Below are 56,955 nucleotides of genomic sequence, written 5' to 3'. Positions count from 1 at the left end.
AGTTCAGCACGCCCGAGACCATTTTGGCGCTGCCGGATCCCGGCGATGCGATTCCCTATGTCAAGGCGATGTGGCTCTACGTGCGCGGCGTCGCGCTGGTGGCGAACCGTGACTTCGCGGGCGCTACTGCCGCAGCGAGCGCCATCGAGACGATCGAGCGCACCGCGGACTTCAAGCTGCTGAAGGATTCAGGCGTCCCGGCGCAGGAGGTGCTCCGCATCGCGCGCACGGTGATCCTCGCACGCGTAGCCCAGGCCAGGGGCGACTATCGCACCGCCATCATCCGGTTCGAACGGGCGGCGGCATTGCAGGACGCGTTGGCCTACACCGAGCCGCCCTATTGGTATTATCCGATCCGGCAGTCGCTTGCCGCCGCCCTGCTGCAGGCCGGCCGTTACGCCGCGGCGGAGCGGCAATTCCAGCGCGCGCTCAGCCGGGCGCCCGCCAATGGCTGGTCGTATTACGGGCTGGCGGAACTGCACAAGTCACGCGGTGATGGCTCCGCAGCCCGCAAGGCCGAGGCAGACCTTGCCAGAACCTGGATCGGCGACCGCAAGCTGTTGCAGATTTCAAATCTCTGAAGCGCGCGCCTGACTCGTGCCGATGAGGTGATCGAATGAGGTCGCGACTTCCGTTCCTGGCACTTTTCGGACATGCCCCAATTTCTGAGTTGTTCTGCTTTCGGGTGTAAAGCGGAAGTTGGATCTCGAAAATTCGAAGGGCGGCTATTGGCGCAAAGCGGGCCGCTCGCAACGAGGCCGGGCCTAATCTCCTAGTCTAATTAGTTGCTTCGCAACGGTTCCCAGGGCCAAGCGTAGAGGGGAAGTGATTTCAAAGGGGGCGGTGGATATCCAAGCGAGCGCAATTTCAACGGATGGCCCGAGAAGGTGCGTCGGCGGGTCGGAGGCGGCGCCGATCGGCTCATCAAACAGTTCGAGCAGATTTCGCATGGCGTTTCACCAGATCATTCGAGACCGTTTCGATGATCTCACCGGATAGTGCGGGATCCGGCACCACGCGGGAGAGGACAACCGAACCGATCATCTCGGCGAGCGCCGCTATCGCCGCGCTCCGCTTCGCTTTTGCACTTCTTCCTGGCACGAGCTTGGTGAGAAGCCCGATATAGTTGCTGACGATGCTGCCGAAGCACTCCCGCAGCGCCGGATCGTCGTGACGTGCCGCGTCGGCAGCCATTGCTGCAAGGCCGCACCCTTGCCCCGGATCATCGCGGTGGTAGTCCGACACGTAATGACGCACGAGGGTCTCCAGCGGATCATGGCTCGTTGCAATACGGCCCGCGATATCCTCGCTCATATCCTCGTATGCCCGCTTGACCGCCTGAACGATTAGGTCGTCCTTTGACTTGAACTGCCGGTAGAAGCCTCCGGGAGTGAGCCCGGCAGCCTTCATCAAGTCGACAAGCCCGATACCGTCGATCCCACGTTCCCGGAACAGCCTTGCGGCGGTCGCGATCACCCGCTCGCGATTCTGTTCGACCGTTTCCTTGCTGACCTTCACAAGCCCGTTCCTTCCGATGGCGGCGGCCGACACACAACGCCGGCGTTACCTCTTTCAACGGCCCGGATCGTCGTCCAAAAGGCCCTTGACAATGATTATATACATAATCATAACTGGATGATGATTACGAACATAATCATTAGTGGCGCTGACAAGGGAATTCGAGATGGCACAGGCACAATCGCGCACAGCCGAAGAAAAGGTCGCCCTGATCACGGGCGCTTCCGGGGGCATCGGGCTTGCGGCCGGACTTGCCCTGATCCGTGCGGGATATCGGGTGTTCGGTACCAGCCGTCAGGCCGCGCCCGACGAGGTGCGACAGGGCATTCATATGCTCCGCTGCGATGTCACTGATGATGAGTCCGTCAAGCAACTGATTAAGGACGTCGTTGGGCTTGCAGGCCGGATCGACGTGCTTGTGAACAATGCCGGCCGCAGCTTGATCGGCGCCGCCGAGGAATCATCTCTCGATCAAGCCCAGAGCCTGTTCGACATCAACGTCTTCGGCATCCTTCGCACCACCGCTGAAGTGCTGCCCATCATGCGCAAGCAGGGCCAGGGCCGGATCATCAACATCAGTTCGGTGGCCGGCTTCCTGCCCGGACCATATACAGCGCTCTACAACGCCACCAAGCACGCCGTCGAAGGCTATTCCGAATCGCTCGATCACGAACTGCGAACATTCGGCATTCGTGTCTCGCTGGTCGAGCCAGTCTTCACCCGCACCGCGCTGGAAGAGAATGGCGATAAGCCCGATCGGATTCTGAGCGTCTACGACAAGGGACGCGCGGCCATGAACGCGACCTGGCGCAACGGCATCGCGGCCGGCGATCCCGTGGAAGCCGTGGCGGACAAGGTGGTGCAGGCTGCCACCGAAAAGGAGCCGAGCATTCGGTACACGCCCGGAAAGGTGGCGGGCCGTCTCCGCCTGATGCGGCGCTTTGTTCCCGAAAAGACCTTCGAGAAGAGTTTTCGCAAGCAGATGGGCGTGGCTGATTGATCCCTGAAATCGAGAGATCTCCAAGCGAGCTGAAATGTCTCTTTCACCGAGGAGCGACCCATGAAGTACTACTTGTGCAAGTACATCCGCCGCGCGCCGATTTTCTCGCGACCATGACCGCCGATGAGAAAGCATGGATGAAGCAGCACGGCGCGTTCCTGGATGAGCAGCTCGAAAAGGGGCAGATCGTCGCGCACGGCCCAGTCATGGACCCGAGTGGCGGTTATGGCGTGTCGCTCTATCAGATCGCCGATGACCAAGAGATCAAGGCGATTACCTCGGAAGACCCCATCGTGAAAAACGGCGCCGGTCACTATGAGCATCACCCGATGCTTCATCTGAAGGCGCGCAGCTGACCGTGCCGCTCCGACGATTTGTCACCACCGATACCCGGCAGGGCATCCCGATGCTCGAAATTCATTCAGGACAACATCCATGACCATCGCACTCGTTACCGGCGCCTCGAGCGGCATCGGCGCAGTTTACGCACGCCGCCTGGCCGCACGCGGCCACGATCTCGTGCTCGTCGCTCGCGCAACTGACAGGCTCAACGCCCTCGCCACCGAACTGCGCAATGCGCATGGCATTGCAGTCGAAGTCATCACGGCCGATCTGATCGACGGCTCCCAACTCGAACCGGTTCTCCAGCGCCTCCGCTCCGACCCGCCCATCGACATCCTCGTCAACAATGCAGGCGCGGCGCTGATCGGTGATTTCGCGACGGCCGATCCAGTCAGGATGGACGAGCTGGTGCGGCTGAACGTGGTCGCGCCGACGTTGCTCGCGTCCGCCGTCGTCGGCCGCATGGTTGAACGCGGCAACGGCGCGATCATCAACATCGCGTCGGTGCTGGCTCTGCTCCCCGAATATTCCCGGGGCATCTACTCCGCCACCAAGTCCTACCTGATGACGCTGTCGCAAGGCCTTGCTGCCGAAGTCGCGTCGAAGGGCGTCTATGTGCAGGCCGTGCTGCCTGCGGCCACGCGCACCGAGATCTACGAACGAGCTGGTGGCGACACCAGCAAGGTGCCCAATGTCATGGAGGTTGAAGATCTCGTGGATGCGGCCCTGGTCGGCTTCGATCGCAAGGAATTGGTGACAATTCCGCCGGTGCCCGATGTGGCGGCGTGGGACGCCTTTGAGAAGGCGCGCGGCGTTTTGGCGGCAGGCTTCGGCAACTCCAGGCCCGCCGCGCGTTATCGCGCCTGACGGCAAAGTTGTTCGTCGTCGCTCGCTGATTGGCGCGAGGAAATCGGACATCCGCTCGATCAGAGTGGTCACCATTTGGGAGCGCGCCGCTGGAACTCGAGTGCTTCCCCCGCCACCACGGGCCGATTTTGTACGACAACCAGCCTGGACGTGTTATTCGGCGTCCGAGCTATCGATTCATTTTCATTGCCAACGGCGAAAGATGACGCTGGCATTGACACCTCCGAAGCCGAAACCATTCGAAATTGCATGCTCCATCGCCATGCGTCTCGGCTCGCGAGAGACGAGGTCGACGCCTTCGGCTGCCGCGTCGCTATTTTCGAGATTGAGGGTGGGCGGTGCGATATGGTCGCGTAATGCGAGGATCGTAAAGATCGCTTCCGCTCCCCCGGCTGCGCCGAGCAGATGACCGGTCGCCGATTTGGTGGCGCTCACGGCAATTTTACCGTCGCGGCCGAACACGGCTTTGATCGCTTCAAGTTCGGAAGCGTCGCCAACCGGCGTCGAAGTGGAATGGGCGTTGAGATGCTGGATATCACCGGGCTCGAGGCCGGCCTGCCGCAATGCGCCTGCCATCGCACGTCGCGCGCCGTCGCCGTCCTCGGGCCCTGACGTGATGTGGTAGGCATCCGCAGTCGTGCCATAGCCGACGATTTCGGCGATGGGTTGGGCTCCGCGGCGGAGTGCATGTTCGAGCTCTTCGATGACGAGGATACCGGCACCTTCACCCATGACGAAGCCGTCGCGGTCGCGGTCGAAGGGCCGGGACGCACACGCTGGGGTTTCGTTGAAGCCGGTCGAAAGGGCGCGGGCGGCGGCGAAGCCACCGAGGCTTACGAGATCGATGCAGGCTTCCGAGCCACCGCAAATCGCGACATCCGCTTCGTCGGTTCGAATGAGGCGTGCGGCATCGCCGATCGCCTGCACGCTCGCGGCGCAAGCGGTAACGGGCGTACCGATGGGACCCTTGAAGCCGTAGCGGATGGAAATATGACCGGCCGCGAGATTTGCGAGAAAGGAGGGCACCGTGAAGGGTGAGAGGCGCCTGATCCCGCGCTGATCGGTCGTGCGAACTGCCTCGACGATTGCCGGAAAGCCTCCGATGCCGGATGCGATCACGGTCGCCGTGCGCTCGAGCGAGTGTGCGTCGGAAGGAGTCCATGCCGCTTGTGCGACGGCCTCGGCTGTGGCGACCAGTGCGAACAGGATGAAGCGATCCATCCGCCGCTGATCCTTGGGAGGAACGACCAGATCCGGATCGAAGCCGCCATCCGGATCGTCGGCCTTTGTAGACACGATTCCAGCGACCCGCGCGGGCAGGACAGCCGCCCATTCGGGAAGGGCGGCCAGCCCTGAACGGGCCGCGAGCAGGCGGGACCATGCCAACTCGCTGCCGCAACCCAGCGGTGATACCAGTCCCAACCCTGTAACGACGACACGACGCATAATGAGATTACCTTCCGATCTTGGTCCATCGTCGCTGATGGCAGCTAAGCGGCCATTCGCAGCAGATCGATGATCTCGGCTTCGTTTCTGAAAGGCCGCGGATTGGCCTGTACGAAGCGATGATTGATTGCAATCTTGCTGATCTGATCGAATTTGTCTTCACCGATGCCGACGTCAGCGAGGCGGCCAGGTAGTCCAAGCGCTCTTGTGAATGCTTCAAAGGCGTCTGCGGCTTCGATTCCCGAGGCGCCAAGTGCTGTCGCCAACCGCTTCTGCGCATCCTCGGTAAACGGTTTGTTGTAGCGCAGAAGGCTCGGCATGATGACAGGTGTGCAATAGTAGTGGGGAACGTCAAAGGTGCCTCCAAGCACGTGGCCAATGCCGTGGCTTGCTCCCATCGGGACGCGTGCCTGGAGGCCATAAGACGCGAGCCATGAGCCGTATTGAGATAGTCGACGCGCCTCCAGGTCATCAGGTTGCTGCAAGGTCCGGAGCATTCCCTCGCGCAGAATGCGGATGCCCGCCAATACGACTTCGTCAGCCAACGGGGTGCCGGCGGGTGAGCATAACGCTTCGATACCGTGATCCATCGAGCGTGTTCCCGATCCCATCCAAAGGTTTGACGGCGTTTGAAGGGTGAGGGCAGGGTCGAGGATAATCGCCAGCGGCATCATTTGGGGATGGAAGAAGATTTGCTTTAACTTATGGCGCTCATCCGTAACGAGCGCTGCTGCATTGTATTCGCCACCATTTAGAGTCGATGGTACCGCGATCTGTCGGACTGTGGGCGGAAGGAACGGAGAGAAGTTTACGCCCGGGCCCATAGGAAATGGATCGAAACCCGCTTCATCGCGGATATCATGTTCCATCGCCATGATGACTATCTTAGCGAGATCGATAGCGGAACCTCCCCCAACGGCCACGATTAGATCAGCTTCTGCATCATTAGCTTGACGGGCCACCTCGGCAGCTTGCTTGCGCGTCGTATGCTGCGCAATTCCATCAAAGGTCGCCGCGTGTTTGTCGCCAAGAGCACGGCGAATCTTCTCGATCTCATCGGTCTTGGTGTTCAAGGTTCGACTGACGATGAGGAAGACGCGCTTAACATCCAGTCGCGCCGCCTCATCTTTCAAAGAGTCAGCCGCAGCTTTGCCATAAACGACACGATCGATTGCTGGAAAATTATGGATCCCGGATTTGCGCATTTCGTGTCCTCCATGAATTCTAAAATCAACTAGCTCTCAAGCGGCGGCGGTTTCGCGAACCTGTTTGGCCGCCGCCTTCAGAATGGCCTGAGCCAGATCGGGGTCGTTGACGACGCGCGATAGCATCAGCGCACCGACCATCGTCGAGAGAATGTTCATCGCTTTGCTTTTGGGCTTCTCGCCGTTGGTTTCGGCAATCAATCGGCTGAGGATTTCGAGATGGTCTTTGATCCCGGTTTCGAATGACGCTTTCACGTCGCTGCCCTGTCTGGCGGCATCTGAGCCGAGCGCCACGATCGGGCAGCCGTCCATCTTTTCATCGCGATGGTCGGCGCTGAGGTAGAACGCGACCACTGCGCCGAGTGGATCCTTGGGTTTCGCCGCGGTCGCGGCCGACCATCGGAGGGTGGCGCTCTCCAATGCCCGCCTGGACGCCTGCGCGGCCAAGTCCTCCTTTGACGCGAACTGCTTGTAAAAGGCGCCTTGGGTGAGCCCGGCACCCTTCATCAGATCCTTGAGGCCGATGCCATCAAAGCCGCATTCCCGAAAAAGGCGACTTGCAACATTGATTACAGTTTCGCGGTTTTCCGCGGCCTGAATGCGACTCACGCGCATTATAAATCTCCAATTGTTTTAGATTGCATTCGAAATCTATATCAGATATAGAGTTCGAGTGCAATCTATTTGGTGAGGCTGTGCCATGAAAAAAAGACCCATTATCGTGCTGGGGAGCATCCTGATCGCGGTGTTCGGGGCGGCCGGATTCGTTACGCTTTCCATCCGCACGCAGGCAGCCTCTGCCGTGAGCGACCCGAGACAGGAACCCCCGATCGTCAGATTGGCGACGGCAGCGCGGGTGACCGGATCCGAACGCGGCTTCACGGGCATCATCGGGGCGAGGGTGCAGAGCAATCTCGGTTTTCGCGTCGCCGGCAAGATCGTGGAACGGTTTGTGAATGCTGGTCAGCCGGTCAAAGCCGGTCAGCCGCTGATGCGGATCGACGAAACCGATCTTCGCCTTGCGGTCACAGCGAAGCGCAACGCCGTTGCCGCAGCGCGCGCATCTTTCGTTCAGACCGAAGCGGATGAACAGCGATACGCCAGGTTGGTGAGCCACGGATGGGCTTCCCGACAGCGCTACGAGCAAGCGAAGGCCGCGTTGGATACCGCCGAGGCCCAACTGGCCACCGCTGAAGCTGATGCGCGCGTCTCCGAGAATGAGGCGACCTACTCGATCCTGGTAGCGGACGCGGACGGAACGGTGGTCGAAACGCTTGGCGAGCCCGGGCAGGTCGTCTCCGCGGGCCAGACAGTCGTTCGGATCGCGAAGGCCGGCCCCCGCGAAGCGGTGGTTGCGCTTCCCGAAACAATCCGGCCAGCGATCGGCTCCGTGGCCGAGGCCAGCGTGTATGGGGCCGACGGGCGGCGCGATGCGGCGCATCTGCGGCAGTTGTCGGATGCAGCCGATGCTCAGACCCGCACCTATGAGGCCCGGTATGTGCTCGACGGTGAGGCTGCCGCAGCCCCTCTTGGCGCGACGGTGACCATTCGACTGGCAAGCCAGGCGAGCCAGCCGGAAGTTCAGGTGCCGCTGGGAGCCGTGCTCGACGACGGCCGGAAGACGGGTGTGTGGGTCCTGGACAGCGCCACATCAACCGTCCGCTTTCGGACCGTCAAACTTGTTCGGCTGAGCGGCGAAAGCGCGGTGATCTCTGGATTGAGTTCTGGTGATCCGATTGTTTCTCTCGGCGCTCATCTCCTGCAGGAGGGCGCTCGCGTCAGGACTGCGTCTGAAAGCAGGGGCAACTGATGAGCTTCAATCTTTCCGCGATCACCGTTGGAGACCAACAATGCTATACGGTTACATTGTCAAGAACGAAATCCGAAAGACCTTCGATCACGTCAACAACCATCGCTGGGATGAAGCGGTGAAAGCAGTCGCGCCGCATATCCATCACCGCGTTTCCGGCGCCCACGCGCTTGGTGGTGAGCGCCACCACAAAGAAGCCCTGCGCCGCTGGTTTGAGCGCCTCGGCCGCGTCCAGCCCACTCTCCATCTCACGGTCAACAATATCTGGGTGAAGGGCTGGCCGTGGAATACCACCGTGTTTGTCCAGTGGGACGGCACCGCAACGCTGCCCCACGGCGACGCGTCGTACGTCAACCGTGGTCTCCACGTGTTCACCCTGCGGTGGGGTAGGGTCCATGCACTCGAGGAATTTCAGGATTCACAGGAAGCGGCCCGTGGGCTTGCTGCCCAAGCGGCAGCTGGCCTCAAAGAAGCTGCCGCCGAACCCATCGTAAGTTAGCAGAAGCGCAGTCAGAGGCCCGCGTTCTTTAGGTTAGCGCGGTTCACTCGGCGCCCCACCTGCCGCAAGACGGCGAACGCCAGGACGTCGCGGCATAGGAGTCGCCAAATGCTGAATTTCAATCTTTCCGCGATCGCCGTTCGCGAACGGGCCGTAACCCTGTTTTTCATCCTCCTGATGGCGGCCGCAGGCGCCTACGCCTTCCTCATGCTCGGGCGGGCGGAGGACCCCTCCTTTACCATCAAGACCCTGACGGTCACGACGGTATGGCCAGGCGCGACGGCGCGCGAGATGCAGGACCAGGTCGCCGAACCGTTGGAGAAACGGCTTCAGGAACTGACCTGGTACGACCGGGTGGAGACGACCACACGGCCAGGCTACGCGTACATGACGGTTACGCTGAAGGACAGCACACCGCCATCTAGCGTGCAGGAGGAGTTCTACCAGGCCCGCAAGAAGCTTGGGGATGAAGCGCGCAAGCTGCCGTCCGGTGTGCTCGGCCCCTTCGTCAACGACGAATATTCGGACGTGAGCTTCGCCCTTTATGCCCTCAAGGCGAAGGGCATGCCGATGCGGGAACTCGCCAGGCAAGCCGAAACCATTCGCCAGGACCTCCTGCATGTGTCCGGCGTCAAGAAGATCAACATCCTCGGCGAACGTCCCCAACAGATATTCATCGAGTTTTCCTACGCCAAATTGGCAACCCTCGGCGTATCGGCACAGGATATCGTTGCCGCCGTGCAGCGGCAGAACACCGTCACACCGGCAGGCTCGATCGACACCAAGGGGCCGCAGGTTTTCATCCGGGTCGACGGCGCTTATGACAGCGTCCAGGCGATCGCCGACACGCCCATCGTCGCTGCGGGACGGACGCTGAAGCTCGCCGACATCGCCGATGTCCGCCGAGGCTACGAGGACCCTCCCACCTACCTCATCCGACACCAGGGTGAGCCCTCCATCATGCTCGCGGCGGTTATGCAGGAAGGCTGGGATGGCCTCGCGCTCGGCAAGGCGCTGGAGGAGAGGTCCGCAGCTATCGCGCGGACGCTGCCACTCGGGATGACTCTGGCCAAAGTCAGCGACCAGGCCGTCAACATCACCTCGGCGGTTGACGAATTCATGATGAAATTCGCGATGGCGCTCGGCGTGGTGCTGCTGGTTTGCCTGCTCAGCCTCGGCTGGCGCGTCGGCATCGTCGTGGCGGCTGCCGTCCCTCTGACGCTTGCCGTCGTGTTCCTGATCATGCTGGAAACCGGCCGGTTCTTCGACCGCATCACGCTCGGCGCCCTGATCCTGGCGCTTGGTCTTCTCGTGGATGACGCCATCATCGCCATCGAGGTGATGGTGGTGAAAATGGAAGAGGGCATGGACCGCATCAAGGCGGCGGCCTATGCGTGGAGCCATACTGCGGCGCCGATGCTGTCCGGTACACTCGTGACGGTCGCCGGATTCCTGCCGGTCGGCTTCGCGCGCTCGACAGCCGGCGAATACGCCGGCAACATCTTTTGGGTCGTGGGGTTCGCCCTCATTGTCTCCTGGATCGTCGCGGTGGTCTTCACGCCCTATCTTGGCGTCAAGATGCTTCCGGCGATCAAACCGATCGAAGGCGGTCACCACGCGATCTACGGCACACCGAACTATCGACGCCTGCGAGGGATCATCACCTTCGCCGTGCGCCACAAGTTCGTTACCTGCAGCATCGTCGCTATCGCTTTCGCGCTTTCCGGCGTCGGCATGGGCGCCATCAAACAGCAATTCTTCCCGACGTCCGACCGCCCCGAGGTGCTGGTGGAAATTCGTTTACCGGAAGGCACCAGCATTGAGACGACGACCGCCGCAGTCGAAAAGCTCGAGCACTGGCTGGACCACCAGTCGGAGGCTAAGATCGTCACGAGCTATGTCGGTCAGGGCGCTCCCCGATTCTTCTTCGCGATGGCGCCTGAGCTGCCTGATCCGGCCTTCGCCAAGATCGTCGTGCTTACACCGGACGCGGACGCGCGCGAGGCTTTGAAGCATCGCCTCCGACAGGCGGTGTCAGATGGGCTTGCGCCTGAGGCTCGCGTGCGCGTCACTCAGCTTGTGTTCGGACCCTACACGCCGTTCCCGGTCGAGTTTCGCGTCATGGGGCCTGACCCCGCGCAATTGTACGCCATCTCTGAAAAAGCTCTTGGTGTCATGCGTGGCGTTCCCGATGTGCGGCAAGCGAACCGCGATTGGGGTAATCGCACACCCGTGCTCCGCTTCATCCCCGATCAGGATCGACTGAACCTCATCGGCCTCTCGTCGGCGGAGGTGGGCCGGCAGCTACAGTTCCTCCTCACTGGCATCGTCGTTACGCAGGTCCGTGAGGACATCCGCAATGTCCCCATCGTGGCACGCAGCGCAGGCGGCGAGCGGATGGATCCAACGCGTCTGGCGGATTTCTCACTGATGAGCCGGGACGGCCGCCCGATTCCGCTCGACCAGATCGGCCATGCTCTGGTCGGTCTCGAAGAGCCGATTATGAAGCGCCGCGATCGCACACCCGTCGTCACGATTCGCTCGGACATCAACGAGGCGACCCAGCCTCCAGAGGTCTCTAAGGAGATCAAGACGGCCCTTGAGCCGCTGATCGCATCCCTTCCGGCCGGATATCGCATCGAATTGGGCGGATCGATCGAAGAGGCAACCAAGGCCAATGACGCGTTGGCGACGGTCTTTCCCGCCATGATCGCCGCCATGCTGATCGTCACCATGCTTCAGGTGCGATCCTTCTCGACGATGGCGATGGTCACGCTGACGGCACCGCTTGGCCTCGTCGGCGTCGTACCGATATTGCTCGCCTTTAACCAGCCCTTCGGATTCAATGCCATTCTGGGCCTGATAGGACTGGCGGGCATCCTGATGCGCAATACCCTCATCCTGACCGAACAAATCAAGGAGAACCGGGCTGCCGGCCTTGATGACTATCACGCGGTCATCGAGGCCACGGTGCAACGTACGAGGCCCGTGATCCTGACCGCACTTGCCGCCGTGCTGGCTTTCATCCCTCTCACGCACTCCGTCTTCTGGGGATCGATGGCCTATACGCTGATTGGCGGCACGGCGGTCGGCACGGTGCTGATCCTGCTGTTTCTTCCTGCGCTTTATGCCGCGTGGTTTCGGATCAAGCCGACTGCAGATGAGATCCATGAGGGTTCGACGGAGGAACCGGAATTGCGAACAGCAATGGCCGCCGAGTAGGGCGCTCTTGTCGGAGGAGATACTTCAATCCGCGACGGCGTGATCACCGAATCTTCAAACTACCAGAACCTCGATGGAGAATCTTGAGAACTGCCTCTGCAACCGCACCGCGTTTCGCGTGTAGTCCCCCGGTAGACTGGCTGACGCCTTCATCATCGACAGCAAACGCCACCGAAATACTGCATGAGGCCAAAGGCGGCTCGCCTACGGGTTTTGTTTTCTCCAAAGGCGGCGGATGAGTTTTAAAATGGAATGCTAGTGATACCTCTTCGGCGAGCAGCGCCTCGTCACTTCTGCCCTACCTTGCCCTACGGGCACGCGTTGTCCTTTCCGCGGGATTATGATCTAAGTGCTTGACGAGTTCTAAAAAAGAACTGTATTATCTCCTGAGGCGACGTGCCGCGGAAAGGTGCGCGTTTGGGAGGACGAGCGATGTTGGTGAACTGGAAGGCCGTTGCGGCTGTGGCTCTGCTTTTGAGCGGCCCGGCATTCGCGGCGGACGAGCCGGGAATCTCTGCTACCGAGATCAAGATCGGTGGCGTCTTTCCCTTCAGCGGACCGGCGTCATCGATCGGCCTCGTGGGCAAGGGAGTTATCGCCTACATCCAGTCGGTCAACGATCGCGGCGGCATCAACGGACGCAAGATCAATTACATCGCGTATGACGATGCCTACAGCCCTCCCAAAGCCGTGGAGCATGTCCGCAAACTCGTTGAGAGCGACGAAGTGTCGTTCATGTTCGGCCAACTCGGCACCCCCGGTATCTCGGCTACGGCAAAATACCTGCGGTCGAAAGGAGTGCCCAGCGTCGCAATTATCAGCGGGTCCTCCAAGTTTACGGATGTCGCCAGTTACCCGATGACCACGACAGGTCTTGTCAGCTACGACACCGAAGGAAAGATCTACGCCAAATATCTGACGAAGACATTGCCGAACGCCAAGTATGCCATCCTCTATCAGAATGACGATCTCGGCAAAGACTATGTCAGCGCCTTCAAGGCGTTTCTCGGAAAGGATTTCGACCGAAAGGTCGTGACCGCTTCCTATGAGGTCACCGAACCGACGGTTGATTCACAGGTGGTCAATCTGAAGAGCTCCGGTGCGGATGCCCTCGTGATCGCCGGCACACCGAAGTTCGCCGCTCAGGCCATCCGGCAGGCGTCGGTGATCGGCTGGAAGGCGACCGTCATCATCAATTTCCCATCCGGCTCTGTCGGAGGCACGCTCGCTCCCGCCGGTCTCGACAAATCGGTCGGCGTGATCGTCGGCACGACCAACAAGGATATCCTGGATCCGACATGGAAAGATGACCCGGGCATGCAGACCTACCGGGCATTTCTGGACAAGTATTTGCCGGGCGTCGATATCACCAATGGCAGCTACCTGACCGGCTACCAGCAAGGCGTCCTGCTTGAGCAGATTCTAAAGCAATGCGGCAATGATCTGTCCCGCAAGAATATTCTCGCGCAGGCCAAGAACCTCAGGGATTTCGTGGTGCCGACTGTGCTGCCTGGCGTCAAGGTCAACACCACCGACACGGTGAACATGATCTGGACACAGATGCGACTGCAGCGATGGACCGGTACAAGTTGGGAAGGCTTCGGGGAAGTGCTGGATGCCAAGTCCGAGTGAATTCACTGGGCGAGGCGACGGGGGCGGCAGTTGGCGGGCTGGTTGCCAACTGCCGGCTGGTCTGGCCCGAAAGCTCGATTGATCGTTCGCGCGATCCAGGCAGGTAGGTCCAGCGGACATGGCATCAGAAGCGACGAATCGTGCCCCCGCGCGCTTGTCGACCATCACAGCGGTTCAGGAGATTGTTTCGATGTCGACGAAGCCACTGACGTTCGCGCCGAGGGAGCTTTCCATAGAGCGTCGAACCGACGGCACGCTCATATTGAGCTCGCCACTTGAGTTAGGAAAGTGCGACTGGCGTATCACGGATTTTCTTCCGAACTGGGCAAATTCTGTTCCCGATAGAATTTTTCTTGCGCAACGCAATGCGGAAGGGGGATGGGACGAGATCACCTATCGCGAGGCATGGTCGCAGGTTCAGGCGGTTGGCCAAAGCTTGATCGACATGGGCGCAAAGCCGGCCGACAAGCTGGCGATACTTTCAGGAAACTCGATCGAGAACGCGGTGATCTCGTTTGCCGCGATGTCGATAGGGGTAGTTCTGGCGCCGATATCCCCAAACTACACGCTGATGCCCGGCGGCCTGGCTCGGCTCAAGGATATAGCGGAAGCGCTGCGCCCGAAATTTGTTTTTGTTCAGAGCGCGCGCGACTTTTCCGCGGGACGTTCTATTCCCGAACTGGCAGCATCGACCTGGATCAGTGTCGATGGGGCGCCGGATACCGTGCCTTTCGGTGCGCTGAAATCCCGAACGGGGAGCGAAGGATTTGCAGACGCTTCACTGGCGGTTTCTTGCGACGCTGTCGCAAAGATTCTCTTCACATCCGGTTCGACAGGATTTCCCAAAGGCGTGCTCAACACTCACCGCATGATGGCGAGCTCCTTGCAAATGGGGAGTCGGCTGGTGTCTCCTCCGGACGCGCCGGTGCAGGTCGAGTGGCTGCCATGGCACCATACGATGGGCAGCAACGTCATCCTTCACGGCATTCTTAAGAATGGCGGTACGCTCTACATCGACGATGGCCGGCCGCTGCCTCAGCTCTTCCACAAGACGGTCGCGAATCTCAAAGAGATTTCGCCCACCGCCATGTTCAACGTACCTGCCGGCTACAATCTCCTATGTGGTGCAATCGAGAACGACCTCGATCTTGGCGCCAGCGTATTCAAGCGGGTGGATCGATTGAGCTATGCCGGGGCTGCAATCTCGCAGGCCACGCTTGAGAAACTCTATCGGCTGACATCGTCGATCACTGGCCGGCGAATTCCCGTCATGTCGGGCTACGGCACTACCGAAACGGCCCCGACAATCAGTACGACCCATTGGGCGACCGACCAGCCGGGAGAGATCGGTCTTCCTGCGCCGGGTCTGCAGCTAAAACTGATCCCTGTTTCCGATACGTACGAGGCGAGGGTCAAGGGACCCAACGTTACGTCAGGTTATCTCGGAAGGCCGGATTTGACGGAACAGGCCTTCGATGAGGAAGGATTCTATCGCATCGGCGATACCGTCTCGTTTCTGGATCCTCAGAAGCCGGAGCTTGGGTTGCGCTTTACAGGCAGAATTTCCGAGAACTTCAAACTCGCGAACGGCACGTGGGTCTCGATCGGGAATATGCGAGCGGCAATTCTGGCTGCAACCCGGGGCGTATTGCTGGACCTCGTCGTTGCGGGAGAAAATCGTGAATCGTGCGCGCTGCTCTGCTGGTTGAATCCGGCCGAGGCAGCACGGATATCGAAGACTCCAGCGCTGGATTTGACCTGCGACCCTCTCGTAGTTCAATTCCTGAAAGACCGTTTTCGGGAATACAATGAAACCGTCGGAAGCAGCGAAAGAATTTGTTCGTTCTCCCTGCTCAAGGATCCGCCGTCGATGGCGGCAGGCGAGATCACCGACAAGGCCTACGTCAATCAGCGGGCCGTGTTGAGCCACCGATCGTGGTGCGTCGAAAGGCTGTATGCAGAGCCGCCAAGCGAAGACGTGATAGTGATTTGAGCGTGAGCGCCCTGACGGGCAATCACGCCGCTTGTTTGCGGGTCTTTGGCTTTGCGGGCTTGTCGCGAGAAATCCGTTCTGAAGGGGCGCGGGCCCCGGGGCCGGGGTGGGTGTGTACCTCCTTGGCCAAAAGCGGCTCTCCGCATTCGGAGCACACCATGACCGGATCGAAGTTCTTGCCGCATTTGCGGTGCTGATGCAGCAACGGCCGCCCGCGTTCGTCGACCATGTGGGTGTCGCCCCAATGGACGAGCGCCATCATGATCGGATAGAGGTCGAGACCCTTCTGCGTCAGGATATACTCATGGCGCTTAGGTGACTCCTGGTATGGAATGCGGCGCAGCACGCCCTGCCGAACCAGCTTTTTCAGCCGCTCTGCGAGCAAATGGCGCGTGATTCCAAGCGCTGACTGAAAACCCTCGAAGCGGCGCGTACGCAGAAAGCATTCGCGGAGGATCAGAAGCGTCCAACGGTCACCGATCACACCGATGGTTCGAGCCATCGAACATGGCTCTTGCTCAAGTTCATCCCATTTCATTCCTGCTCTCCGGTCGGCAGGCGCCTGTTCCCCTCGAATCAATCCCGGGAACCGCAGCCGCCTCTTCCATTCTAGATAGGTACTAAATGCCAAACAATACCCCGCGACTAGTTAAAATCAGCAGAATTCAGCGCAGATTTGACAGTTCGATTTTAGAACTGTATGACCGAATGGTAGCCGCAGTTCGGCTGGACGATCACCAAACCTGACCATCACTGCGCTCTGCGGGAGGAACCGACATGCCCCTGAAAGTTGAATTCCTGTTCGATTTCGGCAGCCCGAACGCTTACCTCGCGGAACTGGTCCTGCCGGGAATTGAATGGCGCACCGGCGTGAAATTCGAATATGTCCCGGTTCTGCTCGGCGGCATCTTCAAGGGGACCGGCAACATGTCGCCGTTCGACTCGCTTCGCGGAATCAAGAACAAGCCGGAATACCAGGCGCTTGAGACCCAGCGCTTTATCCGCCGCCATAACATCACGAAATTTCGCCAGAATCCCTTCTTTCCGGTCAACACGCTGATGCTGATGCGCGGCGCCGTCGCGGCTCAGTTTGAAGGCGTGTTTGAGCCCTATTTTCGTGCGGCCTATCATCATATGTGGGAAGAGCCCAAGAAGATGGATGACCTCGAAACCTTCCGGAACGCCTTCATCTCCTCAGGCATCGATATCGACCGATTGATTGCGCGTGCGCAGCAGGATGACGTCAAGAAGGGGTTGATCGATCGGACGACCGACGCGGTTGGCCGTGGAGCATTCGGCTCACCGACTTTCTTCGTCGGAAAGGAAATGTTCTTCGGCAAGGACCAGCTCCGTGACGTCGAGGAGTCGATCGTCGAACAAACCAGTCAGCTGGTTTCGAAAACGGCCTAAGGTTGCGAATTGAGGCCTGCAGAGCCAGGCCGATGTTCCGGGCTTGCATGGGGAAAATTCAGTCGGCCCCACAACGAAGTAAACTCAGGGAGAATGCCCATGCCTGGCCCACTTAGCGGTGTTCGAGTCCTCGATTTGACAGGCGTGGTGTCCGGTCCCTACGCGACCATGTTTCTGGCGGATCAAGGCGCTGACGTCCTGAAGATCGAGCCGATTGGCGGCGATATCACGCGGCGCAGCCGCGCCACCATCGATAAGGATGGCGAGTTCTCCGCACTTTTTATCTCTTCGAACCGCGGCAAGCGCTCACTGTCGATCGACGTCAAGAGCGCGGCCGGCCGAGAGGTTCTCGCCAAGCTGGTCGCGCAGGCGGATGTCTTGGTGCAGAATTTCCGCCCCGGCACCATGGAGCGCCTCGGTCTCGGCGTCGATGAGTTGCGCCAACGCCATCCGCGCTTGATCTATGTCTCGATCAGCGGCGTCGGCGAGACCGGCCCGTATGTGAAGAAGCGCGTCTATGATCCGATCATTCAAGCGCTGTCGGGGTTTGCCGATATCCAGTCGCAGCCGGTAACCAACCGTCCGCAGATGATCCGCACGATCGTATGCGACAAGACTACCGCTGTGTTCACCGCGCAGGCGGTGGCAGCGGCGCTCTACGCCCGCGAGAAGACTGGGCAGGGCGATCATATTCAGGTCGCAATGCTGGATGCGATGATTTCATACCTGTGGCCTGAGGGCATGATGCAATACACGGTGGTAGGAGCCGAGGCCACCGCCGCAGATCCCAACGACCGGCCGGATCTCGTGTTCAAGACCAGCGATGGCTACATTACGGCCGGTACCATTTCGGATTCCGAATGGCAGGGCTTTTGCCGGGCCTCCGGCGATCCCGAGCTTGCCAACGATCCCCGCTTTGCGACTCCGGGCGCACGCTCGGTCAATGCCACGGCCCGCATCAACAAGATGGCGGAGTATATCGGCCGGCACACCACTGCCGAATGGCTGGAGCGCCTGGACGCTGCCGACGTGCCTTGTGCGCCGATCCTGCGGCGAGGCGAAATCATTCACAATGAACAGGTAATCGCGCGCGGTATCATCGCGGAGTTCGATCAACCGAAGGTCGGACGGGTGCGGCAGCCGAAGCCGGCGGCCCGCTTTGAGATCAATGAGGCCGCGATTGGCGGGCCAGCTCCCCGCGTCGGCGAGCACTCCCGCGACGTGTTGCGCGAGCTGGGTTACGACGACGGCGCCATCGACAAGATGGTCGCCGAGCGTAGCGTGCGTGTGGCGATCTAACCTCGAACCCCTGCGCGAGGTGGTGGTCGGTCTTTAAACCTTCGCCGGCACCGGCGTGATTGGTGCCATCGGGACATTCGCCGCGACGGCTCGCTGGAAGGCCTCCCGTTTCTTGATGCGTTCGAGATAGGGCTGCGCATTGTCGCAAATGCCAACGCCATAGGCAACGGCCCACTCAAGGCAGGTCGTGAGCAGGATGTCAGCGCTGGTAAACCGGTCGCCCATCAGGAATTGCCGGCCGTCTGCAAGTGCTACTTCGACATGGCGCAACTGCTGGCGGAAATACTCGCCGGCCTGGGCAACGACCTCGGGCGCAATACCGTAGATTGGACCGAGCGCGTCGGCCCGATGGCGGCGCATCACGTAAAGGCTGGTTGAATCCAGCTCCGCGACGATAAAGAAACACCATTCCAGCCACGCGGCATACTCACGGGTGGTTTCAGGAATCAGCGAGCGCTCCGTCGTGGAGTACATTCGCGACAGGTAGGCAACGATCGCGGCGCTCTCGCCGATAGAGAAGTCGCCGTCCTGAAGCAGCGGAATCTTCTGGCGCGGATTGAGCTTGGTATATTCCGCGGTCTTGGTCTCGCCCGTTCGCGGCCCGATCGGCTTAGTCTCGTAAGCTAACTCGTGCATGGCCCAATGCGGACGGATGGTGCGGCTTGTCCCAACGCCCCACAGGGTCAGGTTTGGTGTAGCGCTCATGTTACCACTTCTCCACGGACGGACGGAGGTCGAGTTCGTGGGTCCAGCCATCCCTGCTTTGCTGGTGGGTGAACCAATAGGCCTCAGCAATGGAAGATGTCTTTGTCAGGCTATCTGGGGGAATTTCGCTTGCCTCGATCCCCTTCGCCGCTTTCATGCGCTGATGAATCGCCTCGCTGTCGACGCCAGCGTCGATCAGGAGATGCACGACATGAATGTTCTTCGGCCCCAACTCGCGCGCCATCGCCTGGGCCACGGCTCGAAGTCCGAACTTCGCTGATGAAAATGCCGCAAACCCCTGGCCGCCGCGCACGCTGGCCGTCGCACCCGTAAAGAAGATGGTGCCGTGTCCACGCGGAAGCATGACGCGCGCAGCCTCACGCCCGACCAGGAAGCCGCCATAGCAGGCCAGTTCCCAGGCCTTGAAGAACAGCTTCTCTGTGGTGTCCAGCAGAGGCTTGTTGACGTTCGAACCGGCATTGTAGAGACAGACCTCGATCGGTCCGAGCTCTTTTTCGATCCGCGCGAATATCCCCTGGACCTCTGCTTCCTGACGGGCGTCGACGCTGAACGCGTGAATCTTATGTCCAGCATCCCTCAGCTCGGCCACAAGTCGCTGCGATTTGGACGCATCACGCCTGCAGATGCAAACCGTATAGCCGCCCTTGGCAAAACGCCGCGCGACTGCCGCCCCAATGGCATCGCCTGCGCCCACAAGTATCGCTACGCCGCGGTTCGCCGTCATTGCGTTCCTCCCATAAAGTTCCTATTTGATACTTTTATCGTAACGATCAGATGGCGCTCTGTAAACGACGGCGTTCAACAATGATCCAATCATGATAGGGCAGCCTAGTTGCCCCTTCGGACCTCGTAAAGCCCGGACGATGATTTAATCATTGACGAGTTCTAAAAAAGAACGTTAGGTTCGGCCAAGCATCCGCGCGTTGCGAGAGCGGGCAATCGTTGATGGGGAGGTCAGTCGTGGCGGAGCTTTCAGAGACGATCGATCTCGACGAGATTGCTGTCGGCTTGCCGCGTCGTATCCATGAAGTAACGGCAAGACAGGTTGCCAAAGCCCCCGACCGGATCGCGCTGGTCGAAGACGGGGCATCCTGGAGCTACCGCGATCTGGATCAGCGTGTCAGCGAGATCGCCACCGTCCTGTCGTCGCTGGGAATCAGAGCGGGCGACCGGATGATCATTGTCAGCGAAAACTGTATTGCGCTCGCCGCATTGCTGCTGGCGGTGAGCCGGCTCGACGCCTGGGCGATCGTCGCCAACCCGCGACTGTCCGCACGGGAGCTGGATCAGATCCGCGACCATAGTGGCGCGCGTCGGATGTTCTTCACATCAGGTATCTCGAAGGAGGCCGCGGCTCATGCGTCGCGCTATGCCAACGAGAACCAGCGAATAGGCCCACTGCTGGATGTTGGTGTCGGCCCGCTCAACGAAAGCGCAGCCGCCGAGCCGGTGGAGGCAGATCCCCAGAAACAAGTCGCGGTGCTGATCTACACCTCGGGAACGACGGGGACCCCGAAGGGCGTGATGCTCTCGCATGACAACCTGCTGATGAGCGCAAAGACCACGGCGCATATCCGAAAAATGAACGAAGACGACAAGATCTATCTCGTCTTGCCGATCTCCCATATCGTCGGCATCTCGCTCCTGATCATGACATTGATGACCGGCGGCACGGTGCAGCTGGTAAGCAAATACGATCCTGCCGCGACCGCCAGGGCGATCGCGGAAGAGGGCGTTACCATCCTCAATGGGGTGCCGGCTACCTATCAACGGTTGCTGGAGTACAAGAGCGTGTCGGGTGTGGAGCAATTCGCCCGAGGCTCATTACGGTTGGTTACTGTTGCCGGCGCGCCGCTCGATTTGAATCTGAAGTTGCGTGTGGAAAAAGAGTTCGGCCTTCCGCTGCTTAACGGCTACGGGATCACCGAATGTTCGCCGGGTATATCGGGCGTACGCTTCGATGCGCCACGTGCCGACCAGTCAGTAGGCACAGTGCTGCCGGGCGTAGAGGCGCGGGTCAGAACGCTCGACGGAATTCCGACGGCAAGAGGTGAAGTCGGAGAGCTGCATGTCCGCGGCCGCAACGTGATGCTCGGCTACTATCGTGCCCCCGACCTTACCGCCAAGGCAATCGACAGCGAGGGGTGGTTCAACACCGGCGATCTGGCGCGCTATGACGGCGATTGCCTGTACATTGTCGGCCGCACCAAGGAAATGATCATCCGTTCGGGCTTCAACGTCTATCCCGCCGAAGTCGAAGCGGTCCTCAGTTCACACAAGGACGTCGTGCAATGCGCCGTGGTCGGCCGTGCTGTCGACGGCAATGAAGAGATTGTCGGGTTCGTGCAACTGCTGCCAGGGTCGCGGGCGACGCCGGAGGATCTGATGGGCTTTATCCGATTTCAGCTCACCTCATACAAGCGGCCGTCCAAGATCATCATCCTCGATGCTTTGCCGGCCACCTCAACCGGCAAGATACTCAAGCACAAGCTCGGGGAGTCCTTGCGTGGCCAAGGTGGCGAGACCGCTCCGGCGCAGACCGCCGAACCTCGCAGACAACAGATCTAACCTGACCGGGAGAATACCCTTGCAAAAGAGAAACGCGACCGTGGCCGTGATCGGTGCTGGCGACTATATCGGCAGCGAGATTGCAAAGAAGTTCGCCTCCGAGGGCTTCACGGTGTTCGCCGGGCGGCGCAACGGCGCCAAGCTCGAACCGCTCGTGAAGGAGATCGAGAAGGCCGGCGGCGAAATTCACACGCGCTCGCTCGATGCACGCAAGGAGGAGGAAATCATTTCCTTCCTCGGCGACGCCGACAAGCACGCGCCGCTGGAGGTGTGCATCTTCAACATTGGTGCCAACGTCAACTATCCGATTCTGGATACGACCGAACGCGTATTCCGCAAGGTCTGGGAAATGGCCTGCTATTCCGGCTTTCTCGCCGGCCGCGAGGCAGCCCGCCTGATGCTTCCCCGTGGCAAAGGCAATATCTTCTTTACTGGCGCAACAGCGAGCCTCCGTGGCGGGACGGGATATGCGGCCTTCGCCAGCGCGAAGTTCGGCCTGCGGGCCGTTGCACAGGCGACCGCACGCGAGTTGGGCCCCAAGAATATCCATGTCGCGCATCTCATTATCGACTCCGGTGTCGACACCGAATGGGTGCGGCAGCGACGAGTCGAAGCGCTGGGCCCGAACGCACTGGATGATCCTGATCTGCTAATGCCGCCATCCTCGGTCGCGGAGTCCTACTGGCTGCTTTATCAGCAGCCCAAAAGCGCCTGGACGTTTGAACTGGAGATTCGTCCGTTTGGCGAGAAGTGGTAGCGGGAGCCTCTCACAATGGAACTCAATCTTTCCAGTGAGGAGGCTGCGTTTCGTGACGAGGTTCGCGCCTTCATCGCGGAGAACTATCCCGCGGAAATGCGCGTTCCCAATCCGGAAACCGACCTTTCCAAGGAGCAGATGCTGCTCTGGCACCGTATTCTCCACCAGAAGGGATGGATCGCGCCGCTCTGGCCCAAGGAGCATGGCGGGCCGGGCTGGTCGATCACGCAGCGCTTTATCTTCGAGCAGGAAACGTCACGTGCCGGGACGCTGCCGCCACTCGCGTTCAGCGTAACCATGGTCGGCCCGGTTATCTACACATTCGGCAACGACGCGCAGAAACAGAAGTTTCTGCCGCGAATCCTCTCCGGTGAGGATTGGTGGTGCCAGGGTTATTCGGAGCCGGGATCCGGCTCCGACCTCGCGTCGGTCCGCACCAAGGCCGTACGCGACGGCGATCACTACGTTGTCAACGGACACAAGACCTGGACGACACTGGCCCAGCATGCCGACTGGATATTCTGCCTGGTGCGGACCGATCCTTCGGCAAAACCTCAGGCCGGCATCTCCTTCCTGCTGATCGACATGAAGTCGCCCGGCGTCACCGTGCGGCCCATCATCACCATCGACGGATCGCACGAGGTGAACGACGTTTTCCTCGAGGACGTGCGCGTCGCCGTCGAGAATTTGATCGGCGAGGAAAACAAGGGCTGGACCTACGCGAAGTTTCTGCTCGGCAACGAGCGTACCAGCATGGCCGGGATCGGCCGGTCGACACGGTATCTTGCGCGCCTCAAACATATTGTGAAGACCGAGATCGGCGAGGACGACCCGACCTTCGGGGAATTCATCAAGGAAATTGCGCGCGTCGAGCTGGATGTGCTCGCGCTGGAGGCAACCGAGCTGCGGATCGTCGCGCAGATGGCGCGTGGCATCGATCCGGGACCGGCCGCATCGCTGTTCAAGATCAGGGGCACCGAAATATTCCAACGCATCACGGATCTGACGCATCAGGCGATCGGCAACTACGGTCTGGCGATCCGCGAGCACCCGGTGAGCGCCAACCGTTTCATGCCGGGACCGGATTACGGGCACACCGCCACGGAGAAATATCTGAACTCCCGAAAACTCAGCATTTACGGGGGATCGAATGAAATTCAGCGCAACATCATCGCGAAAGCAGTTCTTGGTCTCTGACCACATCGCACGAGGCATCGGATGGATATCCAGTTGACGGAAGAACAGGAATTGCTCCGTTCCAGCATTCAGCGGTTCCTGCGCGATCAATACGATTTCGACGAGCGTCGAAAAATTGTTGCGACGGATGAGGGCTGGAGCCGCAAGCACTGGAGCGCCTTTGCCGAACTTGGGTTGTGCGCTGCACCGTTTCAGGAAAGCTCCGGCGGTCTTGGCGGCGGATCGCTTGCGACCATGATCGTGATGCAGGAGTTCGGTCGCAGCCTGGTCGTCGAACCGTACCTTGAGACCGTTGTTCTCGCAGGCGGCCTGATCGAAGACACCGGCTCATCGGAGCAGCGCGAAGCGTTCCTGCCGAAAATCATGGATGGCAGCGCCATATGGGCTCTGGCCTGGGCGGAAGGGCGATCGCGCTACGATTTTGACAACGTCACGACGACAGCGCGGCGCCAGGGGGACAACTTTGTCCTGAGCGGAACGAAGGCGGCGGTGATTGGTGCGCCGTGGGCCGACAAGCTGATCGTCTCGGCGCGGACGTCCGGTGGACCCCGCGATCGCGTCGGCGTAAGCCTGTTCGTCGTTGATCGCCATTCGGCGAATCTCCACTTGCAAAGCTTCAAAACCGTCGATGGCCGCCGCGCCGCCGAACTCACGTTGATGGACGTCCACGTTCCAGTCGACCAATTGCTCGGTGCCGAAGGCGAAGGCGTCGTGGCGCTCGAAGCGTGCCGCGACCGTGCTATCGCTGCACTCTGCGCGGAAGCCGTCGGCGCGATGTCGGTGCTGAATTCGGCGTCGCTTGAGTACAGCAAAGCGCGCAAGCAATTCGGGGCGGCAATTGGGACGTTTCAGGTGTTGCAGCACCGCATGGTCGACATGTTCATCGCGCTCGAAGAGTCGATCTCGCTCACGCAACATTTGAACCTCAGCCTCGCGGCCCGGGAGCCAAACGGATCGAAGCTGGCGTCGGGTGCGAAGTCGAAGGTTGGCAACGCCGCCCGCTTCGTCGCAGAGCAAGCCGTGCAGCTACATGGCGGGATGGGGATGAGCGACGAATTGAACGTCGGCCATTACTTCAAGCGGATAAACTCCATCAACATCCAGTTTGGCGATCCCGCCTATCATCTGATGCGGTACGCGCAGCAAAATTGAATATCCCCTCCGAGGCGGCAATCCGACTGCCGTATCCAACCAAAGGTATAACCATGACTGAAGCTGTGATCGTCTCGACCGCACGCACTCCGATCGGCAAGGCATACAAAGGCGCGCTCAACCATACCGAGGGCACCACCCTGTTGGGGCATGCGATCTCTTCGGCGCTGTCACGCGCCAAGATCGAAGGCGCCGAAGTTGAGGATGTCGTGATGGGTTGCGCCATGCAGCAGGGCACTACCGGCACCAACATCGCTCGAAAGGCGCTGCTACGCGCCGGGCTTCCGGTGAGCGTGGCGGGGACGACCATCGACCGGCAATGCGCGTCTGGCCTACAGGCGATTGCCTTGGCTGCGCGCTCGGTGATCTTCGATGGCGTGGAGGTTGCCATCGGCGGCGGTGGCGAATCTATCAGCCTGGTCCAGAACAACCAGTTCAACAGTTTTCATGCCGTCGATCCCGAACTGCTGGCGATGAAAGGGGACGCCTACATCGCGATGCTGGATACTGCCGAAATTGTATCGAAACGCTACAGTATCTCGCGCGAACGCCAGGATGAGTACAGCCTTGAAAGCCAGCGCCGGACGGCCGCGGCGCAACAGGGCGGTCGCTTCAACGACGAACTCGCACCAATCAAGACAACCATGGCAGTCACCGACAAGGCGACCAGTGCCGTGTCATATCGGGAAGTGACGCTGTCGGTTGACGAGGGGCCGCGTCCCGATACCACTGCTGAGGCTCTCGCAGGCGTCAAGCCGGCCAAGGGGCCGGGCTTCACCATTACCGGTGGTAATGCGAGTCAGCTCTCCGACGGCGCAAGTGCGGCTGTCATCATGAGCGACAAGCTGGCGGCGCAGAAGGGACTAAAGCCGCTTGGCATTTTCCGGGGCTTCGTCTCGGCAGGTTGCGAGCCGGACGAGATGGGAGTGGGGCCGGTCTACGCCGTGCCGCGCCTGCTCAAGCGTCACGGACTGAAGATCGAGGATATCGATCTCTGGGAGTTGAACGAGGCCTTCGCGGTGCAGGTAATCTATTGCCGCGACAAGCTCGGGATCGATCCGGAAAAGCTCAACGTCAATGGCGGCTCGATCGCGGTTGGCCATCCCTACGGCATGACCGGAGCCCGGCTGACCGGCCATGCTCTGATTGAGGGTCGTCGGCGCAAGGCGAAGTATGCCGTCGTCACCATGTGTGTCGGTGGCGGCATGGGGGCCGCGGGGCTTCTGGAAATCGTTCATTGAGAAAAAGGCGCGACAGAAAAGCAGGAGCTCCTCGTGAAAACAGCAATTACTGAATTGTTCGGCATCGAACATCCCATCATTCAGGGCGGCATGCATTATGTGGGCTTTGCCGAAATGGCAGCGGCCGTGTCCAATGCTGGCGGCCTGGGTCTCATCACTGGATTGACGCAAAGAACGCCTGAACTGCTCGCAAAGGAAATCGCGCGCTGTCACGAAATTACCGATAAGCCATTCGGGGTGAATCTGACCTTTCTGCCGACCTTCAGCGCACCTCCCTATCCGGAATACATTGCAGCCATCAGGGAAGGCGGCATCAGGATCGTCGAAACCGCAGGGCGTAGCCCCGAGCAGTACATGCCGGCCTTGAAGGCGGCAGGCATCAAGGTCATCCACAAATGCACCTCGGTTCGGCACTCGCTGAAAGCCGAGCAGATCGGCTGCGACGCCGTCAGCGTCGACGGCTTCGAATGCGGCGGCCATCCCGGCGAAGACGACATGCCCAACATGATCCTGTTGCCGCGTGCAGCCGAGGAACTGAAGATACCGTTCGTTGCCTCCGGTGGTATGGCGGACGCGCGCAGCCTGGTCGCTGCGCTGGCGATGGGTGCTGCCGGCATGAACATGGGAACGCGCTTTATCGCAACCAAGGAAGCGCCGGTACACCAGAACGTCAAGGATGCGCTGGTGAAGGCAACGGAACTCGACACCCGTCTGGTCATGCGCGCGCTGCGAAATACCGAGCGGGTATTGAACAACAAGGGCGTCGAACAGCTTCTCGAAATCGAACAGAAGAAGGGGAAGCAGCTCAAGATCGAGGATATCCTCGATCAGGTGGCAGGCGTCTATCCCAAGGTGATGATCGACGGCGACATGGACGCCGGCGCCTGGAGTTGCGGCATGGTCGCGGGCCTCATTCACGACATTCCCACGGTCAAAGAACTGATCGACCGCATCATGGCGGATGCCGAACAGATCATCCGTCAGCGTCTGACTGGCTTCCTTGATGATGCCGGGAAGAGGCCGGCTGCGGCTCTGGCGATCGCCTGAGCTTTCCGAGCGAAATATAGCTGTCGGGGGAATTCATGGATCTGACCGACTTCCACTATTACGAGCCTTCGAAGGGCCACGGACTCCGGCATAATCCATTCAACGCGATTGTCGCGCCGCGTCCGATTGGCTGGATTTCGTCGCGCAATGCGGCTGGTCAACTGAACCTCGCTCCTTACAGCTTCTTCAACGCGTTCCTCTACGACCCCCCGATAATCGGGTTCTCCTCAATTTCGTGGAAGGACACGGTCAAGAACGTCAGCGAGACCCGCGAATTCGTCTGGAATCTGGTTACGATGGATCTTGGCGAGCGCATGAACGTGACGGCGACGCCGCTCGATCACGGCGTGAGCGAGTTCGAAGCAGCAGGGCTGACGGCAATACCCGGGCGCCACGTCGCTGTGCCGCGGGTAGGCGAGAGCAGGGCCGCTATGGAATGCAAGGTTGTCGACGTCTCTCAGCTGTCGAATGCGCGCGGTGAGAAGGTCGAAGGATGGTTCGTGCTCGGCGAAGTGGTCGCAGTATACATCGACAAGTCCTTGATCGAGGACGGTGTCTACAACACCGCACTCGCGCGTCCCATACTCCGCACGGGCCGGGGTGGCGATTACCTTGAGGTCAGGACGGAGAACATGTTCGAGATGAAGCGTCCGGCTGGCAGCAGCAAACCGGAGTTCCATGGCACCTAATGGGGAGCAGGTGACCTCAGGCCCCAGGCGTACAAACCAAGAGCCAGCAGTGAAAACGCGCTCAACACGACACCGAGCGCGAACATTGCTTCATGCGACACCGTTGCAGCGAGCCATACACCGATTGCTGCGTTCATCATCTGCCAGAAACCCAGTAGCGCCGAGGCGGCGCCGGCCTTCTCCCCGAATGGAGAGAGCGCCCGCGCGGTAGCCAGTGGACTGACAACGCCCATGCCGAGGAGAAAAACGCACATCGCGCCCAGGAACGGCAGGAACGTCGGGCTGATCATCGAGATGAGTAGGATCGCAACGCTGCTGGCGGCCGTCGCCCACAGCCCTGCCCGGATCGGGCGATCGAGCCCGTAGCGTGGTGCCAGTTTCGTCGCCAGCATGCCCGCGGCGAATACGATAAAAACGGTGCCGGCGAAGAAGAGGCCGAGCTGGATCGGCGTGAAGTGCATTGCTTCAATGAACAGGCGCGGTGCAGCCGAAAACATCGAGAACAAGCCGCCTATGATCAGGCTCGCGGTTGCAGCCGGGATAGCGAAACGACGATCACCAATCAGGCCAACATAGGTCCTGGCGATGGCGACCAGATTGAGCGGCGTGCGGATCGAATTGTGGGTTTCGCCGAGGATGATGCTGTAGGCAATGGCGCCAGCTGCGGCAAAGGCCGCGACGAGTGCGAATTCGGAGCGCCAGCCAAAACTGTGATCGAGTGCGCCGCCAAGCAGAGGTGAGAATCCGGGGGCTGCGGACATTACGATCATGATTAGCGCCATCGCGCGCGCCAGCGCCGGCCCACTGAACATGTCGCGGGCGATGGCGCGAGACAACACTGACGTCGCGCAAGCGCCAGCAGCCTGCACGATGCGGCCGGCCAGAAGATTAGGTAGATCTGTTGCCAAACCGCACCAGACGCTGCCGCCGATGAACACAACAAATCCGATCAGGACTGGCCAGCGTCTCCCGTAGCGATCCGAAAGCGGTCCGACCAGGAGCTGGCCTATCCCGAACACCGCAAGAAAGACGGTGATGGCGGACGTGACCGCCGCACTGGTGACATTCAAAGAGATCGCAATCTGCGGCAGCGACGGCAGCAAGATATTGGTCGCGAGCGTTCCCGTGGCGGCGAGGACGGAAAGGACCGCAATCGCCAGGCCGCTGGAGACGGGAACATCCCGCGGCACGCTCTTGGTCGTTTGGCAATGGTCAGCCATGGGAACTTTCGCGCTGATCGGGATAGGCAGGTTACAAGGCGGCGAGTGACGCGGTTCGCGCCGCTCGCCGAGCCCCTATCTGTCGGATCGGCCGTGCTATCTGCGGACGACGCGCTCGATCGCGATGGCGGTGGCTTCACCGCCACCGATGCAAAGGGCTGCAACGCCGCGTTTGAGGTTCTGCGCCTCCAGCGCGTGCAACAGCGTCACGATCAGGCGCGCGCCGGTGGCACCAATGGGATGACCGAGTGCGCAGGCGCCGCCATTGACGTTCAGCTTCTCCCTGAGGATGCCGAGATCCTTCTGCGCCGCCATCGCCACCACGGCAAAGGCCTCGTTGATCTCGAACAGATCGACGTCGCCGACGCTCCAGCCGATCTTATCCAATAGCTTGCGAATGGCCGGGATCGGCGCCGTGGTGAACCACTGCGGTTCCTGGCTGTGGGTCGCGTGGCCCTTGATCTCGGCCAGTACGGGGAGGCCGTCGCGATCCGCGAGTGAGCGCTTTGCGAGAATGAGTGCCGCGGCGCCATCGGCATTGGCGGAGGAGGCGGCCGGCGTGATGGTACCGTTGGCGCGGAACGCGGCTTTCAGCCCGGGGATCTTGGCGGGGTCCACTTTCAACGGATGTTCGTCGTTGGCGACGATCCGCGGCCCGGCTTTTTCGGTTAGCGTGATCGGCACGATCTCGGCCTTGAACGCGCCGCCTTCGACCGCCTTGCGCGCGCGGGTCAGCGTTTCGATCGCGTAAGCGTCCTGATCCTTGCGGGTGAATTGATAGGCTTCCGCGGTAGCCTCGCCGAAATCGCCCATTGAGCGGCCGGTCTCATAGGCGTCCTCCAGCCCGTCCATCATCATGTGGTCGATGATCCGGTCATGGCCGGCGCGGTAACCGCCGCGCGCCTTGGCCAGCAGATAGGGTGCATTGCTCATGCTCTCCATGCCGCCGGACAGCACGATCGAGGCCGAGCCTGCATTGATGATGTCGTGGGCCAGCATGGTGGCCTTCATGCCGGAGCCGCAGACCTTGTTAATGGTGGTGGCGCCGGTGGCATCCGGCAGTTTGGCGCCGCGGGCGGCCTGGCGCGCCGGTGCCTGACCCTGGCCGGCCGGCAATACATTGCCCATGAAAACCTCATCGATGCGCTCGGGCGCAAGCGTGGCCCGCTCCAGCGCCGCGCCGATCACGTGGGAGCCGAGCTTGTGGGCGCTGAGAGGCGACAACTCGCCCATGAAGCGGCCCAGCGGCGTGCGGGCGGCGGAAAGGATGACGACGGGGTCGGAAGTGGTGGCCATGGCGAACTCTCCTGTTGATAGGTGTTGTTATATGACGATAGTCATATAAGATAGCCGGCATTGCAATGAAATGTTGCCGTGACCATCAAGGAAGCGCGGTTCCAGAATTGCTCGGAGGGGATGGGACGGTTCGGACAGCCGACCACCTTAGGACCTTGCACGGAGTGGCGATGCGATACGTAGAAGACCACCGGCGTCAAACCCACAATCGAATCGTTGAAAATGCCTCCTACGGCTTGCGCCTAAAGGGTACCAAAGGGCTCAGTGTTGTCGACTTGATGAAGCTCGCGGGTCTGACGCACGGCGGCTTCTATAATCATTTCGATTCACGCGCCGCGCTTGTTGGCGAGGCGATCGCTTTTGCAATGGACCAAACGACTGAGCGATGGAAAAAACTGGCGGACGGGAAGGCCAACGGGGAACGCTTCGAGGCGTTGATCGCCGATTACCTTAGTCCCCGGCATCGCGACAATCCTAAACACGGTTGCGCGCTCCCAACCCTGGCCGCCGATGTCGCTCGGTCGAGCCCCGGCGAGCAGCAGGCCCTGGCTTCCAAACTGGAGAAGATGATCGATGTCTTTGTCGAGCTGCTTCACGGCGAGCCACCTCAACAGGCCCGCCAAATCGCGACGGGCGCTATCGCAACCATGGTGGGATCGATCGTGCTGTCGCGTGCCGTCGGCTCAGGGAAACTTTCCGACCGCATCCTCGATGCCGGACGCAAGACCGCAGGCGGTCGGATTCGGAAGCCGCAGCGAAGAACCATAAAGGCGATGCGCTGCAAATAATCATAACGTAAGGGAGGTCACCATGACGGCCGGCAAATGGCTCAAGACAGCCTGCAACCTTTGTTACATCAATTGCGGGATCGAAGTCCTGGTGAACGACGAGCGCCTCGAGAAAGTACGGGGCGACCGTTCGAGCCCGAAATCACAAGGCTATCTGTGCAACAAGGCGACCCGGATTCCATATTATGCGAATGACAAGGATCGGCTTACGACTCCGCTGCGTCGTCGCGCCGACGGCGGCTTTGATGCAATCGAGTGGGACGTGGCGATCGCAGAAATCGCGGAGCGGCTGCGAGACATCGTCGATAGATATGGCGGCAAGACTATCGCCCTTTACGGCGGTGGCGGGCAGGGCAACCACGCCGGCGGTGCCTACGCCAGCGGATTGTTACGCGCGCTGGGTTCGCGCAGCGTCTTCAATGCCCTTTCGCAGGAAAAAACCGGCGACTTCTGGGTCAATGGCCACATGTTCGGTAGCCAGACGTGCCACACCGCCGAGGACGTCCATCATTGCGATCTCTTGCTTGTCATCGGTGCCAATCCCTGGATCGCGCACGGCTTCCCCAATGCGCGCGATCATCTCAATCAGATCCGCAAGGATCCCGCACGCAAGCTGATCGTCATTGATCCCAGGCGAACCGAAACTGCCGAAATGGCGGATCTGCATCTCGCGGTTCGTCCCGGTGCCGACACGTTTCTCCTAGGCGCGCTGCTGGCCATGCTTGTCCGGTCCGACCGGATCGATCATGCCTTCATTGAGGAGCACGCGATCGGCTTCACGGAAGTGAGACAAGCGCTATTAAACATCTCCGTTGAAGAATGGGCTGCCGCCGCCGATATCTCGATCGCGGACATGGAGCGTTGCGCCGCGATGATCGTCGCGGCGAGGGCCATGGTGGTGCGGGTCGAGCTTGGCATCCAGCAAGGCATCAACTCGACGCTCAACTCCTATCTCGAAAAGCTTCTGATCATGCTTTCCGGCAATTTCGGCCGTAAAGGCACCAACCAATTGCATAGCTGGCTTCAACCGCTATGGGGTAATTCTCCGAACCAGACATTCGCGCCGACCGGCGACGCGATTATTGGGGGCCTGTTGCCGCCCAACATTTTCCCCGAAGCGGTGCTCAAGGACCATCCTGACCGGTTGCGCTGCGCCTGGATCGACAGTTCCAATCCCGCCAACACGGCAGCAAACACCGAGGCTGTGGAACGCGCGCTGCGCTCGCTCGATCTATGCGTTGTGGTCGACGTTGCGATGACCGAAACCGCACAGCTCGCGCATTACGTTCTCCCGGCGTCCTCACAGTTCGAGAAAACTGAATTCACCCTGTTCAACTTCGAATTTCCGACGAACTATTTTCACGTACGCGCCGGCGTATTGCCGCCGCTTGCTGGCACATTGCCGGAGCCCGAGATCTACACGCGGCTTGCCATCGCCCTGGGGCTTCTGCCAGGTGACAATGTGCTCGCGCCCCTGCGGGAGGCGGCGCGGCGTTCGCGAGCCGAGTTCGCCATCGCCTTTCGTGCTGTCATCGCTGAAAACCCCGGCGCGGTCGCTGCGCTGGTGCTCTATCACACGCTAGGGCAGACGCTTCCGGACGGCACGGCTGCTGCGGCACCCTTGTGGGGGGCGGCGCTGGCTTGCGCGAAGCGATCGCCGCAAGCGGTGCGGCGGGCGATCGGTGCGTCGGACGAGGTGGCGGATCACCAGCTCGGCGATCTCCTGTTCGACACTATCGTAGCCACCCGGCAAGGCACGGCCGTTACCCGGCACGACTATGACGAGGTCTGGTCATTGATCAGCCATTCGGACCGCAAGGTTCGGTTGGTGATCCCGCAGATGCTGGAATGGCTGGCGCGGCTCGATCCGCAAGCAGCGGGGGCGCCAAAGGAGTTCCCGTTCATGTTGGCGGCAGGTGGCCGCCGCATGTTCAATGCCAACCAGATCTTTCGCGATCCGGCGTGGCGGCGCGAGGATCCGGACGGCGCCATGTTGATCAATTCGAGCGACCTGAGCGAGTTGGGCGCGGAAGATGGTGACTGGATCGCCGTCGAGTCGGTGGTCGGACGGCTCGTCGTCCGCTGTAAGGTCGACGACGCCATGCGGAATGGCCAGCTGGCGCTTCCGCACGGCTACGGTCAGGCATACCCGACGTCGGACGGAGAGCGCCTGATCAACGGGCCGCGTATCAATCTGCTCACTGAGAGCGGCAACCGCGATCCCATTGCGGGCACGCCCTACCACAAGAACGTAGCGGTTCGTCTGGCGCTGGTGTCCGCGCACGAGGCTGCCACCTATCAGTCGCAGTCCGAGCGAATTCACATGAGAGCGGCCGGACAATAGCTCGAAGGGAGCGTTAAAATGACCGAGAAGCCAATCGCGATCGTGACCGGGGTAGGGCCGGGCACGGGAGCTGCCATCGTCAAGCGGTTCTCTGCTGGCGGGTTCCGTATCATTGCGCTCGCCCGCTCAGCGGAGCTCACCAATCGCCTTGCGCAAGAGCTTCCCGACGTACACGCGGTGACCTGCGACGTGGCCGACGAGAGCCAGGTGCGTACCGTCGTCAATGACGTAAAGCGCCGTTTTGGAGCGGCCGAGGTTCTCATCCACAACGCGGTCGGAGGAGGCTGGGGAAGCTTTCGCGAGATCGATCCGAAGATGCTGAAGGGCAATTTCGAGGTGAACGTGATGGGCTTATTGTACCTGGCGCGCGAAGTGGCCCCTGACATGATCGATCGAGGCAAGGGTGCGATCCTGGTGACCGGAAACACGTCTTCGATCCGGGGCAAGGCCAATTTCGCCGGCTTCGCTCCGACAAAGGCGGCGCAGCGTATATTGGCCGAGTCGATCGCGCGTGACATGGGGCCCCTCGGCGTCCACGTCTCTTATGTTCTCATCGACGCCGTGATCGATACGCCCCGGATGCGCGCGCGGATGAGCGACAAACCGGATGAATTCTTCATCAAGCCTGCCGCCATCGCCGACGAACTGTACCATCTCTACGGTCAGGACCGATCGGCCTGGTCATTCCTCGCGGAACTGCGGCCATTCCGCGAAAACTGGTGACGCCTGACCGGTGAGAAGCGCGGTCACAGCTGGGGAACGCGCTTGCTCATTTAGGATCGCCGCAGACGCAGGACTGGAAAGGTCGAAACCATGACTGATGAGTCAATCTCGATTGATACGGGAACGGACGAGTTGCTGTGCGCGATCCGGGATCGCGTTGCCGTGATCACCTTGAATCGGCCCGAGGCGCGAAATTCGCTGTCCGACGATCTCACGCCGGCGTTACGCCGGATGATCAAGCGCAACGGTGACGATCCTAACGTCGGCGCATTGCTGATTACCGGTGCAGGCAGCGCTTTCTGTTCGGGCGGCGACGTCAAGGGGATGGGCGGCAGTTCGGCTGCACCGGCCATGTCATTCAGCGACAAGGTTGCGCGACTGAAGGAGCGTCAACGAACCCTGACCGGCGTGCTTGTCTCGGTGCGTAAACCCACCATCGCGGCCCTGCCGGGACCGGCGGCTGGCGCTGGGCTTGCGATCGCGCTCGCCTGCGACATTCGTGTCGCTGCCGAATCCACCATCATGACGACTGGTTATGCCAGGATTGCGCTAACGGGCGATTACGGCATTTCGTGGCTGTTGACCCGGCTGGCCGGGACGGCGCGTGCCCGCGAACTGATGTTCCTGTCCGAACGAATCGATGCACGTCGCTGCGAAGCGCTGGGGCTGGTAAATCGCGTGGTGCCTGATGTTAACCTGCAGAGCGAAGCATTTGGCATTGCGAGGACGTTGGCGAACGGTCCGGGGAGTGCGTTTGCCTCCATCAAGGATAATCTCGACCTTGCGCTGTCGGCTGACTTCCTGACGTCATTGGATCACGAGGCCGAGAAGATGGTCCTCGCAGCGAGCACCGCGCAGCACGCCGAAGCCGTGCGGGCCTTCATCGAGAAGCGCGCTCCTAATTTCAGGTGATACAAAGCGCTGAAGTCACCCCTCGGCCGATTTGTTTTCCGGGGATGGTCCGGCAATATCCGTCACCACGGCAGCCATCAGCGATTCCGCCAGAGGGGCATCCGCAATCACCCGAGACAATATGACAGCGCCGATCATTTCCGAGAGGATAGCAGCGGGATGTCTGCTGCCCGCGGCTCTCGGGGTCGCGGATGACAGTCTTGTTATCAGGTCGAGATAGCCTTGAATCGCCGTGATGAAGACAGCTCGGAGAGCGGGGTCGTCGCTCCGCGCGGCGTCCACGGCCAATGCCGGCAGAATGCACCCGGACCCTGGATCGTCGCGATGGGCCGACGACACATAGCGTTCGATGAGTTCGCGAAACGGATCTTTGGGCTGTTGGGCCAGTCCATCCTTCAGCAACGCTGTCGTGTCCGCGATCGCACGTTCGCTGGCCTTGACCGCCAGATCATCCTTTGAAGCGAAGTTGCGATAGAAGCCGCCATGGGTCAGGCCGGCGGCTTTCATGATGTCGGCAACGCCGATCCCATCGAAACCATGCTCGCGCAGCAGGCGCGCCGCAGTCTCGATGATCTGCTCGCGGTTCTCCAGCGCCTTTTCGCGCGACACCCTCATCGTTTTCTCACTCCGTTGGTCGCAGGACCTGCGTCTGCTGGTCCTGACCACGGCCGAGCGATCTCAGATTCGTAAAAACTCCGCTTGACTTTTTTCATGACGATCATCATCTAACATATAAGATGACGATCGTCATCAAAAAAGTGAAGCGAACGACCGCTGCCAACCCCTGGAAGTGGGCTGTTTCATAACTGAGAGGTAAAATAATGCCGGGTTTGAGCGCACCGGAGGGCAAGAAGACAGCGTTCCTCGCCGGCTCGTCGTGTGGCAAGGCCGCGCGGCAGGTCGCCTGCGCCCGGTGTCGTCGGGCCCTGTTCGACACGATTCTGCGGTCGCAATTCGGTCTGGCGTAATCAGCACATGTATTGGCGCGCGAAGAGAGAACCGTACCATCCGGCCGACTATCCCTTCCATCTTGGGATTTTCGGTCCGAGCTGGACAATGGAGAAACCCATGGCAAATTTTGTTACTAGCCTCGGGCGAGCGGTGCGCTACATAGATGCACCCACGCTCTCAATAAATGTCGGGGGGACCCCTTTCGTCTACCGCGACATCGGCCCCCGGAGCGGCGTGCCGCTCATTCTTCTGAATCACTGGGGCGCGGTTCTGGACAATTTCGATCCGCGGATTGTCGACGGCCTCGCCAATAAGCATCGCGTGATCGCGACCAATTACCGAGGTATCGGTGCGTCGGGCGGAACAGCGCCTGTGACCATCGATGAAATGGCGCGGGATGCGATTGCCCTGATCCGCGCGCTGGGCTTCGAGAAAGTCGATCTGCTCGGCTTTTCCCTCGGCGGATTTGTGGCGCAGGATATCACGCTGAAGGCACCAAAGCTGGTGCGAAAGCTCATTTTGACCGGCACGGGGCCGGCGGGCGGCGAAGGTATCGACAAGGTGTGGCCGGTATCCTGGCCTTTGATGATCAAAGGCTTTCTGACGCTGCGGGATCCGAAATTCTACCTGTTTTTCACGTCCACGGCCAACGGCCGCCAAGCGGCGGCAGCCTTCCTGAAACGGCTGAAAGAGCGCAAGGCGGGCCGGGACAAAGGACCTACGCCCGGCGCTTTCTTGCGGCAGGTCAAGGCGATCACTGCTTGGGGCCGACAGGCGCCGCAAGATCTCGGGAGCATTCGGATCCCGGTACTGATCGCGAATGGCGACATCGATATCATGATGCCGACCGCAAACAGCATCGATATGGCGCGCCGTATCCCGGGCGCAGAACTGGTCATCTACGAAGATGCCGGGCATGGCGGGATTTTTCAGAACCACGCCGATTTTGTGCCGAAGGCCCTGTCCTTCCTCGGCGCCTGACACCGCGACAATATTTCAAATTGGAGAAGACGCCATGAAGGCCTTCGTTGTCGACAAATACAAAAAGAAGGGCGCTCTGCGCTTGGCCAAAGTAGCGGAGCCGAAGGTGCGAGACGATGATGTCATGGTTCGAGTTCACGCAACCGGTGTGAACCTTCTGGACTCCAAGATCAGGGACGGAGAATTCAAAATCTTCCTGCCGTATCGTCCGCCTTTCGTTCTGGGGCACGATGTTGCCGGGATCGTCGCCAGGGTTGGCCCGAAGGTCAGGCGGTTCAAGGCGGGCGACGTGGTCTATGCACGGCCGCGCGATCATCGGGTCGGAACATTCGCGGAATTCATTGCCATCAATGAAGCCGACGTGGCGCTAAAGCCCAAAAACATCAGCATGGAAGAAGCCGCCTCCATTCCGCTGGTCGGGCTGACCGCCTGGCAGGCGCTGGTAGAGGTGGCCAAGGTGAAGCCCGGGCAGAAGGTCTTCATTCAGGCCGGCTCCGGTGGCGTGGGGACTTTTGCCATCCAGCTCGCCAAGCACCTCGGCGCGACAGTTGCGACGACGACGAGCACGAAAAATGTCGAGCTGGTCAAGGGACTCGGCGCGGACGTTGTCATCGACTACAAGACGCAGGATTTCGAGAAGGTCTTGTCGGGCTACGATCTGGTCCTGCACAGCCTGGACGCCAAGGCGCTCGAAAAATCCCTGCGCGTGCTCAAGCCCGGTGGCCTCCTCATTTCGATCTCGGGGCCGCCCGACCCCGATTTCGCCAGGGAATTAGGATTGAACCTGTTCCTGAAGCTGGTGATACGCCTCCTGAGCCGTGGTGCGCGGAAGCAAGCCAAAAGCCTGGGTGTGCGCTTCTCATTCCTGTTCATGCGTGCGCAGGGGCAACAGCTGAGCGAAATCACGTCCCTCATCGAGTCTGGCGTGATCCGTCCGGTCGTGGATAAGGTCTTTCCGTTTGAGAAGACCGGAGATGCTTTGGCCTACGTCGAGGCAGGACGCGCAAGAGGCAAGGTCGTCATTGCAGTGAAACAATAGGTCTCGCAATCACGCCGCCTGAGTTGCGGCGCCACGACGCTGGCCGGCCACCAAACGCATCGGAGGAAGCAACATGACACAATCCAAAGGCGACACCCAACCTTCCGTGCAAGACGTTGCACTCATTGTCGGCGGCGGTCCCGGCATCAGCTCGAGTTGCGCCAGGCTGTTCGCGGAGAACGGCATGCGTGTCTGCGTCGCTGCCAGGAATCCCGAAAAGGCGGTCCTTGAGACCCTCGAGACGACGCATGGCGTGCGTCGATACGCCTGCGATGCCAGCGACCCGGCGGCTGTGGCACGGCTGTTCGGGAGCGTCGTCCAAGACGTCGGGACGCCGAGGCTTGTCGTGCACAACATCGATGGCCGGGTTCCCGGCATTTTTCGCAAGAGCGTGATCGAAGCTGACCCGGTCATGGCGCTCGAAACACTTCGAAACTCGGCGTTCTCTGCGTTTCTGGTTGGTCAACAGGCAGCTCGGCTCATGCTCGGAAACGAACCCGATGCCAACGGCGCGAGAGGAACGATCATCTTTACGAATGCCAGCGCGGCGCTCAAAGGCTTCCCGTTAAGTGGCGCCTTTGCAATGGCGTGTCATGCCAAGTCCGGACTCGCGCAAAGCATGGCAAGAGAACTGATGCCGCAGGGTATCCACGTCGCGAATGTGCCGATCGACGCCGCGATCGGCTGGACCCAGGAAGACGGGACCCGCGCGCATCGGCTGGCGGGCACGACTGTCGACGACAACATGGCCGACCCCGTCCATATCGCGAAAACCTATCTTCAGCTTCATCGGCAGCATCGGTCGACCTGGGCGTTCGAAGTCGTGCTCCGGCCGTGGGCCGAAAAATGGTGACTCGCGCTTGCTTTGGTGCGGACCTGCGAAGCGACTGACCATTGCCTTTCGAGTTGACCTGCCTCTCGCCGACATCGACCGAGTGTTCGTCAACAAGAAGTTGGAGGTCGCCGCTTGACGAGGCTTCGGCGGAACCGGAAGCTATCATTCGCGTCCGGGCCGTCTCAATCGATGCTGGAGCCTGGCTTCTTATTCCTGTCGTTCCCAAATCTGCGAACGACCCAGCATTGACACGCCAATGTAGCCGCGCACGTTGAGCTTCCTGCCACCATCGGTCAGTTGGATTTTGCTGCTGTAGACCTTGCCATTGTCCGGATCGAGGATTTTGCCGGCGGTATATTCGGTGCCGTCCTTCTTCAGGCCACTCAGGATTACCAAGCCGATTACCGGTACATTCTTGGGCGCGCCCTCGCATTTTTCACATTTCGGGTTCCGGTCTTCGGACAGAGCGGGGAATACCTTTTCAATCTTGCCCTGCAGGGTGCCATTCGATTCCGTGACGCGGATGAGCGCTCTCGGTTTGCCGCTGACGTCATCGACATTTTTCCACAAGCCGACAGGTGAGGCATTATCCGCCCAGGTCCCGGAGGACATGAGTACAGCAGCCAAGGTGAGCGCGAGGGCGCCTGATCGTTTCAAAAAACGCATAATGGTCTCCAAGAGGATTTTGCGGGCTTGTTGCTGCGCGGTCCGATTTTCATCGAGGCGTCGCCAGGCAAGTCCGATCGTAAGATAGCTAGGCATTGACGTCGACGACGGTGCGGCCCTGCACCTTCCCGGCGAACATTTGACGCACCACATCGGGGACCTCTGCGAGGCCGACCACCTGCATCGTTCGGGCGAGCTTGTTCACGTCCAGATCGCGCGCCAAACGCGACCATGCCTCGAGTCGCGCCGCCTGAGGGGTATTCACCGAGTCGATGCCCGCCAGGGTGACATTGCGCAGGATGAACGGCAGGACCGTTCCGGGAAGATCGACACCCTGGGCCAGTCCGCAGGCCGTCACCACGCCGCGGTATTGCGTCTGCGCCAGCACGTTCACCAGCGTATGACTGCCGACGGAGTCGACAGCGCCAGCCCAACGCTCGCGCGCGATAGGCGCTCCGGGCTCCGAAAGCGTTCGTCGATCGATGACATCAGCCGCGCCGAGACTTCGCAGATAATCGGCTTCCTCAAGACGTCCCGTCGATGCAACGACGCGATACCCGAGATCGGCGAGGAGGGCGATCGCGATCGAGTCGACGCCGCCATTGGCGCCGGTTACGAGGATGTCTCCACGCTGCAGTGTGATGCCGCCATGTTCGAGGGCGAGCACCGACAGCATCGCGGTGTAACCGGCCGTGCCGATCGCCATGGCGTCCTTTGTCGAAAATGGCGCCGGAATCTTCACCAACCATTCGCCTTTCAGCCGTGCCCTCTGGGCATATCTACCATGATGGGTCTGACTTAACCCCCAGCTGTTGGCGACGACGCGGTCTCCGACTGCGATGCCGGGATAGGAGGATGCCTCCACTGTTCCAGCAAGATCGATGCCGGGAATGAGGGGAAACTGGCGAACGACCTCCGTGCGCCCGCTAATGGCCAGTGCATCCTTGTAGTTCACGGTCGAATAGTCGACGGCGACCGTAACGTCGCCAGGCATGAGATCTTGCTCGTTCATTTCGACCACGCTGGTCGTAATCTTTCCGTCTGTCTTTGCTGCCAGCAGTGCCTTGAACGTCATCGCCATATCCTAGGTCGGTGTTGCGTTGTCCACGGACCTAGGGTCGCGCCTCCTTTCTGCAAGAAGGCACAATTAAAGCGGGTACTATCATTTATGGACGTACCGACGGTCAAAGCGGGGAGCCGGGCCTTGGCGGATATGACAGCGGGCCTGACATGGCGACGTAGCGCCCGGAAGCGCGGGCAGGCTACCGGCCATGCCGAGGCTGATCCGTGCAGCCGCTCCGGCGCGCGCTGTCAGTGAGTTCCTTGCCGAAATCACGCCGCTGTCTTGCAGGAGGCTGCGAGCATCTATTGTATTAGGATCGTCATGTGATATAAATCCTGACGTCGGTTCAAATGGCATCGACGGCAACATCCAAAGACGTCAACCGAGCGAGTGTGACCGGAGCTTAGGCTCCGCCGACCCGAATTCGTGTCCCCGCAGAACGGATAATTATGGCAGATGCGACCATTTTTGGAGGTGTCTATGCGTCCAAGACGGTTTGACGCGAAGAGCGGATGTGCTGTCGGAGTGACGCTGTCCGTGATTGGCGGCATGTGGAAGCCACTGATCCTGTTTCATCTCTTTGCTGGCAAGAAGCGGTTCATGGAACTGTCCCGAGCCATCCCTAACGCCACGCAGAGGATACTGACCCTTCAACTGCGCGAGCTGGAGGCCGACGGCGTGATCGTGCGCCATGCCTATCCGCAGTTCCTCCGAAGGTGGAATATGAAATCTCCCCCTTCGGGCAGAGCCTGGGGCCTGTACTGCTTTCGCTTCGGAGTTGGGGCAAGCAGCATGGAGGTTCAATTCAAGGCGTCCCGCAGTTGCACTAGGCGCTTGAAGATCGCCAGCTAAACGCATGCTCCCTGTAGCGTGAGATTGAGTGATGCGTGCTGACTTTGTGCTGCGGACGCCTGAGCAGTCGAGATGTTTCACCGTACGGCGCCCAATGAGCTGGCGTCGTACGGCGAGTTGCCAGCTTCAGCCCGTGTTCACTTAGCGACGCGATTATTGCGAGCCGCTAACGAACGATGCCTGTGCCAAACTTCTCCAACCTGCGCACGCGAAGCGAGCATTCGCGTGGGATCAGCTGACTCTAACGAGCGCTGAATATCGCGACAGCGCGTGCCAACGAGCAACGCACTTCCCTAAGTTAGTCTTATCCCCCGGATTTCTCCGAATAATCTGCGTCTCAAATATTCAATTCCAAATAGGAATTGATCGCGTGAGATGGTAGCCAGACTCGCTTCCTAAATGGCATGCGTCCATCCGGCTTGACAGTTCTATTTTAGAACTATTTACTCAAGCGGCCGATGGAAGTGAAGGAGCGGACTTGCCCGTTTGAAGGGGAGGCCACGCAGCACCCCGAAAACAAGGCGCGAGGAGGATGGCATGAGGAGCGTGGACGAACTCACTGCGGCCGAGCTGCTGGACGGCCTGCCGTCCAGGGTGCACGAGGTCTACGCGCCGTTCGTGCGGGACATCCCGGATCATCCGGCGTTCGTGGAAGGGGGGCGTTCGTGGAGCTACCGGCAGTTCTCGGAAGCTGTCGACGCCGCGGCGAAGGATCTTTCCAATTTGGGGATCAGGCCTGGCGATCGCGTGATGATTGCGAGCGAGAACAGCGTGGCCCTGGGGGCGATGCTATTCGCGGCGAGCAAGCTCGATGCCTGGGGCATTGCGGTTAATCCTCGCCTCTCGGCCAGGGAAATCGACCTGATCGGGACTCACAGCGGCGCACGACGCGTACTGTTCAACTCGGCGCTTTCGAAGGAAGCAGCCGATCACGCAAGCCGCGTCGGCGCCAAAATAGACGCTGTGGGACCGTTCGGTGGAATCGGTATTGGTCCACTCAATGCGGATGCGCAAGCGGAGCCCGTCGAGAAAGATGGCGCCCGCCAGGTCGCTGGCCTCCTGTACACCTCGGGCACGACCGGTGCTCCGAAGGGAGTCATGCTGAGCCACCGCAACCTGCTCTTTACCGCAAAGACTTCGGGAATTCTTCGCCAAAGCGGTCCGGCGGACCGCATCTACGGCGTGCTGCCGATGTCCCACATCGTCGGGTATTCGATCCTGCTGATCGCCACGCTGATGCACGGCGGCACATTGTATGTTGTGGCGAAGGCCGATCCCGCTGCGCTGGCCCATGCCATCGCCGAGGAGGGAATCACGAGCCTGTTCGGTGTTCCCGCCACATATCAGCGTCTGCTCGAACACAAGGCGGTCAAGGGCATCCAGCGACTCGAACGAGGCAAGCTACGGATCATAGCCGTCGCCGGCGCGCCGCTCGACCTCGACCTGAAGAAGCGGATCGAGGACGAATTCGGGATCCCGCTATTGAACAATTACGGCATAACCGAATGTTCGCCCGGCCTGTCGGGTGTCCGTTCAGAACACCCTGTCTCGGACGAGTCAGTCGGCCCCTTTCTTCCCGGTATTGAGCACCGGATCGTGGACAGGCAGAGCAAGAAGGTGGCGACCGGCGACGTGGGCGAATTGCACGTCCGAGGCCCCAACGTGATGCTTGGTTACTATCGCTCTCCCGAGCAGACCGCCGCGGCGATCGATAACCAGGGATGGTTCAACACAGGGGATCTGGCCCGGGTGAACGGCGAGGGCCATCTCTACATCGCTGGCCGAACCAAAGAACTCATCATCCGCTCCGGCTTCAACGTTTATCCTGCCGAGGTGGAGGCGGTGCTGAATGCGCACGATCAGGTCGTGCAATCGGCTGTGGTGGGACGACCGGTTGATGGCAACGAGGAGGTTGTCGCGTTCGTGCAGCTTCTCTCCGGCGCCAGTGTCAGCGCCGAAGACCTGAAGGCGTACACAGCCCAACAGCTCACTTCGTACAAGCGTCCGACTGAATTGATCGTGCTCGACGCTCTGCCCTCAGCCTCCACCGGCAAGATACTCAAACACAAGTTACGAGAGATGGCGATCGAACGGGCGGTCGGGAAGGCGTCCGATGCCGCAGCAGCGGGCTGAGTGATGCACTGCATGGATTGAGACGAAGCCGCACCAGGGGTCGGTCGCCGAGGCCGCACGGAAATTCAACGATTGATGAGCGACGTAACCCGTCGCCGCGCAAGGGAGAAGTCGATGTTCAGGAAGTCTATACTGGCAGCCGCGATCGGCGCGACGATTGTTGGCGCGCCCGCGCGTGCAGAAACACCCGGCGTTACGAGCGCCGAAGTGAAGGTGGGGGCTACGTTCCCGTTTAGCGGTCCCGCGTCGCCGCTCAGCAATACCGGGAAGGGTCTGATCGCTTACATCAATTCGATCAACGAGCGCGGTGGCATCAACGGCCGCAAGATCAATCTCATCACCTACGACGATGCTTACAGTCCTCCCAAGACGGTGGAGCAGACCAGGAAGCTCGTCGAAAGCGATGAAGTGGCCTTCCTGTTCGGCCCGCTCGGTACACCCGGCATCGGCGCCACCATCAAGTACGTCAACGCGAAAAAAGTGCCGCATCTGTTCGTGGTGAGCGGAGTCACCAAATTCACGAACTTCGCTGAATTTCCGATGACCACCACGGGGTTGCCCAGCTATGACACGGAAGGGCGAATCTACGCGAAATACGTCACCCAGGCCCGGCCGGACGCAAAGATAGCGATCCTGTATCAGAACGACGATTTGGGTAAGGACTTCCTCAATGCATTCAAAGGCTATCTGAAAGACGACTTCGACAAGAAAGTTGTGTCGTCTTCCTATGAAGTGACCGAGCCGACGATCGATTCCCACGTGGTGAAGTTGAAATCGTCTGGCGCAGAGGTGTTCCTGGTCGCCGGCACGCCGAAGTTCGCCGCGCAGGCCATCAAGAAGGCCGATGAGGTCAATTGGAAGCCTCTGTTCCTGATCAACTTCGTTTTAAGCTCGGTTTCTTCAACCATCGTTCCCGCGGGACCGGAAAAGGCTGTGGGCATCGTGGCGGCAACGATCACCAAGGATCCGAACGACAAGAAGTGGGCCGACGACCCCGGCATCAAATGGTACCGTGAACATTTCGCGAAATACCTGCCGGGCGCGGACATCGGTGATGCCAATTATCTGTTCGGTACGCAGCAGGGACAGATCCTGGAGCAAGTGCTCAAGCAGTGCGGAGACGATCTTTCGCGTGAGAACATTGTCAAGCAATCGCGGAGCATCCGCGGGCTGTCACTCCCCACTCTCATACCCGGTGTTACGATCAACACGGGCCCGGAAAGCAGTATGGCGTACACGCAGCTGCAGCTGCAGCGCTGGAACGGCAGCACGTGGGATCAATTCGGCAAGGTTCTCAGCGCCGAGGAAAAATGAGCTTGCCTCTTGAACGAGCAATGTGGGTAATCGGAGCCCGCAAAGCTACTAACTGAACCAGGGAGCGCGAATGTCCAGTGACGCACTTTTCCGGCCTTTCAAGCTGAAGGGGCTGAACTTGCCGAACCGGGTGGTGATGGCGCCGATGACGCGCTCATTCTCTCCGGGCGGTATTCCGACCGAAGACGTCGCGCGGTACTACCGCCGCCGTGCCGTAGGAGCGGTCGGGTTCATCATCTCGGAGGGGACGGGGGTGGATCGTCCGGCATCCCTGAACGATCCGAATGTTCCCCGCTTTCATGGCGATAAGGAACTGGCGGGGTGGCGGCGCGTGGTTGACGAGGTACACGCCGCGGGTGGCCTGATGGCGCCGCAGCTATGGCATGTCGGCGCCGTTCGCACGCGCGCCGAGAATTGGTCTCCTCCCGGCGCCTACGACAGTCCGTCCGGCCTTTCACGACCGGAGAAGAAGTTCGGCGAGCCAATGAGCGAAGAGAACATCGCAGACGCCATTCGCGCTTTCGCCGATGCGGCGCTTGCGGCAAAGCGCCTGGGGTTCGATGCCGTCGAATTGCATGGCGCGCACGGCTATCTGATTGATCAGTTCTTTTGGGAGGGTACCAATCGCCGCGAGGATGCTTACGGAGGCAAGGACCTGCCCGCCCGGGCCCGGTTCGCCGCTGATATCGTTCACGCCGTGCGCAAGGCGGTCGGATCGGACTTTCCGATCGTGCTACGGATCAGCCAGTGGAAGCAGCAGGACTTTGAAGTGAAGCTGGCCGATACGCCTCGCGCACTGGAAGCCTGGCTCAAACCTCTGGTCGACGCGGGCGTCGACATGTTGCATTGCTCGCAGCGGCGCTTCTGGGAGCCGGAGTTCGATGGCTCCCATTTGAATTTTGCCGGATGGGCCAAGAAGGTGACGGGAGTACCGACGATTTCGGTCGGGTCGGTCGGTCTGACCGGCGAATTCATCGCCGCATATGGCGGCGAGAGTTCCCGTCCGGCGTCCCTCGACGAGTTGATCCGCCGCCTCGATCGCGAGGAGTTTGATCTCGTCGCGGTGGGCCGGGCGCTGCTTCAGGATCCGCAGTGGCTGCTCAAGGTACGTGACGGCCGGACGGATGAACTGATGCCTTTCGAACGGACCGCGTTCGCGGCGCTGAGCTGAGTTGAGCGATGAAAGGTTTCACGGCGGGGCACATCGCCACTGAATAACGGTTATCCAAATCTTTTGTAGCTAGTGTTTAGGCGACTGTTCAAAGCTGCTGGCAAGCAATAGTCGGCTGCAGCCAGCCGACGGGGAAAGCCTGCGTGTCGTTGCGCAGTCGCCTGGAAGCCATTCGGAGACTTGCAAATGAATGAGACGAAAACCCAGGTTGGCCAGATCCGGACCGAGGTGCACGGGCATGTGTTCAAGATCATCATCGACAATGTGGCGAAGAAGAACTCCTTTAGCCCGCAGATGATGGCGCAGATGTCGGACGCGATGACGCTTCTCGACCGAACGGACGATTACTGGGTAGGGGTACTCTGCGCCGAAGGCCCTGATTTCACGGCCGGGCTGGATATGCCGAAATTCTTCGGACCAAAGGCCGAGAATACCGAGATCAAGGCCGGAAATATCGATGCGTTCGCGCTGAAAAGCCGGTGCCGAAAGCCGATTGTGACGGCAGTGCAGGGGATCTGTTTCACGATCGGCATCGAAATGATGCTGGCTGGCGATATCGTCGTTGCGGCCGATGACGCCCGGTTCTGCCAGATGGAGTCAAAGCGCGGGATCGCCCCTCTTGGTGGTGCCCATTTCCGGTATTTGACGCGGGCAGGATGGGGAGATGCGATGTATCACCTGTTCTTGTGCGACGAGTTCAACGCAGCGCGGGCTTACAAGATCGGATTTGTCCAGGAGGTCGTTGCTCCTGGCCAACAGATTGCCCGCGCAATGGAGATTGCGGATCTGATCGCCCGGAACGCTCCGATCGGAATTCAGGTAACCAAGGAGGCCGCGTTGAAATACATCGAGGCCGGTGAAAAAGCTGCGATCGAGTACATCCCGAAGATCAAGGATCGCGTCTTCAGCAGCGAAGACATGAAGGAAGGCATCCAGTCTTTCGTGGAACGTCGCTCGGCAGTGTTCCGCGGGAATAGAGATCCCGCGGAACCCCACATTACCGTGCAGCGGAACTTCGCCCACAAGGGGATTTGACTATGGGAAGCATCAAGAAGGCATTCGATCTCACCGGCAAGAATGCCCTTGTTACAGGCGGCTCCCGCGGCCTTGGGCTGCAAATCGCCGAGGCGCTAGGTGAGCAAGGGGCGCGGGTCGTGATTTCCTCTCGCAAGGCGCCGGATCTGGAAAAGGCCCAGGCGCATCTTGCCGGTCTCGGTATCAAGGCAGAGTGGATCGCAGCGGATAATGCCAGGGACGAAGACGTCAAGCGGCTCACCGACGAAGCGATCAAGAAGCTCGGCCGGGTAGACATTCTGGTGAACAATGCGGGCGCAACCTGGGGCGCGCCGACGGAAGATCACCCGATCGAAGCCTGGGACAAGGTGATGAATCTGAATATCCGCTCGCTGTTCCTGCTCAGCCAACAGATTGCGAAGCACTCGATGATTCCCAACAAGTATGGCCGCATTATCAACCTTGCGTCGATCGCGGGCCTGTTCGGAAGTTCCGGAGATATGCAGATGATCGCCTACGACACGAGCAAGGGCGCGGTGGTTAACTTCACGCGAGCCCTGGCGGGTAGTTGGGGACGCTACGGAATTACGGCCAATGCTCTGGCGCCCGGCTTCTTTCCGTCGAGGATGACGAGGGGCACGATCGAAGCTGTCGGGGTCGAAAAGCTCGCCGCCGGCGCGCCGCTGCGCCGCATCGGTGACGAGGACGATCTGAAAGGCGCCGCGGTTCTCTTCGCCAGCGACGCGGGCAAGCACATCACCGGTCAGACCCTTGCCGTCGATGGCGGTCTGACTTCGGTGATATCGGGCTAGAGAACCACCAGCGGCAGCGTCTCGGCAGCCAGGGCCGGCGTTTGGCTGCGTGCCATGTGACGAGAAGTCTTCGCCTGATGCGTGGTAAGCGAACGGCCGCTCGTGGTGCGCAAAGCGGACATTCGTCCGAGCCCTAATGTCCGAAAAGTGCCACAAGCGGACCTAGTGGAGCGTACAAAACAGACTTTGACAGCAGCGCAGCCGGACGTAGACGATCTTGGTCCGTCATCTATGTTGGTTTGGCACCCGACCCAATTATGAACTTGAATCTCGTTGTGAAGCCATCGTCGGTTTCATTCATGAATGTCGCCCCAAGCTCCATTTGGTAGCTTGAGCGGGATGGTCCTGTTTCCTCTAGGGATTGTCCCGCTATCCCGGTCACGCTGAAGCTGATTCCGCCGTCACCACGATAATGGCCGCGCATAGCAACGCCCCTTTACGGCGGTAACTGTGCGGATGAGCGCAATCGAAATACATCGAGTCGCCCTGGCCGAGCGTGAAGTCCTCTCCCTCCAGGTTCACCACGAGTTCGCCATCCAAAACGTAGATGATCTCCGCGCCGGGATGCTCGTGCGGCTCCGACTTCTCGTCTTCCTCCCCAAACTCAACGTAATAGCCGTTGAGCTTTCGATCGCTGACAGGATAGTCGAGGGACTCGAAGCAGTAAGCGGGCGAAGTCCGCCCTGCCTTCTCCGGAAGACGAATGCGGTCCGCCTTGCGCACAAGGGCATGAACTGGCCGGTCGCTGTCCTCTCTGAAAAAGTGATCGAGCCCGACGCCGAACACCAAAGCGATCCGCAACAAGGTCGGTAGCGTCGGAAACAGATGCCCTCGTTCAATTTTCGACAGCATCGCCGGCGAGAGACCGGTGTGCTCGCTTAGTTGGACCAGCCCTAGCTTTTTGCGCAGTCGCAGCCGGCGGATCTTTGGGCCGATGGCATAGCCCTCAAGGGCCGTGATCAGGGTTTCCGACAACATGTTTCCGGCCTCATTTCATCCCAGTTCAAAGATGGGCGCATTTTCTATCCCTACGAAAACTGCTTTTCATATCACATCAATGTGCCCTTGAAGAAAATCAGTTTTACCACCATTCAACAAGGTGCGAGGCAAAACACGTTTTCTCCCCTCGAAAACAGAACGCCGGCCAAGCCGGCCCCATCCCGTCACAGGAGCTAAAAGATGAGCAGAGTAGGTATTGTGTCGAAGGCCGCGGTCGTTTTGGCCGTTGCAGCTTTGGCGATCGGCAGTAATTTCGCGCGCGCCAGCAATCAGGACATTGTCGACACGGCGGTCGGTGCCGGCCAGTTCAAGACGCTGGCGGCAGCGCTCAAGGCGGCCGATCTGATTGCTACCCTGAAAGGTCCCGGACCGTTCACGGTGTTCGCACCGACGGACGAGGCATTCGCCAAATTGCCGGCCGGCACGGTGGAGAACTTGCTGAAGCCCGAGAACAAAGCGAAGCTGACGGCCATCCTCAGTTACCACGTGGTGCCGGGCGCGGTGAGAGCCGAGCAGGTAACTAAGCTGGACCAGGCCAAAACCGTCAACGGCGCAATGGTGAAGGTCACAACCAAAGACGGCAAGGTGACGATCAACGACGCCACCGTCGTAAAGGCTGATACCGCGGCCTCGAACGGGATCATCCACGTCATCGACAAGGTCATCCTGCCACCCCAGAGCTGATCGGCCTAATATCCCCGGTCCGCTTTGCTCCAAAGCGGACCGGCACCTTATCGGCAAGGCACCCCACAGAGATGCGATCGCTGCTGCTCATCCGAGACAAGAGAACCACTGACATTCTTTTGCCGAACAACAGCAACGAAGACCCATTCGAATGAAAATGCGCGCGGCCGAACTCGGAAGTTTATTTCTGTTTGTTGCGCTCGTTCTGGGTGGCGGCCTTATCATCGGTTTCGCTACCGCCCCCGGTGCATGGTATGCGGCGCTAAGCAAGCCGACTTTCAGTCCGCCTAACTGGATCTTTGCCCCGGTTTGGAGCACGCTTTATATCATCATCGCGATCGCTGGGTGGCGTGTTTGGAGAAAAGGCCGCAACAGCCCACCAATGAAGCCGTGGTGGGGGCAGCTGGCCCTGAATTTCGTTTGGTCACCCATCTTCTTTTCAGGCCATCGGGTCGATATCGCCTTTGGCGTGATTTTGCTGCTGTTGATAACGATCATTGGCTTCATCATGATAACGCGGCGGCAAGATAAGATAGCATCTCTCCTGTTCGCGCCTTACGCCGCGTGGGTGGCGTTCGCTTCGGTTCTAAACGGCGCGATCTGGCTGTTGAACTGACTAGGAGGTCCGATGCGCCACCGCGTCGTGATCGTCAGCGACAAAAATGCAGAGAGGCTCGCCATGTATTGTCTGCGCCGGCCGGCCGCGATTTCGACCCGATTTGACGCCCAAGCAGATGCTCGAACTTGGGGTGTTCTGCGGCAAATACCTCACCGATTGTCGTGACGATTTCCCGCGAACCGATCAGCAAGCGCGCTACTTACGCCTTCGGGCTGTGTTCAATGGCGCTGGCGTCGGGGCTCTATTGGTTAATCCACAAAGCCTCACTCAGGGTGTAGAGCGGCTTTATCCGCTTCCAACTCATCGATCAGTTTTTGCGCTCCGTCGATGAGTTGCTGATCCAGGATGCGTTGCTTTATCCGGCGGTACCGCTCAATCGTCTTATCGATCTCATCGCACTTCTCGCACATAGCCCGGCTCCGCGATCAGGCGGGAGCCAACCGGGCCACCTGGTTCCGAGTCATGCCTATCCCCGCAGATTAGTTCCGGCCGGTCGGTTAACGGAAATTAGGACACTTCTAAATTCAGCTTACACAGCACCAAACAGGCCGCCAACTGAAGCGGCCTCAATTTAGCTTTCGGCGGAATTTCTTAATGAGTTCCCGCAAGGCATTTGCGTACTCAGCGATCACCCGTCGGGCCTCATCCGATAGGGGAGGCTTCGGTTCCGGTCCGTCGTTGCTCGGGGCGGGATCGTCTTTCATGACCCATGATAGTTGGTCGTCGGCGCGCGCCGCTTTGACCAAAATCAAAATAGACCACCGCCATTTTCAAACTAGGCCACTGAGGGTCGAAACAGGCCAGTACCAACAGGCCCATGGGAACGGATCGTGACCTTGGATCAATTCAGGAACGTGGCCGTCGTTGGCCCGCAAGTCCGCTATGGGTCAAACACGGAAGTCGAACCTGTCGAGGCCGACTTCCGATTTATCCCTCAAAGCAGACATCCGGCGGGCGCGCTGGGATGTCTGTTGAGTGCCAATAGGCGACATGGAATTCGCATCGATAAATGAAAGAGGCCGCCAACTGAGGCGGCCTACTTCGTCTCGTCTTTGACGATTTCCGTGTTCAAGTTGGTGCGACCGAAACACGGGGAGTTCACCTCAGCTGGGATGCCGTAACCGCTATGGCAGCGGATCCGTCGAAATTGGGACAACTTTCCTGTCTCGTAGGATGGTCAGGCTAACCAACAAGACCCACAACGGAAACACAAGCAGACTCGATTCGAAATAGGAGCTTCCGATCAGGAGCGCCGCCGCGATGATGAATCCCACGATTGCGAGCCAACGGGGCATCAAACGGGTATAGATGGCAATTGTCGACGTCGTGATCATGAAGACCGCCGCCGTCTTTACCACGTAAATGTTGATCATCCCGTAGGCCAAGCCGCGCCCGAAATGAAAAGTGGCGGAGTGGACGAGCGCGTCAGGTGCCGCCCGAAGTGCGACTATGATCGCGCCAAAGACCGCGGCGGCAACGAACAGCATCGCCAGCAGTAAGACTCCGCTGCCCAAGAACACGGTCGCGAAAAATTGGTCCTCGCGAGCCCCAAGTCTGTCACGAAGTACTCCGATGAACCAGAGAAAGGCTACGCCAGCGACAGGCACAAGATTTAGGGCAAGCGCCACAAACGTCGTATCCCCCGCGAGCCAAGCGCCTTCCTCGAAGGGATCAGATGGCACCGAAAGCCGCATGAGTCCGAACACAGCGACCCACAACACAGAAAATATGATGCCCGCGAAGGCTGCGGCCTTTGGAGTTCTCAGGTAGGCGCTCGTCAAACCCGGTTGGCTGGAGATCATTGCGAAACTCCCACGGGAAGATTTCAGACACTGTCAAGGATGCCAGAGGCATGGGATCACCGCGCCAGCCCGGCTTGGATAGTGAGGACCGTTGTTATGAAACTTCAACCCCGCTCGTCCATTCCGATAGGACAATGACGCTGCTACTTCTGATCATAAAGCCCTTTTGTGGCCGGGCGAGACGGTGAGGCGCAACGTCCGTTCTGGGTCAATCGCGTCACTTTTAACAGGCTCCGCGAACTTCCGGTCTTCCTCGCTCAGCAGACATGGCCGACAAGGCGCGGCAGGTCCGGTTCGTGCCAATAGGCGACATGCTTGCAAAGGCACGGATCCGGGCTAATGCGCAATGGTCGTTCGTTTGTGTCCGCAAGAGGCCCTCGGCGGTGAACCTTTCGCGGGCGGCCCGCGACAAACAAGCCGCCATCGTCGCGACGGCGGCGCGTGCCGCGCCGATCGCGCGACGCCAATTGAGGTTTCCCATGCCGATCGTCCGAATCCTCTTGGTCCTTCTCGCGCTCGCTTCGCCGCTGTCGATGGCGGGAGGCGCTGTTGCGGGGCCGTTTGAGGATGCGCAGGCGGCGCATAGCAGACGCGACTACGCAACCGCGCTACGGCTCTGGCGTCCGCTGGCCGACCAAGGCAATGCCGAGGCGCAGTACGCACTCGGGTTCATGTACGACGGCGGCCAAGGTGTGCCGAAAAATTACGCTAGGGCTGCAAAGTGGTGGCGCCTCGCAGCCGATCAAGGCCATACCTTCGCCCAGTACAACTTGGGGACCTTGTACGACAACGGCAATGGGGTGCCTCAGAACAAAGCTGAAGCATTGAAGTGGTATCACCTTGCCGCCGAGCGCGGTAACGATGGTGCGCAGTTCAACGTCGGGGTCCTGCATTTCGCGGGCGTGGCCGTGTCCGAGAACCGGATCGAGGCTGCGAAGTGGTTTCGCCGCGCTGCAGACCAAGGTCATATTGGAGCGCAAGTATACCTTGGCCTCTGTTACGCTACGGGACTAGGCGTGCCGCAAGACAATATTCAAGCATACATGTGGCTCAGTTTGGCGGCTGCGCGAAGTGACCAAGATGCGATCAGCAATCGAAATCGCGTCGCGCAGCAGATGACCCCGGCACAGATCGCCGAAGCGCAGAAGCTGGCGGTTGAGTGGAAGTCGAAACCGGAACGGTAGTATTCCCGTGCGTCGCGGAAGCAATGTCTGCTGTGGGTCAAAAGCTGACTTGGTCGGCATGTCCGCTCTTGGCGCAAAGCCGACCTTGTCCTGCCGCTTCAGCTGAAGTTTACCGATCATTAACCATACCGACCCATCCTGAACATTCTTCTGGATGGAGCGATATCGATTCATGGCCCTGGGGGCTCCATGTTGCCTGTTGGCACATAGCGGGAAGAGATCCGACGCGTGGCGAGCTGAAAGTCTGATTTCGCTTGCTCCACATTCCAATACTAAGATTTTTGAATGGGGACTCACTGCAGGCCAAAGAACATGCGAATAGGCTTCTTACGGAAGCCTTGCATAGAGTTGGGGCCATGAAGGCTTTGCCGACCACTTGCATCGTGGGTCTTATCGCATTCATGGGATTTTATCTGGCTGGCGGAAACCGGCCAGTCGCGACGGTGCCGGATGCAACGCCGGAAGCGGCAGCTAACGCGGTGGCGCCTGCGCTATACGCGGAGGCATCGGCCAAGCTTGCAGCAGCGCTTCAGGCTGCGACTGCCTCAGTGACTTCAGCGGGTTCTGGACCGTTGACGGTCCGAGCCGAAATCGCCGACGATTCCGTAGGGCCAAAATTGGCGTCGTTGGGCGATCAGGCTACGGCCCAGCCGCCGCCGGTAGCACGAGATGCGTCCAATGATGCGCTCAAGCCGGCGCAGGCGACGCAGGATTTCCGGCATCTAATCTACTACGTCTGGTCCGAACTGCCGCCCGCCCAGAAGCCGGCGGAGATCGTCTTGCGTTCATTCAAGGACATTCCGGTCGGAACGCCAATCGAGGAGATCAAGCGCGCTTCCGTCGCTTTCGGTCTGGATTTCAATTTCATGAAAGCGGTTGCCAAGATCGAATCCGGCTTCAACCCCAATCGACGCACCGGGTCGTATATCGGACTGTTTCAGCTGAGCGAAAAGGAGTTCGGCAAATTCGGCTTTGGGCAGATTCGCAGTCCCCGGGACAACGCCGTTGCGGCTGCCTACAAAGTCATTACCGAAGGCATCCTGTTCGAGTGGATCACGCACCGGAAGCCGGACCTGAGCGATCTCTATCTGATCCATCAGCAGGGATGGGAAGGTGCCGCCGAGCACATCAGCCAGCCCGATCGCATCGCCTGGAAATCCATGTGCGCCACCAGCGAAGGCAGGGAGAAGGGCGCGAAGCGGTGCAGACGCGCGATCTGGGGCAATACCCTTCCGGCCCTCAAGAAGGATTGGAAATCAGTGGACAAGGTGACATCGAAGGCGTTCGTCGGCATGTGGCGCGCGCGGGTTGCCGAATTCTACACGAAATACATGGCGACCGCCGACGGCGGGGCGACCCCATAATTCGGTTGATAGCAGGGCCCTGGCCGACTGCCGGCGCTAACCGGACAGCCGACCAAAAAACTCATTCCAACATCATCGGTGGACTCGAGCAGCTCCCAATTCCTTCGTTCCGTCTCGTCAATCCAGTTTTCCAACAGGCTTGCAGTGGCCGTGTCCCCCCTTCCTTCACAGAGTTGGTGGGCTGCCCGCATTCTGATCGCCAGCGACCGGTTATCTAAACTGAGTTCGGCAAGCATATCTTCCGGCTTGACGAATTCAGCATCGTTGTCGGCCAGCCGCTGAAGCCGTGCGGTATGGCCTATGGAACGAAGCGTGTTGCCGCCGATAGCGCGAGCGCGCTCGGCGATCGGATTCGTGATGGCCAGCAGGTCGGACGCCTGCTTGTCCAGCATGAGATGGATGCTCCTGAAGTGAGGACCGGAAACATGCCAATGGAAATTTTTCGTCTTGAGGTACAGAGCGAAAACTTCCGCGAGCAAGACCGCGAGGGAAGCAGCAATTTTCCGCACGGCCGATTCCGCGATTCCCGAGGGCATGGCGAGTGCTTCCGGGAGTTCGAATTGCCGTCCGTAGTAAGAAGGGTCGATCTGGACATTTAAGCACCCCGAATGAAGCTCAGGAGATCCGCATTCAACTGGTCCTTGTGCGTATGCGGAAGCCCATGGGGCGCGCCCGAATACACCTTTAGTGCGGCGCCGACGACAACCGTCGACGACAGCATAGCGGAGGCGACAATCGGAACGATCTGATCGTCATCGCCATGAACGATGAGAGTGGGAATGTCCATGCGCTTCAAATCGGAAGTGAAATCAGTTTCCGAAAATTGCTTGATGCAATCGTACGCGCCCTTGATCGCACGCTTGCATTCCCTGCAGCCAGAATTCATCTCTGACGCCCTGAAAGGGGGTTGAGCCTGGCCTGTTGTAGCCATAGAACGCCAAGCTCAGATTCTTGAAGAACTGCGAGCGATCGTTCGCGACGCCATCTCGGATTTCGTCCAAGACGTTGATGGGCAAACCCGTGGGATTGTCCGCCGTCTTCAGCATTTTTGGTGGAACTGCGGAAACGAGAACGGCCTTGGAGACTCGATCCGAGCTGTACCTCGCGATGTAGCGGGCGACCTCGCCACCTCCCGTAGAGTGTCCTGCGAGGATCGCGTGCTTCACCGAGGGCTTTATGACGGTGGACCTGCGACGCGCTAGAAGTCTGTTGGAACTGTTATCCTGACGATAACATTACCGACGCTCGGGGGCCGCTACACGAGAACGTCTGCAGCCCGGTCAACTCGACCTCGCTCCGGAGCTCGAACGTTCATGCCGCCGGCGCACATCATGGATAATCGCGATACACCCGGAGCAGACTAAGACGCAGAGCTCGATGCTCTATGATACGCCGTAACTTTCGTCTACTGCTTTGGAGGCGATGGCCGCCGCACAACATTTCCTTCCCAATTTCAATCACCATCAGTGTTCAACAACTTCGAGCCGCCCGTCATAGGCCTTGCGTGACGCGGGATCAGATCTTCGTTCAAGGCGATCGGTGGAAGTATGTGGGAGTAAGCGGAGCGAAACGAGGCAATTGATCATTTACTCCGCAACGTGACGTTGCCGCGCGAATTTGTTGATGCCCTGCGGAAAGCTGTCCTTCAGCTGCACGAATAAGGCCGCCATGTAGCGGTTACTCTTCTTCGGTAGGTGTGAAGTTCAGCTTCCGGTTGTTAAAGGAAAATGCCCCAGCGATGGCCAGGGCTCCAGTTTAAAGTCAGGGAGGGATGTATTCGGAAAGACGCTAGATTGCTTCCCACTGCTCAATCGGAAGCGTGCCTTTGTGATTCGACATCAGATCGGTGGGATTGATTGACCCAGCGACGCCTGCCTGGGAAGGCGAGAGCACAGTGTGTGACCAGGCAAATGCAACCATAAAAGCAATCGCGAGGGCTCCGATTGAAAAAACTAGTTTGCGCATCGTAGGCTCCTTGGTTGGCGAATTCGATGCGGTGAGGATGAGCTCATCGTGTTTCAGGAATTTGCCATCGCAAGCCATGATTGGTGTCGCCGCAGAATTTGTTGGTTTCATCAGGAACTGTACGAAGAAACGTCTTCACGAGTTCGCGAGGAAAAACGTCGGTTCAACTAGGACTGCAAACGTGCCCTGTCCGACCAAAAGGACAGCACTACGTCCCTAAACAAGGCGAGCGACCGTCTCAGTTGGGGGCCTCTTTCATTTGCCGATGCGGTCCCTTGTCTTCTAGGCGCTATCCCGTCCTAGTGCCCATCCATCGGACCTAAAACAAGGCCGCGCGAGCTGAAGATGTGGCCGATGGTCCTAGAGAGCGCTGCCGGCACAAGAGACCAGCGGATCCGACGCATCCGTTTTTTGGGAACCTCTTCCCCACAAGACCATCCAATTTGCAGCGAGAAAAGCGGGAGGGCAGGTCCGAAGACCAAGGAGAACAACCAATGGCACAGGATTTTTGTAAGTCGCTCACAAGACGAAGTCTGGTCGCAGCAGGGCTGGCGCTGAGCGTTGCCCCGGTCGCTTTGGCGGGGGCTGATGACGCCTACGCGCA

Annotated in this window: 52 protein-coding genes and 1 pseudogene (1 of these 53 only partly in view); 35 read left to right on the top strand and 18 right to left on the bottom strand. The window is 59.8% G+C overall.

Annotated elements, in window-relative coordinates:
* Positions 1 to 581, top strand: the final stretch of a protein-coding gene (locus tag JQ611_RS34470) for a M48 family metallopeptidase (RefSeq protein WP_212467967.1). 1,261 nt of this gene lie to the left of the window's left edge; only the last 581 of its 1,842 coding nucleotides appear in the window; its start codon lies off the left edge, out of view; its stop codon occupies positions 579 to 581.
* Positions 582 to 924: 343 nt separating this feature from the next.
* On the opposite strand, the gene JQ611_RS34465 is transcribed toward JQ611_RS34470, so the two are convergent.
* On the bottom strand, positions 925 to 1,518 hold the full coding sequence (locus tag JQ611_RS34465; RefSeq protein ID WP_212263165.1) for a TetR/AcrR family transcriptional regulator: 594 nt from the start codon (positions 1,516 to 1,518) through the stop codon (positions 925 to 927).
* Positions 1,519 to 1,684: 166 nt separating this feature from the next.
* Here JQ611_RS34465 and JQ611_RS34460 point away from each other — a divergent pair, with 166 nt between their 5' ends.
* The 3 genes from JQ611_RS34460 (at position 1,685) to JQ611_RS34450 (ending at position 3,727) form a co-directional block, all read left to right on the top strand.
* Positions 1,685 to 2,518, top strand: coding sequence for an oxidoreductase (locus JQ611_RS34460; protein ID WP_212467966.1), 834 nt, complete (start codon positions 1,685 to 1,687; stop codon positions 2,516 to 2,518).
* 74 nt (positions 2,519 to 2,592) lie between these two features.
* Positions 2,593 to 2,874 (top strand): YciI family protein, encoded by a 282-nt coding sequence (locus JQ611_RS34455; protein WP_312012327.1) that lies wholly within the window; start codon positions 2,593 to 2,595, stop codon positions 2,872 to 2,874.
* A gap of 79 nt (positions 2,875 to 2,953) precedes the next feature.
* Positions 2,954 to 3,727 carry an SDR family oxidoreductase gene (locus tag JQ611_RS34450; protein ID WP_212263162.1) on the top strand — a complete coding sequence of 258 codons (774 nt, stop codon included), beginning with the start codon at positions 2,954 to 2,956 and terminating at the stop codon, positions 3,725 to 3,727.
* 183 nt (positions 3,728 to 3,910) lie between these two features.
* On the opposite strand, the gene fabF is transcribed toward JQ611_RS34450, so the two are convergent.
* Genes fabF through JQ611_RS34435 form a run of 3 tightly spaced genes read right to left on the bottom strand, consistent with a single transcriptional unit; the run spans position 3,911 to position 6,993 of the window.
* Complete coding sequence (gene fabF / locus JQ611_RS34445) at positions 3,911 to 5,173, bottom strand: beta-ketoacyl-ACP synthase II (protein WP_212263161.1); 1,263 nt, start codon at positions 5,171 to 5,173, stop codon at positions 3,911 to 3,913.
* A gap of 44 nt (positions 5,174 to 5,217) precedes the next feature.
* Complete coding sequence (locus tag JQ611_RS34440) at positions 5,218 to 6,378, bottom strand: iron-containing alcohol dehydrogenase (RefSeq protein WP_212263160.1); 1,161 nt, start codon at positions 6,376 to 6,378, stop codon at positions 5,218 to 5,220.
* A gap of 36 nt (positions 6,379 to 6,414) precedes the next feature.
* A complete protein-coding gene (locus tag JQ611_RS34435; RefSeq protein ID WP_212263159.1) occupies positions 6,415 to 6,993 on the bottom strand; it encodes a TetR/AcrR family transcriptional regulator in 579 nt (192 codons plus the stop codon).
* Between the two features lie 85 nt (positions 6,994 to 7,078).
* Here JQ611_RS34435 and JQ611_RS34430 point away from each other — a divergent pair, with 85 nt between their 5' ends.
* The 5 genes from JQ611_RS34430 to JQ611_RS34410 all read left to right on the top strand — a co-directional run bounded on the left by JQ611_RS34430 (position 7,079) and on the right by JQ611_RS34410 (position 15,534).
* Positions 7,079 to 8,188, top strand: coding sequence for an efflux RND transporter periplasmic adaptor subunit (locus tag JQ611_RS34430; protein ID WP_212263158.1), 1,110 nt, complete (start codon positions 7,079 to 7,081; stop codon positions 8,186 to 8,188).
* Between the two features lie 40 nt (positions 8,189 to 8,228).
* On the top strand, positions 8,229 to 8,687 hold the full coding sequence (locus JQ611_RS34425) for a nuclear transport factor 2 family protein (protein ID WP_212263157.1): 459 nt from the start codon (positions 8,229 to 8,231) through the stop codon (positions 8,685 to 8,687).
* A 111-nt stretch (positions 8,688 to 8,798) separates the two neighbouring features.
* On the top strand, positions 8,799 to 11,909 hold the full coding sequence (locus JQ611_RS34420) for an efflux RND transporter permease subunit (RefSeq protein ID WP_212467975.1): 3,111 nt from the start codon (positions 8,799 to 8,801) through the stop codon (positions 11,907 to 11,909).
* 432 nt (positions 11,910 to 12,341) lie between these two features.
* Positions 12,342 to 13,541 carry an ABC transporter substrate-binding protein gene (locus JQ611_RS34415; protein WP_212263156.1) on the top strand — a complete coding sequence of 400 codons (1,200 nt, stop codon included), beginning with the start codon at positions 12,342 to 12,344 and terminating at the stop codon, positions 13,539 to 13,541.
* Positions 13,542 to 13,659: 118 nt separating this feature from the next.
* Positions 13,660 to 15,534: an AMP-binding protein gene (locus tag JQ611_RS34410; protein WP_212467965.1), complete on the top strand. Its 1,875-nt coding sequence runs from the start codon at positions 13,660 to 13,662 to the stop codon at positions 15,532 to 15,534.
* 22 nt (positions 15,535 to 15,556) lie between these two features.
* On the opposite strand, the gene JQ611_RS34405 is transcribed toward JQ611_RS34410, so the two are convergent.
* A complete protein-coding gene (locus JQ611_RS34405) occupies positions 15,557 to 16,072 on the bottom strand; it encodes a helix-turn-helix domain-containing protein (protein ID WP_212263253.1) in 516 nt (171 codons plus the stop codon).
* A 239-nt stretch (positions 16,073 to 16,311) separates the two neighbouring features.
* On the opposite strand from JQ611_RS34405, the gene JQ611_RS34400 reads away from it, so the two are divergent.
* Positions 16,312 to 16,944 carry a 2-hydroxychromene-2-carboxylate isomerase gene (locus tag JQ611_RS34400; protein ID WP_212209037.1) on the top strand — a complete coding sequence of 211 codons (633 nt, stop codon included), beginning with the start codon at positions 16,312 to 16,314 and terminating at the stop codon, positions 16,942 to 16,944.
* Between the two features lie 99 nt (positions 16,945 to 17,043).
* On the top strand, positions 17,044 to 18,243 hold the full coding sequence (locus tag JQ611_RS34395; protein ID WP_212467964.1) for a CaiB/BaiF CoA-transferase family protein: 1,200 nt from the start codon (positions 17,044 to 17,046) through the stop codon (positions 18,241 to 18,243).
* A gap of 33 nt (positions 18,244 to 18,276) precedes the next feature.
* Here JQ611_RS34395 and JQ611_RS34390 read toward each other — a convergent pair whose 3' ends face one another.
* Entirely contained in the window at positions 18,277 to 18,948 is a 672-nt protein-coding gene (locus tag JQ611_RS34390) for a glutathione S-transferase family protein (protein WP_212467963.1), read from the bottom strand.
* 1 nt (position 18,949) lies between these two features.
* Positions 18,950 to 19,693, bottom strand: coding sequence for an SDR family NAD(P)-dependent oxidoreductase (locus tag JQ611_RS34385; protein WP_212263152.1), 744 nt, complete (start codon positions 19,691 to 19,693; stop codon positions 18,950 to 18,952).
* A gap of 284 nt (positions 19,694 to 19,977) precedes the next feature.
* Between JQ611_RS34385 and JQ611_RS34380 the strand changes: the two genes are divergently transcribed.
* Genes JQ611_RS34380 through JQ611_RS34350 form a run of 7 tightly spaced genes read left to right on the top strand, consistent with a single transcriptional unit; the run spans position 19,978 to position 27,620 of the window.
* Positions 19,978 to 21,537, top strand: coding sequence for an AMP-binding protein (locus tag JQ611_RS34380; protein WP_312012325.1), 1,560 nt, complete (start codon positions 19,978 to 19,980; stop codon positions 21,535 to 21,537).
* Between the two features lie 19 nt (positions 21,538 to 21,556).
* On the top strand, positions 21,557 to 22,294 hold the full coding sequence (locus tag JQ611_RS34375) for an SDR family oxidoreductase (RefSeq protein ID WP_212263252.1): 738 nt from the start codon (positions 21,557 to 21,559) through the stop codon (positions 22,292 to 22,294).
* A 15-nt stretch (positions 22,295 to 22,309) separates the two neighbouring features.
* The gene (locus tag JQ611_RS34370) at positions 22,310 to 23,491 is read left to right on the top strand and encodes an acyl-CoA dehydrogenase family protein (protein ID WP_212263150.1); all 1,182 of its coding nucleotides are present in this window, start codon (positions 22,310 to 22,312) and stop codon (positions 23,489 to 23,491) included.
* 21 nt (positions 23,492 to 23,512) lie between these two features.
* Positions 23,513 to 24,643: an acyl-CoA dehydrogenase family protein gene (locus JQ611_RS34365; RefSeq protein ID WP_212263149.1), complete on the top strand. Its 1,131-nt coding sequence runs from the start codon at positions 23,513 to 23,515 to the stop codon at positions 24,641 to 24,643.
* A gap of 53 nt (positions 24,644 to 24,696) precedes the next feature.
* Complete coding sequence (locus tag JQ611_RS34360; protein WP_212263148.1) at positions 24,697 to 25,884, top strand: acetyl-CoA C-acyltransferase; 1,188 nt, start codon at positions 24,697 to 24,699, stop codon at positions 25,882 to 25,884.
* Between the two features lie 33 nt (positions 25,885 to 25,917).
* Entirely contained in the window at positions 25,918 to 26,931 is a 1,014-nt protein-coding gene (locus JQ611_RS34355; protein WP_212263147.1) for a nitronate monooxygenase family protein, read from the top strand.
* A 35-nt stretch (positions 26,932 to 26,966) separates the two neighbouring features.
* Complete coding sequence (locus JQ611_RS34350; protein ID WP_212263146.1) at positions 26,967 to 27,620, top strand: flavin reductase family protein; 654 nt, start codon at positions 26,967 to 26,969, stop codon at positions 27,618 to 27,620.
* Here the strand turns inward: JQ611_RS34350 and JQ611_RS34345 are convergent.
* Together JQ611_RS34345 and JQ611_RS34340 are read right to left on the bottom strand one after the other, a co-directional pair.
* Positions 27,617 to 28,840 (bottom strand): multidrug effflux MFS transporter, encoded by a 1,224-nt coding sequence (locus tag JQ611_RS34345; protein ID WP_212263145.1) that lies wholly within the window; start codon positions 28,838 to 28,840, stop codon positions 27,617 to 27,619. The two genes, JQ611_RS34350 and JQ611_RS34345, sit on opposite strands and share 4 nt — an antisense overlap.
* 96 nt (positions 28,841 to 28,936) lie before the next feature.
* Positions 28,937 to 30,136, bottom strand: coding sequence for an acetyl-CoA C-acyltransferase (locus JQ611_RS34340; protein WP_212263144.1), 1,200 nt, complete (start codon positions 30,134 to 30,136; stop codon positions 28,937 to 28,939).
* A 170-nt stretch (positions 30,137 to 30,306) separates the two neighbouring features.
* On the opposite strand from JQ611_RS34340, the gene JQ611_RS34335 reads away from it, so the two are divergent.
* The 4 genes from JQ611_RS34335 to JQ611_RS34320 all read left to right on the top strand — a co-directional run bounded on the left by JQ611_RS34335 (position 30,307) and on the right by JQ611_RS34320 (position 34,903).
* Complete coding sequence (locus tag JQ611_RS34335) at positions 30,307 to 30,924, top strand: TetR/AcrR family transcriptional regulator (RefSeq protein WP_212467961.1); 618 nt, start codon at positions 30,307 to 30,309, stop codon at positions 30,922 to 30,924.
* A 22-nt stretch (positions 30,925 to 30,946) separates the two neighbouring features.
* On the top strand, positions 30,947 to 33,268 hold the full coding sequence (locus JQ611_RS34330) for a molybdopterin-dependent oxidoreductase (protein WP_212467960.1): 2,322 nt from the start codon (positions 30,947 to 30,949) through the stop codon (positions 33,266 to 33,268).
* Positions 33,269 to 33,286: 18 nt separating this feature from the next.
* Entirely contained in the window at positions 33,287 to 33,991 is a 705-nt protein-coding gene (locus tag JQ611_RS34325) for an SDR family NAD(P)-dependent oxidoreductase (RefSeq protein WP_212263141.1), read from the top strand.
* A gap of 90 nt (positions 33,992 to 34,081) precedes the next feature.
* The gene (locus JQ611_RS34320) at positions 34,082 to 34,903 is read left to right on the top strand and encodes an enoyl-CoA hydratase-related protein (protein ID WP_212263140.1); all 822 of its coding nucleotides are present in this window, start codon (positions 34,082 to 34,084) and stop codon (positions 34,901 to 34,903) included.
* Between the two features lie 15 nt (positions 34,904 to 34,918).
* On the opposite strand, the gene JQ611_RS34315 is transcribed toward JQ611_RS34320, so the two are convergent.
* Positions 34,919 to 35,518, bottom strand: coding sequence for a TetR/AcrR family transcriptional regulator (locus tag JQ611_RS34315; protein ID WP_212467959.1), 600 nt, complete (start codon positions 35,516 to 35,518; stop codon positions 34,919 to 34,921).
* Positions 35,519 to 35,971: 453 nt separating this feature from the next.
* Here JQ611_RS34315 and JQ611_RS34310 point away from each other — a divergent pair, with 453 nt between their 5' ends.
* From JQ611_RS34310 to JQ611_RS34300, 3 genes are all read left to right on the top strand, one after another.
* Entirely contained in the window at positions 35,972 to 36,835 is an 864-nt protein-coding gene (locus tag JQ611_RS34310) for an alpha/beta fold hydrolase (protein ID WP_212467958.1), read from the top strand.
* A gap of 34 nt (positions 36,836 to 36,869) precedes the next feature.
* Entirely contained in the window at positions 36,870 to 37,874 is a 1,005-nt protein-coding gene (locus JQ611_RS34305) for an NADP-dependent oxidoreductase (RefSeq protein WP_212263137.1), read from the top strand.
* Between the two features lie 73 nt (positions 37,875 to 37,947).
* Positions 37,948 to 38,727 carry an SDR family oxidoreductase gene (locus JQ611_RS34300; protein WP_212263136.1) on the top strand — a complete coding sequence of 260 codons (780 nt, stop codon included), beginning with the start codon at positions 37,948 to 37,950 and terminating at the stop codon, positions 38,725 to 38,727.
* A 189-nt stretch (positions 38,728 to 38,916) separates the two neighbouring features.
* On the opposite strand, the gene JQ611_RS34295 is transcribed toward JQ611_RS34300, so the two are convergent.
* Both JQ611_RS34295 and JQ611_RS34290 read right to left on the bottom strand, forming a co-directional pair.
* Positions 38,917 to 39,375 carry a DUF2147 domain-containing protein gene (locus tag JQ611_RS34295; protein WP_212263135.1) on the bottom strand — a complete coding sequence of 153 codons (459 nt, stop codon included), beginning with the start codon at positions 39,373 to 39,375 and terminating at the stop codon, positions 38,917 to 38,919.
* A gap of 88 nt (positions 39,376 to 39,463) precedes the next feature.
* The gene (locus JQ611_RS34290) at positions 39,464 to 40,450 is read right to left on the bottom strand and encodes an MDR family oxidoreductase (protein ID WP_212467957.1); all 987 of its coding nucleotides are present in this window, start codon (positions 40,448 to 40,450) and stop codon (positions 39,464 to 39,466) included.
* 513 nt (positions 40,451 to 40,963) lie between these two features.
* On the opposite strand from JQ611_RS34290, the gene JQ611_RS43160 reads away from it, so the two are divergent.
* The 6 genes from JQ611_RS43160 (at position 40,964) to JQ611_RS34260 (ending at position 47,734) form a co-directional block, all read left to right on the top strand.
* The gene (locus JQ611_RS43160) at positions 40,964 to 41,290 is read left to right on the top strand and encodes a winged helix-turn-helix transcriptional regulator (RefSeq protein WP_409411318.1); all 327 of its coding nucleotides are present in this window, start codon (positions 40,964 to 40,966) and stop codon (positions 41,288 to 41,290) included.
* A 537-nt stretch (positions 41,291 to 41,827) separates the two neighbouring features.
* Positions 41,828 to 43,423 carry a class I adenylate-forming enzyme family protein gene (locus tag JQ611_RS34280; RefSeq protein ID WP_212263133.1) on the top strand — a complete coding sequence of 532 codons (1,596 nt, stop codon included), beginning with the start codon at positions 41,828 to 41,830 and terminating at the stop codon, positions 43,421 to 43,423.
* A gap of 114 nt (positions 43,424 to 43,537) precedes the next feature.
* Complete coding sequence (locus JQ611_RS34275; protein ID WP_212467974.1) at positions 43,538 to 44,737, top strand: ABC transporter substrate-binding protein; 1,200 nt, start codon at positions 43,538 to 43,540, stop codon at positions 44,735 to 44,737.
* A 70-nt stretch (positions 44,738 to 44,807) separates the two neighbouring features.
* Positions 44,808 to 45,908 carry an NADH:flavin oxidoreductase gene (locus JQ611_RS34270; protein ID WP_212467956.1) on the top strand — a complete coding sequence of 367 codons (1,101 nt, stop codon included), beginning with the start codon at positions 44,808 to 44,810 and terminating at the stop codon, positions 45,906 to 45,908.
* A 186-nt stretch (positions 45,909 to 46,094) separates the two neighbouring features.
* Positions 46,095 to 46,943 (top strand): crotonase/enoyl-CoA hydratase family protein, encoded by an 849-nt coding sequence (locus tag JQ611_RS34265; RefSeq protein WP_249133681.1) that lies wholly within the window; start codon positions 46,095 to 46,097, stop codon positions 46,941 to 46,943.
* 2 nt (positions 46,944 to 46,945) lie between these two features.
* Positions 46,946 to 47,734 carry an SDR family oxidoreductase gene (locus JQ611_RS34260; RefSeq protein ID WP_212467955.1) on the top strand — a complete coding sequence of 263 codons (789 nt, stop codon included), beginning with the start codon at positions 46,946 to 46,948 and terminating at the stop codon, positions 47,732 to 47,734.
* Between the two features lie 378 nt (positions 47,735 to 48,112).
* Here the strand turns inward: JQ611_RS34260 and JQ611_RS34255 are convergent, their stop codons facing one another.
* The gene (locus tag JQ611_RS34255; protein ID WP_212270364.1) at positions 48,113 to 48,712 is read right to left on the bottom strand and encodes a helix-turn-helix domain-containing protein; all 600 of its coding nucleotides are present in this window, start codon (positions 48,710 to 48,712) and stop codon (positions 48,113 to 48,115) included.
* A gap of 201 nt (positions 48,713 to 48,913) precedes the next feature.
* Between JQ611_RS34255 and JQ611_RS34250 the strand changes: the two genes are divergently transcribed.
* Both JQ611_RS34250 and JQ611_RS34245 read left to right on the top strand, forming a co-directional pair.
* Positions 48,914 to 49,417, top strand: coding sequence for a fasciclin domain-containing protein (locus JQ611_RS34250; RefSeq protein ID WP_212467954.1), 504 nt, complete (start codon positions 48,914 to 48,916; stop codon positions 49,415 to 49,417).
* 151 nt (positions 49,418 to 49,568) lie between these two features.
* Positions 49,569 to 50,033 (top strand): TspO/MBR family protein, encoded by a 465-nt coding sequence (locus JQ611_RS34245; protein ID WP_212270362.1) that lies wholly within the window; start codon positions 49,569 to 49,571, stop codon positions 50,031 to 50,033.
* Between the two features lie 266 nt (positions 50,034 to 50,299).
* Here JQ611_RS34245 and JQ611_RS34240 read toward each other — a convergent pair whose 3' ends face one another.
* Together JQ611_RS34240 and JQ611_RS34235 are read right to left on the bottom strand one after the other, a co-directional pair.
* Entirely contained in the window at positions 50,300 to 50,446 is a 147-nt protein-coding gene (locus JQ611_RS34240) for a hypothetical protein (RefSeq protein ID WP_212467953.1), read from the bottom strand.
* Between the two features lie 714 nt (positions 50,447 to 51,160).
* Positions 51,161 to 51,838: a hypothetical protein gene (locus JQ611_RS34235; RefSeq protein ID WP_212270004.1), complete on the bottom strand. Its 678-nt coding sequence runs from the start codon at positions 51,836 to 51,838 to the stop codon at positions 51,161 to 51,163.
* A gap of 266 nt (positions 51,839 to 52,104) precedes the next feature.
* On the opposite strand from JQ611_RS34235, the gene JQ611_RS34230 reads away from it, so the two are divergent.
* Positions 52,105 to 53,022, top strand: a complete 918-nt coding sequence (locus JQ611_RS34230; RefSeq protein ID WP_212467952.1) for a tetratricopeptide repeat protein — start codon at positions 52,105 to 52,107, stop codon at positions 53,020 to 53,022.
* Positions 53,023 to 53,378: 356 nt separating this feature from the next.
* The gene (locus JQ611_RS34225) at positions 53,379 to 54,386 is read left to right on the top strand and encodes a transglycosylase (RefSeq protein ID WP_212467951.1); all 1,008 of its coding nucleotides are present in this window, start codon (positions 53,379 to 53,381) and stop codon (positions 54,384 to 54,386) included.
* Here JQ611_RS34225 and JQ611_RS34220 read toward each other — a convergent pair.
* The 3 genes and pseudogenes from JQ611_RS34220 to JQ611_RS34210 form a co-directional block, all read right to left on the bottom strand.
* The gene (locus tag JQ611_RS34220) at positions 54,341 to 54,922 is read right to left on the bottom strand and encodes a Dps family protein (RefSeq protein WP_212467950.1); all 582 of its coding nucleotides are present in this window, start codon (positions 54,920 to 54,922) and stop codon (positions 54,341 to 54,343) included. The genes JQ611_RS34225 and JQ611_RS34220 overlap by 46 nt on opposite strands.
* 59 nt (positions 54,923 to 54,981) lie before the next feature.
* Positions 54,982 to 55,552: pseudogene (locus tag JQ611_RS42110) on the bottom strand (alpha/beta fold hydrolase); the annotation flags it as partial.
* A gap of 622 nt (positions 55,553 to 56,174) precedes the next feature.
* Positions 56,175 to 56,462: a hypothetical protein gene (locus JQ611_RS34210; RefSeq protein ID WP_212270357.1), complete on the bottom strand. Its 288-nt coding sequence runs from the start codon at positions 56,460 to 56,462 to the stop codon at positions 56,175 to 56,177.
* Positions 56,463 to 56,955 lie beyond the last annotated feature (493 nt).

Origin of the sequence: Bradyrhizobium sp. AUGA SZCCT0182, assembly GCF_018130185.1 — a bacterium.
Classification (GTDB): Bacteria; Pseudomonadota; Alphaproteobacteria; order Rhizobiales; family Xanthobacteraceae; genus Bradyrhizobium.
Note: the sequence above shows the minus strand (reverse complement) of the source record. Positions and strands in the feature narration are given on the sequence as shown.

Bases quoted from the DNA above. Each gene is read 5' to 3' on its own strand.
- JQ611_RS34210 (WP_212270357.1), bottom strand. From the start codon at position 56,462: ATGAAACCAACAAATTCTGCGGCGACACCAATCATGGCTTGCGATGGC.
- JQ611_RS34250 (WP_212467954.1), top strand. From the start codon at position 48,914: ATGAGCAGAGTAGGTATTGTGTCGAAGGCCGCGGTCGTTTTGGCCGTT.
- JQ611_RS34245 (WP_212270362.1), top strand. From the start codon at position 49,569: ATGAAAATGCGCGCGGCCGAACTCGGAAGTTTATTTCTGTTTGTTGCG.
- JQ611_RS34425 (WP_212263157.1), top strand. From the start codon at position 8,229: ATGCTATACGGTTACATTGTCAAGAACGAAATCCGAAAGACCTTCGAT.
- JQ611_RS34340 (WP_212263144.1), bottom strand. From the start codon at position 30,136: ATGGCCACCACTTCCGACCCCGTCGTCATCCTTTCCGCCGCCCGCACG.
- JQ611_RS34230 (WP_212467952.1), top strand. From the start codon at position 52,105: ATGGCCGACAAGGCGCGGCAGGTCCGGTTCGTGCCAATAGGCGACATG.
- JQ611_RS34295 (WP_212263135.1), bottom strand. From the start codon at position 39,375: ATGCGTTTTTTGAAACGATCAGGCGCCCTCGCGCTCACCTTGGCTGCT.
- JQ611_RS34315 (WP_212467959.1), bottom strand. From the start codon at position 35,518: ATGAGGGTGTCGCGCGAAAAGGCGCTGGAGAACCGCGAGCAGATCATC.
- JQ611_RS34440 (WP_212263160.1), bottom strand. From the start codon at position 6,378: ATGCGCAAATCCGGGATCCATAATTTTCCAGCAATCGATCGTGTCGTT.
- JQ611_RS34325 (WP_212263141.1), top strand. From the start codon at position 33,287: ATGACCGAGAAGCCAATCGCGATCGTGACCGGGGTAGGGCCGGGCACG.
- JQ611_RS34370 (WP_212263150.1), top strand. From the start codon at position 22,310: ATGGAACTCAATCTTTCCAGTGAGGAGGCTGCGTTTCGTGACGAGGTT.
- JQ611_RS34310 (WP_212467958.1), top strand. From the start codon at position 35,972: ATGGCAAATTTTGTTACTAGCCTCGGGCGAGCGGTGCGCTACATAGAT.
- JQ611_RS34275 (WP_212467974.1), top strand. From the start codon at position 43,538: ATGTTCAGGAAGTCTATACTGGCAGCCGCGATCGGCGCGACGATTGTT.
- JQ611_RS34435 (WP_212263159.1), bottom strand. From the start codon at position 6,993: ATGCGCGTGAGTCGCATTCAGGCCGCGGAAAACCGCGAAACTGTAATC.
- JQ611_RS34335 (WP_212467961.1), top strand. From the start codon at position 30,307: ATGCGATACGTAGAAGACCACCGGCGTCAAACCCACAATCGAATCGTT.
- JQ611_RS34460 (WP_212467966.1), top strand. From the start codon at position 1,685: ATGGCACAGGCACAATCGCGCACAGCCGAAGAAAAGGTCGCCCTGATC.
- JQ611_RS34390 (WP_212467963.1), bottom strand. From the start codon at position 18,948: ATGAGCGCTACACCAAACCTGACCCTGTGGGGCGTTGGGACAAGCCGC.
- JQ611_RS34400 (WP_212209037.1), top strand. From the start codon at position 16,312: ATGCCCCTGAAAGTTGAATTCCTGTTCGATTTCGGCAGCCCGAACGCT.
- JQ611_RS34280 (WP_212263133.1), top strand. From the start codon at position 41,828: ATGAGGAGCGTGGACGAACTCACTGCGGCCGAGCTGCTGGACGGCCTG.
- JQ611_RS34220 (WP_212467950.1), bottom strand. From the start codon at position 54,922: ATGCCCTCGGGAATCGCGGAATCGGCCGTGCGGAAAATTGCTGCTTCC.
- JQ611_RS34385 (WP_212263152.1), bottom strand. From the start codon at position 19,693: ATGACGGCGAACCGCGGCGTAGCGATACTTGTGGGCGCAGGCGATGCC.
- JQ611_RS34430 (WP_212263158.1), top strand. From the start codon at position 7,079: ATGAAAAAAAGACCCATTATCGTGCTGGGGAGCATCCTGATCGCGGTG.
- JQ611_RS34330 (WP_212467960.1), top strand. From the start codon at position 30,947: ATGACGGCCGGCAAATGGCTCAAGACAGCCTGCAACCTTTGTTACATC.
- JQ611_RS34265 (WP_249133681.1), top strand. From the start codon at position 46,095: ATGAATGAGACGAAAACCCAGGTTGGCCAGATCCGGACCGAGGTGCAC.
- JQ611_RS34395 (WP_212467964.1), top strand. From the start codon at position 17,044: ATGCCTGGCCCACTTAGCGGTGTTCGAGTCCTCGATTTGACAGGCGTG.
- JQ611_RS34305 (WP_212263137.1), top strand. From the start codon at position 36,870: ATGAAGGCCTTCGTTGTCGACAAATACAAAAAGAAGGGCGCTCTGCGC.
- JQ611_RS34350 (WP_212263146.1), top strand. From the start codon at position 26,967: ATGGATCTGACCGACTTCCACTATTACGAGCCTTCGAAGGGCCACGGA.
- JQ611_RS34255 (WP_212270364.1), bottom strand. From the start codon at position 48,712: ATGTTGTCGGAAACCCTGATCACGGCCCTTGAGGGCTATGCCATCGGC.
- JQ611_RS34365 (WP_212263149.1), top strand. From the start codon at position 23,513: ATGGATATCCAGTTGACGGAAGAACAGGAATTGCTCCGTTCCAGCATT.
- JQ611_RS34410 (WP_212467965.1), top strand. From the start codon at position 13,660: ATGGCATCAGAAGCGACGAATCGTGCCCCCGCGCGCTTGTCGACCATC.
- fabF (WP_212263161.1), bottom strand. From the start codon at position 5,173: ATGCGTCGTGTCGTCGTTACAGGGTTGGGACTGGTATCACCGCTGGGT.
- JQ611_RS34360 (WP_212263148.1), top strand. From the start codon at position 24,697: ATGACTGAAGCTGTGATCGTCTCGACCGCACGCACTCCGATCGGCAAG.
- JQ611_RS34345 (WP_212263145.1), bottom strand. From the start codon at position 28,840: ATGGCTGACCATTGCCAAACGACCAAGAGCGTGCCGCGGGATGTTCCC.
- JQ611_RS34290 (WP_212467957.1), bottom strand. From the start codon at position 40,450: ATGACGTTCAAGGCACTGCTGGCAGCAAAGACAGACGGAAAGATTACG.
- JQ611_RS34320 (WP_212263140.1), top strand. From the start codon at position 34,082: ATGACTGATGAGTCAATCTCGATTGATACGGGAACGGACGAGTTGCTG.
- JQ611_RS34260 (WP_212467955.1), top strand. From the start codon at position 46,946: ATGGGAAGCATCAAGAAGGCATTCGATCTCACCGGCAAGAATGCCCTT.
- JQ611_RS34270 (WP_212467956.1), top strand. From the start codon at position 44,808: ATGTCCAGTGACGCACTTTTCCGGCCTTTCAAGCTGAAGGGGCTGAAC.
- JQ611_RS34240 (WP_212467953.1), bottom strand. From the start codon at position 50,446: ATGTGCGAGAAGTGCGATGAGATCGATAAGACGATTGAGCGGTACCGC.
- JQ611_RS34415 (WP_212263156.1), top strand. From the start codon at position 12,342: ATGTTGGTGAACTGGAAGGCCGTTGCGGCTGTGGCTCTGCTTTTGAGC.
- JQ611_RS34405 (WP_212263253.1), bottom strand. From the start codon at position 16,072: ATGAAATGGGATGAACTTGAGCAAGAGCCATGTTCGATGGCTCGAACC.
- JQ611_RS34225 (WP_212467951.1), top strand. From the start codon at position 53,379: ATGAAGGCTTTGCCGACCACTTGCATCGTGGGTCTTATCGCATTCATG.
- JQ611_RS34450 (WP_212263162.1), top strand. From the start codon at position 2,954: ATGACCATCGCACTCGTTACCGGCGCCTCGAGCGGCATCGGCGCAGTT.
- JQ611_RS34235 (WP_212270004.1), bottom strand. From the start codon at position 51,838: ATGATCTCCAGCCAACCGGGTTTGACGAGCGCCTACCTGAGAACTCCA.
- JQ611_RS34300 (WP_212263136.1), top strand. From the start codon at position 37,948: ATGACACAATCCAAAGGCGACACCCAACCTTCCGTGCAAGACGTTGCA.